Annotated in this window: 56 protein-coding genes and 1 other RNA gene (2 of these 57 running past the window's edge); 32 read left to right on the top strand and 25 right to left on the bottom strand. The window is 56.1% G+C overall.

What is annotated here, in order from left to right:
* The 3 genes from AC0TNG_RS04895 to sstT all read left to right on the top strand — a co-directional run.
* On the top strand, positions 1-968 hold the 3' portion of the coding sequence (locus AC0TNG_RS04895) for a Gfo/Idh/MocA family protein (RefSeq protein ID WP_090418811.1). The gene continues 31 nt to the left of window position 1, outside the view; the window shows 968 of its 999 coding nt (coding positions 32-999); its start codon lies off the left edge, out of view; its stop codon occupies positions 966-968.
* Between the two features lie 251 nt (positions 969-1,219).
* Positions 1,220-2,188 carry a TerC family protein gene (locus tag AC0TNG_RS04890; protein WP_023309283.1) on the top strand — a complete coding sequence of 323 codons (969 nt, stop codon included), beginning with the start codon at positions 1,220-1,222 and terminating at the stop codon, positions 2,186-2,188.
* A gap of 237 nt (positions 2,189-2,425) precedes the next feature.
* Complete coding sequence (gene sstT, locus AC0TNG_RS04885) at positions 2,426-3,667, top strand: serine/threonine transporter SstT (protein WP_473712458.1); 1,242 nt, start codon at positions 2,426-2,428, stop codon at positions 3,665-3,667.
* Between the two features lie 92 nt (positions 3,668-3,759).
* On the opposite strand, the gene AC0TNG_RS04880 is transcribed toward sstT, so the two are convergent.
* Entirely contained in the window at positions 3,760-5,247 is a 1,488-nt protein-coding gene (locus AC0TNG_RS04880) for a UxaA family hydrolase (RefSeq protein WP_473712459.1), read from the bottom strand.
* Between the two features lie 17 nt (positions 5,248-5,264).
* Positions 5,265-6,677: a glucuronate isomerase gene (gene uxaC / locus AC0TNG_RS04875; protein ID WP_473712460.1), complete on the bottom strand. Its 1,413-nt coding sequence runs from the start codon at positions 6,675-6,677 to the stop codon at positions 5,265-5,267.
* A gap of 475 nt (positions 6,678-7,152) precedes the next feature.
* Between uxaC and AC0TNG_RS04870 the strand changes: the two genes are divergently transcribed.
* The 11 genes from AC0TNG_RS04870 to AC0TNG_RS04820 all read left to right on the top strand — a co-directional run bounded on the left by AC0TNG_RS04870 (position 7,153) and on the right by AC0TNG_RS04820 (position 14,454).
* A complete protein-coding gene (locus tag AC0TNG_RS04870; RefSeq protein WP_024906406.1) occupies positions 7,153-8,451 on the top strand; it encodes an MFS transporter in 1,299 nt (432 codons plus the stop codon).
* A gap of 115 nt (positions 8,452-8,566) precedes the next feature.
* The gene (gene exuR / locus AC0TNG_RS04865; RefSeq protein ID WP_023309288.1) at positions 8,567-9,343 is read left to right on the top strand and encodes a transcriptional regulator ExuR; all 777 of its coding nucleotides are present in this window, start codon (positions 8,567-8,569) and stop codon (positions 9,341-9,343) included.
* Positions 9,344-9,687: 344 nt separating this feature from the next.
* A complete protein-coding gene (gene yqjA / locus AC0TNG_RS04860; RefSeq protein WP_024906405.1) occupies positions 9,688-10,350 on the top strand; it encodes a DedA family general envelope maintenance protein YqjA in 663 nt (220 codons plus the stop codon).
* 2 nt (positions 10,351-10,352) lie between these two features.
* Positions 10,353-10,736 carry an EnvZ/OmpR regulon moderator MzrA gene (gene mzrA / locus AC0TNG_RS04855; protein WP_157189769.1) on the top strand — a complete coding sequence of 128 codons (384 nt, stop codon included), beginning with the start codon at positions 10,353-10,355 and terminating at the stop codon, positions 10,734-10,736.
* A gap of 142 nt (positions 10,737-10,878) precedes the next feature.
* Positions 10,879-11,247: a DUF1090 domain-containing protein gene (locus tag AC0TNG_RS04850; protein WP_008503142.1), complete on the top strand. Its 369-nt coding sequence runs from the start codon at positions 10,879-10,881 to the stop codon at positions 11,245-11,247.
* 31 nt (positions 11,248-11,278) lie between these two features.
* Complete coding sequence (locus AC0TNG_RS04845) at positions 11,279-11,584, top strand: ElaB/YgaM/YqjD family protein (protein ID WP_008503141.1); 306 nt, start codon at positions 11,279-11,281, stop codon at positions 11,582-11,584.
* A 1-nt stretch (position 11,585) separates the two neighbouring features.
* Positions 11,586-11,978: a phage holin family protein gene (locus AC0TNG_RS04840; RefSeq protein WP_023333540.1), complete on the top strand. Its 393-nt coding sequence runs from the start codon at positions 11,586-11,588 to the stop codon at positions 11,976-11,978.
* Positions 11,979-11,980: 2 nt separating this feature from the next.
* Complete coding sequence (locus tag AC0TNG_RS04835) at positions 11,981-12,277, top strand: YqjK-like family protein (RefSeq protein ID WP_024906403.1); 297 nt, start codon at positions 11,981-11,983, stop codon at positions 12,275-12,277.
* Positions 12,278-12,530: 253 nt separating this feature from the next.
* Positions 12,531-12,923, top strand: a complete 393-nt coding sequence (locus AC0TNG_RS04830; RefSeq protein ID WP_023309292.1) for a DoxX family protein — start codon at positions 12,531-12,533, stop codon at positions 12,921-12,923.
* 71 nt (positions 12,924-12,994) lie between these two features.
* The gene (locus AC0TNG_RS04825; RefSeq protein WP_032650332.1) at positions 12,995-13,981 is read left to right on the top strand and encodes a glutathione S-transferase family protein; all 987 of its coding nucleotides are present in this window, start codon (positions 12,995-12,997) and stop codon (positions 13,979-13,981) included.
* A gap of 107 nt (positions 13,982-14,088) precedes the next feature.
* The gene (locus AC0TNG_RS04820; RefSeq protein ID WP_024906401.1) at positions 14,089-14,454 is read left to right on the top strand and encodes a DUF805 domain-containing protein; all 366 of its coding nucleotides are present in this window, start codon (positions 14,089-14,091) and stop codon (positions 14,452-14,454) included.
* Between the two features lie 41 nt (positions 14,455-14,495).
* On the opposite strand, the gene AC0TNG_RS04815 is transcribed toward AC0TNG_RS04820, so the two are convergent.
* Positions 14,496-15,398, bottom strand: coding sequence for a LysR family transcriptional regulator (locus AC0TNG_RS04815; RefSeq protein ID WP_032650335.1), 903 nt, complete (start codon positions 15,396-15,398; stop codon positions 14,496-14,498).
* A 104-nt stretch (positions 15,399-15,502) separates the two neighbouring features.
* Between AC0TNG_RS04815 and AC0TNG_RS04810 the strand changes: the two genes are divergently transcribed.
* Entirely contained in the window at positions 15,503-16,204 is a 702-nt protein-coding gene (locus AC0TNG_RS04810) for a pirin family protein (protein ID WP_023309295.1), read from the top strand.
* Positions 16,205-16,276: 72 nt separating this feature from the next.
* On the opposite strand, the gene AC0TNG_RS04805 is transcribed toward AC0TNG_RS04810, so the two are convergent.
* The 11 genes from AC0TNG_RS04805 to garL all read right to left on the bottom strand — a co-directional run bounded on the left by AC0TNG_RS04805 (position 16,277) and on the right by garL (position 29,462).
* Complete coding sequence (locus tag AC0TNG_RS04805) at positions 16,277-17,581, bottom strand: L-cysteine desulfidase family protein (protein WP_473712461.1); 1,305 nt, start codon at positions 17,579-17,581, stop codon at positions 16,277-16,279.
* A 20-nt stretch (positions 17,582-17,601) separates the two neighbouring features.
* The gene (locus AC0TNG_RS04800) at positions 17,602-18,933 is read right to left on the bottom strand and encodes an SLC5/6 family protein (RefSeq protein ID WP_208763284.1); all 1,332 of its coding nucleotides are present in this window, start codon (positions 18,931-18,933) and stop codon (positions 17,602-17,604) included.
* A gap of 261 nt (positions 18,934-19,194) precedes the next feature.
* The gene (locus AC0TNG_RS04795) at positions 19,195-19,605 is read right to left on the bottom strand and encodes a Spy/CpxP family protein refolding chaperone (protein ID WP_024906397.1); all 411 of its coding nucleotides are present in this window, start codon (positions 19,603-19,605) and stop codon (positions 19,195-19,197) included.
* 149 nt (positions 19,606-19,754) lie between these two features.
* Positions 19,755-22,049 (bottom strand): formate C-acetyltransferase, encoded by a 2,295-nt coding sequence (gene pflB / locus AC0TNG_RS04790; protein WP_473712462.1) that lies wholly within the window; start codon positions 22,047-22,049, stop codon positions 19,755-19,757.
* Positions 22,050-22,064: 15 nt separating this feature from the next.
* On the bottom strand, positions 22,065-23,273 hold the full coding sequence (gene tdcD / locus AC0TNG_RS04785; protein ID WP_090418950.1) for a propionate kinase: 1,209 nt from the start codon (positions 23,271-23,273) through the stop codon (positions 22,065-22,067).
* Between the two features lie 30 nt (positions 23,274-23,303).
* Positions 23,304-24,635 (bottom strand): threonine/serine transporter TdcC, encoded by a 1,332-nt coding sequence (tdcC, locus tag AC0TNG_RS04780; RefSeq protein WP_024906394.1) that lies wholly within the window; start codon positions 24,633-24,635, stop codon positions 23,304-23,306.
* A 9-nt stretch (positions 24,636-24,644) separates the two neighbouring features.
* Positions 24,645-25,634, bottom strand: a complete 990-nt coding sequence (tdcB, locus tag AC0TNG_RS04775; RefSeq protein ID WP_473702195.1) for a bifunctional threonine ammonia-lyase/L-serine ammonia-lyase TdcB — start codon at positions 25,632-25,634, stop codon at positions 24,645-24,647.
* Positions 25,635-25,735: 101 nt separating this feature from the next.
* Complete coding sequence (gene tdcA, locus AC0TNG_RS04770) at positions 25,736-26,656, bottom strand: transcriptional regulator TdcA (RefSeq protein WP_008501504.1); 921 nt, start codon at positions 26,654-26,656, stop codon at positions 25,736-25,738.
* 686 nt (positions 26,657-27,342) lie between these two features.
* Positions 27,343-27,720, bottom strand: an RNA gene (rnpB, locus tag AC0TNG_RS04765) — RNase P RNA component class A.
* 59 nt (positions 27,721-27,779) lie between these two features.
* On the bottom strand, positions 27,780-28,670 hold the full coding sequence (garR, locus tag AC0TNG_RS04760; protein WP_473712463.1) for a 2-hydroxy-3-oxopropionate reductase: 891 nt from the start codon (positions 28,668-28,670) through the stop codon (positions 27,780-27,782).
* A gap of 21 nt (positions 28,671-28,691) precedes the next feature.
* Positions 28,692-29,462, bottom strand: a complete 771-nt coding sequence (gene garL, locus AC0TNG_RS04755; protein ID WP_473712464.1) for a 2-dehydro-3-deoxyglucarate aldolase — start codon at positions 29,460-29,462, stop codon at positions 28,692-28,694.
* A 377-nt stretch (positions 29,463-29,839) separates the two neighbouring features.
* On the opposite strand from garL, the gene garD reads away from it, so the two are divergent.
* The 8 genes from garD (at position 29,840) to AC0TNG_RS04715 (ending at position 37,892) form a co-directional block, all read left to right on the top strand.
* On the top strand, positions 29,840-31,411 hold the full coding sequence (gene garD / locus AC0TNG_RS04750) for a galactarate dehydratase (protein WP_024906390.1): 1,572 nt from the start codon (positions 29,840-29,842) through the stop codon (positions 31,409-31,411).
* 177 nt (positions 31,412-31,588) lie between these two features.
* Positions 31,589-32,443 (top strand): tagatose bisphosphate family class II aldolase, encoded by an 855-nt coding sequence (locus AC0TNG_RS04745; protein ID WP_473712465.1) that lies wholly within the window; start codon positions 31,589-31,591, stop codon positions 32,441-32,443.
* Between the two features lie 34 nt (positions 32,444-32,477).
* Positions 32,478-33,749, top strand: a complete 1,272-nt coding sequence (gene gatZ, locus AC0TNG_RS04740; RefSeq protein ID WP_473712466.1) for a tagatose-bisphosphate aldolase subunit GatZ — start codon at positions 32,478-32,480, stop codon at positions 33,747-33,749.
* Positions 33,750-33,762: 13 nt separating this feature from the next.
* The gene (gene gatA, locus AC0TNG_RS04735) at positions 33,763-34,230 is read left to right on the top strand and encodes a PTS galactitol transporter subunit IIA (protein ID WP_473712467.1); all 468 of its coding nucleotides are present in this window, start codon (positions 33,763-33,765) and stop codon (positions 34,228-34,230) included.
* 29 nt (positions 34,231-34,259) lie between these two features.
* The gene (gene gatB / locus AC0TNG_RS04730) at positions 34,260-34,544 is read left to right on the top strand and encodes a PTS galactitol transporter subunit IIB (RefSeq protein WP_008501496.1); all 285 of its coding nucleotides are present in this window, start codon (positions 34,260-34,262) and stop codon (positions 34,542-34,544) included.
* A 4-nt stretch (positions 34,545-34,548) separates the two neighbouring features.
* Entirely contained in the window at positions 34,549-35,922 is a 1,374-nt protein-coding gene (locus AC0TNG_RS04725; protein ID WP_473712468.1) for a galactitol-specific PTS transporter subunit IIC, read from the top strand.
* 42 nt (positions 35,923-35,964) lie between these two features.
* The gene (gatD, locus tag AC0TNG_RS04720) at positions 35,965-37,008 is read left to right on the top strand and encodes a galactitol-1-phosphate 5-dehydrogenase (RefSeq protein ID WP_473712469.1); all 1,044 of its coding nucleotides are present in this window, start codon (positions 35,965-35,967) and stop codon (positions 37,006-37,008) included.
* 110 nt (positions 37,009-37,118) lie between these two features.
* Entirely contained in the window at positions 37,119-37,892 is a 774-nt protein-coding gene (locus AC0TNG_RS04715; protein WP_473712470.1) for a DeoR/GlpR family DNA-binding transcription regulator, read from the top strand.
* Positions 37,893-38,014: 122 nt separating this feature from the next.
* Here AC0TNG_RS04715 and rsmI read toward each other — a convergent pair whose 3' ends face one another.
* On the bottom strand, positions 38,015-38,878 hold the full coding sequence (rsmI, locus tag AC0TNG_RS04710) for a 16S rRNA (cytidine(1402)-2'-O)-methyltransferase (protein WP_473712471.1): 864 nt from the start codon (positions 38,876-38,878) through the stop codon (positions 38,015-38,017).
* A gap of 62 nt (positions 38,879-38,940) precedes the next feature.
* Between rsmI and AC0TNG_RS04705 the strand changes: the two genes are divergently transcribed.
* The 4 genes from AC0TNG_RS04705 to dolP are packed head-to-tail and all read left to right on the top strand — an operon-like array spanning position 38,941 to position 42,653.
* Positions 38,941-41,103, top strand: coding sequence for a penicillin-binding protein activator (locus AC0TNG_RS04705; RefSeq protein ID WP_473712472.1), 2,163 nt, complete (start codon positions 38,941-38,943; stop codon positions 41,101-41,103).
* Positions 41,061-41,456, top strand: a complete 396-nt coding sequence (locus tag AC0TNG_RS04700; RefSeq protein ID WP_021242244.1) for a YraN family protein — start codon at positions 41,061-41,063, stop codon at positions 41,454-41,456. The genes AC0TNG_RS04705 and AC0TNG_RS04700 overlap by 43 nt, the downstream gene beginning before the upstream one ends.
* Before the next feature lie 21 nt (positions 41,457-41,477).
* Positions 41,478-42,068 (top strand): DnaA initiator-associating protein DiaA, encoded by a 591-nt coding sequence (diaA, locus tag AC0TNG_RS04695; protein WP_003861754.1) that lies wholly within the window; start codon positions 41,478-41,480, stop codon positions 42,066-42,068.
* Between the two features lie 9 nt (positions 42,069-42,077).
* Positions 42,078-42,653: a division/outer membrane stress-associated lipid-binding lipoprotein gene (gene dolP, locus AC0TNG_RS04690; protein WP_024906379.1), complete on the top strand. Its 576-nt coding sequence runs from the start codon at positions 42,078-42,080 to the stop codon at positions 42,651-42,653.
* Positions 42,654-42,719: 66 nt separating this feature from the next.
* Here dolP and AC0TNG_RS04685 read toward each other — a convergent pair whose 3' ends face one another.
* Together AC0TNG_RS04685 and AC0TNG_RS04680 are read right to left on the bottom strand one after the other, a co-directional pair.
* On the bottom strand, positions 42,720-43,757 hold the full coding sequence (locus tag AC0TNG_RS04685) for a permease (protein WP_267217572.1): 1,038 nt from the start codon (positions 43,755-43,757) through the stop codon (positions 42,720-42,722).
* Between the two features lie 40 nt (positions 43,758-43,797).
* Positions 43,798-44,442, bottom strand: coding sequence for an NAD(P)H-binding protein (locus tag AC0TNG_RS04680; RefSeq protein ID WP_032650365.1), 645 nt, complete (start codon positions 44,440-44,442; stop codon positions 43,798-43,800).
* A 128-nt stretch (positions 44,443-44,570) separates the two neighbouring features.
* Between AC0TNG_RS04680 and AC0TNG_RS04675 the strand changes: the two genes are divergently transcribed.
* The gene (locus tag AC0TNG_RS04675; protein ID WP_023333577.1) at positions 44,571-45,089 is read left to right on the top strand and encodes a type 1 glutamine amidotransferase domain-containing protein; all 519 of its coding nucleotides are present in this window, start codon (positions 44,571-44,573) and stop codon (positions 45,087-45,089) included.
* Here AC0TNG_RS04675 and AC0TNG_RS04670 read toward each other — a convergent pair.
* Positions 45,069-45,503: a YhbP family protein gene (locus AC0TNG_RS04670; RefSeq protein ID WP_024906376.1), complete on the bottom strand. Its 435-nt coding sequence runs from the start codon at positions 45,501-45,503 to the stop codon at positions 45,069-45,071. The genes AC0TNG_RS04675 and AC0TNG_RS04670 overlap by 21 nt on opposite strands.
* Before the next feature lie 14 nt (positions 45,504-45,517).
* Between AC0TNG_RS04670 and AC0TNG_RS04665 the strand changes: the two genes are divergently transcribed.
* A complete protein-coding gene (locus AC0TNG_RS04665; RefSeq protein WP_008501484.1) occupies positions 45,518-45,847 on the top strand; it encodes a GIY-YIG nuclease family protein in 330 nt (109 codons plus the stop codon).
* Here AC0TNG_RS04665 and AC0TNG_RS04660 read toward each other — a convergent pair.
* Together AC0TNG_RS04660 and ubiT are read right to left on the bottom strand one after the other, a co-directional pair.
* On the bottom strand, positions 45,834-46,337 hold the full coding sequence (locus AC0TNG_RS04660) for a GNAT family N-acetyltransferase (RefSeq protein WP_023309324.1): 504 nt from the start codon (positions 46,335-46,337) through the stop codon (positions 45,834-45,836). The genes AC0TNG_RS04665 and AC0TNG_RS04660 overlap by 14 nt on opposite strands.
* A complete protein-coding gene (ubiT, locus tag AC0TNG_RS04655) occupies positions 46,331-46,855 on the bottom strand; it encodes a ubiquinone anaerobic biosynthesis accessory factor UbiT (protein ID WP_024906374.1) in 525 nt (174 codons plus the stop codon). Before ubiT ends, AC0TNG_RS04660 begins: the two co-directional genes overlap by 7 nt.
* A gap of 211 nt (positions 46,856-47,066) precedes the next feature.
* Between ubiT and ubiU the strand changes: the two genes are divergently transcribed.
* The 3 genes from ubiU to AC0TNG_RS04640 all read left to right on the top strand — a co-directional run bounded on the left by ubiU (position 47,067) and on the right by AC0TNG_RS04640 (position 50,034).
* The gene (gene ubiU, locus AC0TNG_RS04650; RefSeq protein WP_473712473.1) at positions 47,067-48,062 is read left to right on the top strand and encodes a ubiquinone anaerobic biosynthesis protein UbiU; all 996 of its coding nucleotides are present in this window, start codon (positions 47,067-47,069) and stop codon (positions 48,060-48,062) included.
* Between the two features lie 7 nt (positions 48,063-48,069).
* Positions 48,070-48,948: a U32 family peptidase gene (locus tag AC0TNG_RS04645; protein WP_473712474.1), complete on the top strand. Its 879-nt coding sequence runs from the start codon at positions 48,070-48,072 to the stop codon at positions 48,946-48,948.
* A 78-nt stretch (positions 48,949-49,026) separates the two neighbouring features.
* Positions 49,027-50,034 carry a luciferase-like monooxygenase gene (locus AC0TNG_RS04640; RefSeq protein WP_032650369.1) on the top strand — a complete coding sequence of 336 codons (1,008 nt, stop codon included), beginning with the start codon at positions 49,027-49,029 and terminating at the stop codon, positions 50,032-50,034.
* Positions 50,035-50,118: 84 nt separating this feature from the next.
* Here AC0TNG_RS04640 and mtr read toward each other — a convergent pair whose 3' ends face one another.
* The 5 genes from mtr to pnp form a co-directional block, all read right to left on the bottom strand.
* Positions 50,119-51,363, bottom strand: coding sequence for a tryptophan permease (mtr, locus tag AC0TNG_RS04635; protein WP_473712475.1), 1,245 nt, complete (start codon positions 51,361-51,363; stop codon positions 50,119-50,121).
* A gap of 142 nt (positions 51,364-51,505) precedes the next feature.
* Positions 51,506-53,401, bottom strand: a complete 1,896-nt coding sequence (locus tag AC0TNG_RS04630) for a DEAD/DEAH family ATP-dependent RNA helicase (RefSeq protein ID WP_048028855.1) — start codon at positions 53,399-53,401, stop codon at positions 51,506-51,508.
* Positions 53,394-53,474 (bottom strand): protein YrbN, encoded by an 81-nt coding sequence (yrbN, locus tag AC0TNG_RS04625; protein ID WP_100122156.1) that lies wholly within the window; start codon positions 53,472-53,474, stop codon positions 53,394-53,396. The genes AC0TNG_RS04630 and yrbN overlap by 8 nt, the downstream gene beginning before the upstream one ends.
* Before the next feature lie 107 nt (positions 53,475-53,581).
* Complete coding sequence (gene nlpI / locus AC0TNG_RS04620; RefSeq protein ID WP_023309331.1) at positions 53,582-54,466, bottom strand: lipoprotein NlpI; 885 nt, start codon at positions 54,464-54,466, stop codon at positions 53,582-53,584.
* A gap of 108 nt (positions 54,467-54,574) precedes the next feature.
* A protein-coding gene (pnp, locus tag AC0TNG_RS04615; RefSeq protein WP_024906369.1) for a polyribonucleotide nucleotidyltransferase crosses the window boundary here: on the bottom strand, positions 54,575-56,196 show its 3' portion. 517 nt of this gene lie beyond the right edge of the window; only the last 1,622 of its 2,139 coding nucleotides appear in the window; its start codon lies off the right edge, out of view; the stop codon is at positions 54,575-54,577.

Genomic DNA, 56,196 nt, shown 5'->3' with positions numbered 1-56,196 from the left:
GGATCACGCGCCAGTTCGTCGACGCCGCCCACGAAACCGGCAAACTTAAACTTACCGCAGTCTATTCCCGCAGCCTTGAGCAGGCGCAGAGTTTTGCTAACGACTACCTCGTTGAGCATCTCTTCACTTCGCTTGATGAGATGGCGCAAAGCGACGCCATTGACGCGGTCTATATCGCCAGCCCGAACTCCCTGCACTTCCCGCAGACAAAGCTGTTTCTCAGCCACAAAAAGCATGTGATTTGCGAGAAGCCGCTGGCGTCGAATATCCAGGAAGTGGAAGCGGCCATTGCGCTTGCCCGCGAAAATCAAGTGGTGCTGTTCGAAGCGTTCAAAACCGCCAGCCTGCCGAATTTCCTGCTGCTGCAGCAGTCCCTGCCGAAAATTGGCAAAGTGCGTAAAGCCTTTATCAACTACTGCCAGTACTCGTCGCGCTACCAGCGCTATCTGGACGGCGAGAACCCGAATACCTTTAACCCGGCCTTCTCTAACGGTTCGATTATGGATATCGGCTTCTACTGTCTGGCCTCTGCCGTGGCCCTGTGGGGCGAGCCGCACGGCGTAACGGCCACCGCCAGCCTGCTGGAGAGCGGCGTGGATGCGCACGGTTTAGCGGTGCTGGACTACGGTGATTTCAGCGTCACGCTGCAGCACTCCAAGGTGAGCGACTCTGTCCTGCCGAGCGAAATTCAGGGCGAAGCGGGCTCGCTGGTTATCGAGAAGATCTCCGAGTGCCAGAAGGTGAGCTTTGTGCCGCGCGGCGGCAAAGCTCAGGAGCTGACGCAGCCTCAGCATATAAACACTATGCTCTATGAGGCAGAGGTCTTCGCCCGTCTGGTGGAAGACAACGAAGTGAATCACCCAGGCCTTGCGGTGAGCCGCACCACAGCGAAGCTGCAAACGGAGATCCGCCGTCAGACCGGCGTGGTGTTCCCGGCAGACGGCGTGAGCGCGGAAGCTATCGCGTAAAGCTGTGTAATGAAACGGTGCAGACCATTGACGAAACCGATGGTCTGACATATTTTGTTACCTGCAAAGGGGAGTAACTTCTTCGTCGGTGGATCGTCATTACGATGCGTGCAATACCGCATCCGGTCGCCGGGCAACCCTCGTGGTTGTAAGTGAGACCTTGCCGGAAGGCGAGGTCTATGCATAAAAAGCTAACGGCTATCGTCTTCTGACCATGGCCGTTTTTGTTTTTTATGTGTAAGGAAAATAGTATGCATTCTGTCGGCACTCCCATGTTGTGGGGCGGATTCGCGGTTGTCGTGCTCATCATGCTGGCGATCGACCTCTTTTTACAGGGGCGTCGCGGCGCGCACGGCATGACCATGAAACAGGCTGCGGCCTGGTCGCTGGTGTGGGTTACCCTCTCCCTGCTGTTCTGTGCCGCCTTCTGGTGGTATCTGGCCTCGACCGAAGGCCGCGCGGTGGCCGATCCTCAGGCCCTCGCCTTCCTCACTGGCTATCTGATTGAAAAAGCCCTGGCGGTCGATAACGTCTTCGTCTGGCTGATGCTGTTCAGCTATTTCGCCGTGCCTGCGGCCCTGCAGCGCCGCGTGCTGGTCTACGGCGTGCTGGGGGCGATTATCCTGCGTACCATAATGATCTTCGCCGGCAGCTGGCTGATTACCCAGTTCGAATGGCTGCTGTACGTCTTCGGCGCGTTCCTGCTGTTCACCGGGGTCAAAATGGCGCTGGCGAAAGAGGACGGCTCTGCGATTGGCGATCGCCCGCTGGTGAAGTGGATCCGTGGACACCTGCGCATGACCGATAAGATTGAGAGCGAACACTTCTTCGTGCGCAAGAACGGCCTGCTGTTTGCCACCCCGCTGCTGCTGGTGCTGATTCTGGTTGAGCTGAGCGACGTGATTTTCGCCGTGGACAGCATCCCGGCTATCTTCGCGGTGACCACCGACCCGTTCATCGTCCTGACCTCAAACCTGTTCGCCATTCTCGGCCTGCGTGCGATGTACTTCCTGCTGGCGGGCGCGGCGGAGCGCTTCTCGATGCTGAAGTACGGTCTGTCGGTGATCCTGGTGTTTATCGGTATCAAGATGCTGATCGTCGATTTCTACCATATCCCGATCGCCATTTCGCTCGGCGTGGTGTTTGGCATTCTGATCGTGACGCTGATTATCAATACCTGGGTTAACCGCCAGCACGATAAGAAGCAGCAGGTGGAGTAAAACGTTCGGTGCGGACTGATGCCCTCACCCCGGCCCTCTCCCACAGGGAGAGGGTGAACACACATTTGTAACGAAGTAGTTAAAAAACATGACGCACCACGTAAAATCCAGCATTTTACGCTTCCCTCCCAAGACACTTTCCCTATACTCGACCAGGCAAACATTTACTTACATCCGGACATAAATGTGACTAAGAGCACATCCGGGATGGAACGCAATTTCACTCAGGAATAATGTATGAGCACACAATCAACGGGGCTGTTTGCGCGCCTGGCGCAGGGAAGTCTGGTTAAACAAATTCTGGTAGGACTGATATTGGGTATTCTGCTTGCGATGGTTTCAAAACCTGCAGCGGAAGCCACGGGGCTGCTCGGTACCCTTTTCGTTGGCGCACTGAAAGCGGTCGCGCCGGTTCTGGTACTGATGCTGGTTATGGCGTCGATTGCCAACCACCAGCACGGACAAAAAACCAATATTCGCCCTATTCTGTTCCTGTATCTTCTGGGGACCTTCTCAGCCGCGCTAACCGCCGTTGTGTTTAGTTTCCTGTTCCCGTCCACGCTGCACCTGACCAGCGCGGCCGGTGATATCACGCCGCCATCCGGCATTGTCGAAGTGCTTCGCGGCCTGCTGATGAGCATGGTCTCTAACCCCATCGCCGCGCTGATGAGCGGAAACTACATTGGCATCCTGGTCTGGGCGATTGGTCTGGGCTTCGCACTGCGCCACGGTAACGACACCACGAAACACCTGGTCAACGATTTGTCGAACGCCGTCACCTTTATGGTGAAGCTGGTCATTCGCTTTGCGCCAATTGGTATTTTCGGTCTGGTCTCTTCCACGCTGGCAACCACCGGTTTTGACGCGCTGTGGGGTTACGCGCAGCTGCTGGTGGTTCTGGTCGGCTGTATGCTGCTGGTGGCGCTGGTGATCAACCCGCTGCTGGTGTTCTGGCAGATCCGCCGTAATCCGTACCCGCTGGTGCTGACCTGCCTGCGCGAAAGCGGCGTGTATGCCTTCTTCACCCGCAGCTCTGCGGCGAACATTCCGGTTAACATGGCACTGGCGGAGAAGCTGAACCTGGACCGCGATACCTACTCCGTGTCGATCCCGCTGGGTGCAACCGTAAACATGGCGGGCGCGGCGATCACCATTACGGTGCTGACGCTGGCCGCGGTGCAGACGCTGGGTATTCCGGTGGATCTGCCAACCGCGCTGCTGCTGAGCGTGGTGGCGTCGCTGTGTGCATGCGGCGCATCCGGTGTGGCGGGCGGTTCCCTGCTGCTGATCCCGCTGGCGTGCAATATGTTCGGCATCCCGAACGAGATCGCAATGCAGGTTGTGGCCGTCGGCTTTATCATCGGCGTGCTGCAGGACTCCTGCGAAACCGCGCTGAACTCCTCTACCGACGTGCTGTTCACCGCAGCGGCCTGTCAGGCGGAAGACGCGCGTTTAGCGAAGAACGCCCTACGAGGTTAACAGCAAAACGGCAACCCTGAGGTTGCCGTTTTTAGTGTTTGTACCCTCTCCCCGTGGGAGAGGGCTAGGGTGAGGGCATCAGGCCGCACCGATTAAAGCGTCACACCACTCTTAAAGATCGCCAGCTCGCGGAAATCGTTCTTCTCGTTGCAGGTCTGCCTGCCGTTGGCAAATTCCACAATCGCGTCCACGAATTCCGTCAGCAACTGCGGCATCGCCTTGCCGTGGATAAGCTGCCCGGCATCAAAGTCAATCCAGTGTTTTTTCTTCGCCGCCAGCTCGCTGTTGGTGGCGATTTTCACCGTCGGCACAAAACCGCCGTACGGCGTGCCGCGACCGGTGCTAAACAGCACCATATGACAGCCGGCTCCCGCCAGCGCGCTGGTGGCGACCGCATCGTTACCCGGCGCGCTCAGCAGGTTCAGACCGTGCGTTTTCAGGCGCTCGCCGTAACGCAGAACGTCAACCACCTGGCTCGCACCCGCTTTCTGGGTGCAGCCGAGGGATTTCTCTTCCAGCGTGGTGATCCCGCCCGCTTTGTTACCCGGAGACGGGTTTTCATAAATCGGCTGATTGTGAGCAATGAAGTACTGTTTGAAGTCGTTCACCATGGTGACGGTTTTCTCAAACGTCTCTTCGTCGCGGCAGTGGCTCATCAGAATACGTTCCGCGCCGAACATTTCCGGCACTTCGGTCAGCACCGTCGTGCCGCCGTTAGCAATCATATAGTCCGAGAAGCGGCCCAGCATCGGGTTGGCGGTGATACCGGACAGGCCGTCAGACCCGCCGCACTCCAGACCAAACTTCAGCTCGCTCAGCTTGCCCAGCTCGCGCTTGTCGTGGCGCATCACGTTATACAGCTGATGAAGCTGCTCAACGCCCGCTTCCACTTCGTCGTCCTGATGCTGACACACCATAAAATGCACGCGCTCAGGGTCGAATTCCCCCAGCGTTTCGCGGAAGGCGTCCACCTGGTTGTTCTCGCAGCCCAGGCCAATCACCAGCACCGCGCCCGCGTTCGGGTGACGCACCATGTTTTGCAGCATGGTGCGGGTATTAATGTGGTCATCACCCAGCTGGGAGCAGCCGTAGGTGTGGCTAAACAGATGTACCCCGTCGGTGCCTTCGGCATCGTGAGTCTCTTTCAGGAAGCGCGTCTGGATCTGACGCGCAATCCCGTTCACGCAGCCGACGGTCGGGAGGATCCACAGCTCGTTGCGGATCCCCACGTCGCCATTGGCGCGGCGGTAGATCTGCACGTCACGATCCGCCGCCTGCTCTTGTGCCGCAGGTAAATCAGGTTGATAGCTGTACTCGTCCAGATCGCTCAGATTGGTGCGGGTATTATGGGAATGAATATGTTCACCCGGCACGATATCCGCCAGCGCATGCCCAATCGGAAGACCGTACTTAATGACGTTGTCCCCTTTAGCGAGAGGCTTCACGGCAAACTTGTGTCCGCGAGCAATCGCCTGACGCAGGGTGACGCTCTGGTTATCAACGGTCACCACGTCGCCTTCAGCGAGATCCGTCAGCGCGACGGCCACGTTATCCAGCGAATGGATTTTGATGTATTGCATATCAACCTCAAACGGCCTTAGTTCAGTTCAATGGCGAAGTAGTCACGCGCATTGTTAAAGCAGATGTTTCTCACCATGTCGCCCAGCAGCTGGATATCCGCCGGCGCTTCGCCCGCGTGCACCCAGCGGCCAATCATCTGGCACAGAATGCGGCGGAAGTATTCGTGGCGAGTGTAAGAGAGGAAGCTGCGGCTATCGGTTAGCATGCCGACAAAGCGGCTCAGCAGACCAAGCTGCGCCAGCTGCGTCATCTGACGCTCCATGCCGTCTTTCTGATCGTTGAACCACCAGCCGGAACCAAACTGCATCTTGCCCGGCATCCCTTCGCCCTGGAAGTTGCCGACCATGGTGCCCAGCACTTCGTTATCGCGCGGGTTCAGGCAGTACAGGATGGTTTTTGGCAGCAGGTTTTGTTCATTCTGTTTGCTCAGCAGTTTGGACAGCTCTTCCGCCAGCGGACGGTCGTTGATGGAGTCAAAGCCCACGTCCGCACCGATCAGTTTGAACTGGCGCTGGTTATTGTTGCGCAGTGCGCCGATGTGGTACTGCTGTACCCAGCCGCGACGCGCGTATTCCGCGCCGAGGAACACCAGTACCGCCGTTTTGAACTGCGCCACTTCGTGCTCGCTAAGCGATTCACCGGACAGGCGACGCGCAAGGATGCTGTCCAGCTCGGCTTCGTTTGATTCCGCGAACAGCACGACGTCCAGCGCGTGGTCAGAGACTTTACAGCCGTGCGCCGCGAAGTGATCCAGACGTTTGGTCAGCGCGGTTTGCAGATCGGCGAAACGGCGAATGTCGGTATCGGACACTTCCGCCAGCTTCGCCATGTAGTCGTTAAACGTAGCCTGCTCAATGTTGAAGGCTTTGTCCGGGCGCCAGCTTGGGAGCACTTTGATATCAAAAGCGGTGTCTTTGGCGACGACGGCATGATGTTCCAGGGAATCAATCGGATCGTCGGTGGTCCCCACCATCTTCACGTTCATCTGCTTCATGATGCCGCGCGCGGAAAAGTTATCCTGCGCCAGCAGCGCATTGCAGCGATCCCAGATTTCATCGGCGGTCGTTGGGGAGAGCAGTTTGCCGGTGATGCCAAACGGACGACGCAGCTCGAGGTGCGTCCAGTGATAAAGCGGGTTGCCGATGGTGTGCGGAACGGTCGCCGCCCAGGCGTCAAACTTCTCGCGGTCGGTCGCATCGCCGGTGCACAGGCGTTCAGCGACGCCGTTGGTGCGCATGGCACGCCATTTATAGTGGTCACCCTTCAGCCAGATGTCATACAGGTTTTTGAAACGGTAATTTTCGGCAACCTGCTGCGGTGGTAAATGGCAGTGGTAGTCGAAAATCGGCTGGTCTTTTGCGTAGTCATGATACAGGCGGCGAGCAAATTCGGTATCCAACAGAAAATCTTCGGTCATAAACGGCGTCATTATCGTCTTCCTCATTACGGGAGCGTCAGAAAGCGTATGTTCATATGCTGCAAAGTTATCACACCAATTTCCACCCGCCGAAGCTTTTTTCGTGAGTGAGATCAATAAACACCAACAAATAAATTACCCTCAATGGCGTAAACCCTTCTACAGGCCGCGCCATTACTGGCTTTGCGTGCAGCGATTAATGTCCCTACAAAGAATCATACATTTGTGATGTCACTCACCTTTTAAAGTTGTATGACAAGTTATCTTTTCGCCGTCGCAAACGCTAAGCCGACGGAATGCATTACCGGTGTGAGAGGCATCGGGTTTAACGGTACGGATACCGACTTATGCACGCTTACTTATGGCAAGGTTCGGGCCGTTCCGGGACATGCTCCCGCTACGCCCCTCCCGTTACACAACTGCTCCCGGAAACGGTTGAGAGGTTGCCGTGCTCTGGCGCGGACATAACATAACGATGAGGTTTTAGATGCGTAAAATTAAAGGGTTACGTTGGTATATGATCGCACTGGTGACGTTAGGCACCGTGCTGGGCTACCTGACGCGTAACACCGTGGCAGCTGCAGCGCCAACGTTAATGGAAGAGCTGCATATCTCCACGCAGCAATACTCCTACATCATTGCCGCCTATTCCGCGGCGTATACCATCATGCAGCCTGTTGCTGGCTATGTGCTGGACATTCTCGGTACCAAAATCGGTTATGCCTTCTTCGCCATCGCCTGGGCGGTGTTCTGCGGTGCCACCGCGCTGGCAGGCAGCTGGGGTGGGCTGGCGCTGGCGCGTGGTGCGGTCGGTGCGGCAGAAGCCGCGATGATCCCGGCAGGCCTGAAGGCCAGCTCCGAGTGGTTCCCGGCAAAAGAGCGATCCATTGCGGTCGGCTACTTCAACGTGGGCTCGTCCATCGGGGCAATGATTGCACCGCCGCTGGTGGTGTGGGCCATTGTGATGCACAGCTGGCAGATGGCGTTCATCATCTCTGGCGTGCTGAGCTTTGCCTGGGCAATGGCGTGGCTGATTTTCTATAAACACCCGCGCGATCAGAAAAAGCTCTCCGAAGAAGAACGCGAATACATCATTGGTGGTCAGGAAGCGCAGCATCAGACCAACAACGGCAAAAAAATGACCGTCTGGCAGATCCTGGGCACCCGTCAGTTCTGGGGTATCGCCCTGCCGCGTTTCCTGGCTGAACCGGCCTGGGGCACCTTTAACGCGTGGATCCCCCTGTTCATGTTTAAAGTCTACGGCTTTAACCTGAAAGAGATCGCGATGTTCGCCTGGATGCCAATGCTGTTCGCTGACCTGGGCTGTATCGTGGGCGGCTACCTGCCACCGCTGTTCCAGCGCTGGTTTGGGGTGAACCTGATTGTTTCCCGTAAGATGGTCGTCACCATGGGCGCGCTGCTGATGATTGGCCCGGGTATGATCGGCCTGTTCACCAGCCCGTACGTCGCCATTGCCCTGCTGTGCATCGGTGGCTTTGCGCACCAGTCCCTGTCCGGCGCGCTGATTACGCTCTCGTCTGACGTCTTCGGCCGCAACGAAGTGGCCACCGCCAACGGCCTGACCGGGATGGCCGCCTGGACCGCGAGTACGATGTTTGCGCTGGTGGTCGGCGCGCTGGCGGATACCATCGGCTTCAGTCCGCTGTTCGCCGTGCTGGCTATTTTCGACCTGCTGGGGGCGGTAGTGATCTGGACGGTGTTGAAAAGCAAATCGGCAGAAGAGCTGGCGAAAGAGTCCCTCGGGAAACCGGCGACGCAGAGTTAGCGAAAATGCGTTTCACCGAAGCCGCCTCCGGGCGGCTTTTTTAATGGCAAAATCTGGAGAGTGGCACGCAAAAGTGGTATAACAAATCATCTGCCGTACCCTGCCTGGAGCGCATATGGAAATCACCGAACCACGTCGTTTATATCAACAACTTGCTGCCGAGCTGAAAGATCGCATCGAGCAAGGGGTCTATCTTGTCGGTGATAAACTTCCCGCCGAGCGCTTTATCGCGGATGAAAAAAGCGTGAGCCGCACCGTGGTGCGTGAAGCGATTATCATGCTCGAAGTGGAAGGTTACGTTGAGGTACGCAAAGGCTCCGGCATTCACGTGATTTCTAATCTGCCGAAACACTCTCCCGTCGCGGACGAAAGTCTGGAATTCGCCAGCTATGGCCCGTTTGAGCTGCTCCAGGCTCGCCAGCTGATCGAAAGCAATATTGCCGAGTTTGCGGCGACGCAGGTGACCAAGCAGGACATCATGAAGTTGATGGAGATCCAGGAGAATGCCCGTAAGGAAAAATGTTTCCGCGATTCAGAGTGGGATCTGCAGTTCCACGTTCAGGTCGCCCTGGCAACCCAAAATACGGCGCTGGCGGCAATCGTAGAAAAAATGTGGACTCAGCGCGTTCACAACCCGTACTGGAAAAAACTGCACGACCATATCGATTCCCGTACCGTCGACAACTGGTGTGACGATCACGATCAAATCCTTAAGGCGCTGATTCGTAAAGACCCGCATGCCGCTAAGCTGGCGATGTGGCAGCACCTGGAAAACACCAAGCAGATGCTGTTCAACGAAACCAGCGATGACTTCGAATTTAACGCTGACCGCTATCTTTTCGCCGACAATCCCGTTGTTCATCTCGATACGGCATCCAGTGCCGCAAAATAGATGACCTTTCTGCTGGCAGGCGCTACGTTGCGCCTTCCGGCTTACATGGGTAAGCAAAACATATATAGTGTCAGCCTTTGTAAATCCCCTCGCTCACTTCCTGGGCTTACGCCAAAATCAACTCACCCCTGCAAATTCTGTGACGCAGAACGTTGGGCTTTGTTACAATTGGATTCAATTCCTTATTTTGTAAGTTAGTGCTTGCTAACCAGCCAATTAACAGGGAACAGTGTTGGCCACACCGCAATGTGTCCGCGAGCGACCATAATGAAATCACAACAATGTCGCCGTGCTGTTTGTCCCGGATAACAGGCGTGACGTTAACCGATTTCCAGGAACACTGAATGGAACTTTTGACCCAACTACTGCATGCCCTTTGGGCGCAGGATTTTGAAACGCTGGCCAACCCTTCCATGATTGGCATGCTCTATTTCGTCTTGTTTATGATCCTGTTCCTTGAGAACGGTTTGCTGCCTGCTGCCTTCCTGCCCGGTGATAGTTTGCTGGTGCTCGTCGGCGTGCTGTGTGCCAAAGGGGCGATGGCGTTTCCACACACCATTTTATTACTGACCGTCGCGGCCAGCCTCGGCTGCTGGGTGAGCTATATCCAGGGAAGATGGCTGGGCAATACCCGAATCGTCCAGAACTGGCTCTCGCACCTGCCTGCACATTATCATCAGCGTGCGCACCACCTTTTCCATAAGCACGGGCTTTCCGCGCTGCTGATTGGCCGCTTTATTGCCTTTGTTCGCACCCTGTTGCCCACCATTGCCGGGCTGTCTGGGTTGAGCAGCACGCGCTTCCAGTTCTTCAACTGGATGAGTGGTCTGCTATGGGTGCTTATTCTGACGACGCTGGGTTATGCATTGGGTAAAACGCCGGTCTTTATGAAATATGAAGACCAGCTGATGTCCTGCCTGATGCTGCTGCCTGTGGTTCTGCTGGTCTTTGGCCTGATCGGCTCCCTGGTCGTCCTGTGGAAAAAGAAATACGGAGCCAGAGGCTGACGATGGTTATCTCACCGCTCGCTCTGCGCCGTTTTGCCTTTGCCATGATTACGCTGGTGCTGCTCAGCGCCCTGCTGCTGGCCTGGAGCGCGCTTTCGCATCAGGAATCGACGCTGGCCATCCGCCCGGTAAACCAGGGTGCCAGCGTGCCTGACGGTTTTTCTGTCTGGCATCATCTGGATGCGAACGGGATCCGCTTTAAGAGCATCACCCCGCAGGACGATGTTTTACTGATCAAGTTTGATTCCCGTGCGCAAAGTGCCGCCGCGAAAGTGGTTCTCGACCGTACGCTGCCGCGCGGGTATATCATTGCTCAGCAGGAAGATGACAGCCAGCCAGCTGCCTGGCTCTCATTGATTCGCGATACGTCGCATCGGTTTGGATAACTTCCAGGATTCCGAATCTTTTCACTCACTTTGGTGAATCCCCCGTTTACTTACTATGCTTAAGTACGCGGAGCACCCCTCGATGTACTCCGCATAACTTTGGATAGCGGCTTATGCCGCCACACAATGGAAGGTTTCGATAATGAAATTCCGCATGACTCTGGCTTTGGCCCTTTTTTCTTTAAGCACAGCATCCTTCGCAAACTCTCTCTGTCAGGAGAAAGAACAGGATATTCAGCGTGAGATCGGTTATGCCGAAAAGCATAACAATCAGCACCGTGTTGATGGTCTAAAAAAAGCGCTGAGCGAAGTGAAAGCGAACTGTTCAGACAGCAAGCTTCGTGCCGACCACCAGAAGAAAATCGCTGAACAGAAGGACGAGATAGCCGAGCGCCGTCGCGACCTGCAGGAAGCGAAAGAGAAAGGGGATGCGGAAAAAATTGCTAAGCGCGAGAAGAAGTTGAAAGAAGCGCAGGACGACCTGAAAGCGCTGGAAGCTCGCGATTATTGAGTTAACGGAAATCTCAACAGGAGAGAGAATCATGTCAAAAGATACGACGTCTGAACATCTGCGCGCTGAACTGAAATCCCTGGCCGATACCCTTGAAGAGGTGCTGAACTCCTCTGCTGACAAGTCAAAAGAAGAGGTCAGCAAGCTGCGCAGCAAGGCGGAGCAAGCGCTGAAGGAGAGCCGTTATCGCCTGGGTGAAACCGGTGATGCACTGGCGAAACAAACCCGTGAAGCGGCTGCCCGCGCGGACGAATATGTGCGTGATAATCCATGGACGGGTGTAGGGATTGGTGCCGCAGTGGGTGTGGTGCTGGGTGTCCTGCTGACGCGTCGTTGATATGGAAGATCCTCGTCACGCACAAGGGCCTGCTAACAACGTCCTCGGCATCGGCCAGCGTATTTTAACGACGCTGGTCGGGATTGCCGAAACGCGCGTCCGGCTGGCAGTGGTCGAGCTGGAAGAGGAGAAAGCGAACCTCTTCCAGATGCTGCTGATGCTCGGGCTGACCATGCTCTTCGCCGCGTTTGGCCTGATGAGCCTGATGGTGTTAATCATCTGGGCCATTGACCCGCAGTATCGTCTTAACGCGATGATTGCCACCACCGTCGTTCTGCTGGTCGCCGCGTTGATCGGCGGTATCTGGACGCTGCGTAAAGCGCGCAAGTCTACTTTCCTGCGCCATACGCGTCAGGAGCTGGCGAACGATCGCGCCCTGCTGGAGGATGACTAGCCGTGAGCGGTAAAGCCGAACGTCAAAAGCGAAAAGCGTACCTGTTAAGCCAGATCCAGCAGCAACGGCTGGACCTGTCTGCCAGCCGTCGCGACTGGATTGACGCGACGCGACGGTTTGACCGGGGCTGGAATACCGTCCTGAGCCTGCGTTCATGGGCGCTGGTCGGCAGCAGCGTGATGGCTATCTGGTCCGTTCGTCATCCAAATATGCTGATCCGCTGGGCGCGTCGTGGATTTGGTGCATGGAGCGCCTGGCGTCTGGTGAAAGCAACGTTGCGGCAGCAGCAGCTGCGGTGATAAAAGCAAAACGGTAACCCAGGTTACCGTTTTTTGTTTTTGCACCCTCTCCCTGTGGGAGAGGGTTGGGGTGAGGGCACCAGCGCGCACTTTCCCTTACTCAATATCTTTGAAAAAGATTGACAGTTTTCCTTGCTAACAATTGCCACCCGCCCCGTTTATTATCCTCTCCATCGACAGCAACGACGCGGTATCTACCCGGAATTGCAGACAAATAACGTTCAGCCGCTGATGTGGTTTCCTGGAGAGTAAAATGAAAAAATTAGAAGATGTTGGTGTACTGGTAGCGCGTATTCTGATGCCAATTCTGTTCATCGTGGCAGGTTGGGGAAAAATCACCGGTTATGCGGGTACCCAGCAGTATATGGAAGCCATGGGCGTTCCGGGGTTCCTGTTGCCACTGACCATTCTTCTTGAGTTCGGCGGCGGCCTGGCAGTCCTGTTCGGCTTCCTGACCCGCACCACCGCGCTGTTTACCGCAGGCTTTACCGTGCTGACGGCGTTCATCTTCCACAGCAACTTTGCGGAAGGCGTGAACTCTCTGATGTTCATGAAAAACCTGACCATCGCGGGTGGCTTCCTGCTGCTGGCCGTCACTGGCCCGGGCGCATACAGCATCGACCGCGTTCTGAATAAGAAATGGTAAGCACGCTATACTGAATGAACACAAAGCGAGGAGACATCTCCTCGCTTTTGCTATCTGACGGAGGAGAAAAAATGGGACAACTCGTAGACGGCGTCTGGCAGGATGTCTGGTATGACACCAAATCCACCGGAGGTCGCTTTAAGCGCTCTGTTTCGGCCTTCCGTAACTGGCTGACCGCCGATGGTGCGCCTGGCCCTAGCGGTGAAGGCGGCTTCGCGGCTGAGAAAGACCGTTATCATCTTTATGTTTCCCTTGCCTGTCCGTGGGCCCACCGCACGCTGATCGTGCGCAAGCTTAAAGGTCTTGAATCCTTCATTCCGGTTTCCGTCGTCAACCCGTTGATGCTGGAAAACGGCTGGACGTTTGACAGTGATTTCCCTGCGGCGACCGGCGACGAACTGTATCACCACGATTTCCTGTACCAGCTCTATCTGCGCGCCGATCCGCATTACACCGGTCGCGTGACCGTGCCGGTGCTGTGGGACAAGAAAAACCAGACGATTGTCAGCAATGAGTCTGCGGAAATCATCCGCATGTTCAATACCGCATTTGATGCCCACGGCGCCCGCGCCGGGGATTACTACCCGGTTGAACTGCGCGATAAGATTGATGAGCTGAACAGCTGGATTTACGACAACGTCAACAACGGTGTCTATAAGGCCGGTTTCGCCACCAGCCAGGAAGCGTATGACGAAGCGGTTGGAAAAGTGTTTGAATCGCTTGAACGCCTGGAACAGCTCCTGGGCAAGCATCGCTACCTGACGGGCGATCGCCTCACGGAAGCGGACATTCGCCTGTGGACCACGCTGGTTCGCTTTGATCCGGTCTATGTCACCCACTTTAAGTGCGACAAGCACCGCATCAGCGATTACCTGAACCTGTATGGTTTCCTGCGCGACATCTACCAGATGCCGGGCATCGCGGAGACGGTCGACTTCGACCATATTCGCACCCACTATTTCCGCAGCCACAAAACCATCAACCCGACGGGCATTATCTCCATTGGGCCGTGGCAGGATCTGGATGAACCTCACGGGCGCGACGTCCGTTTTGGATAAATATTAAGGGCATCAATAGATGCCCTTTTTTAATTCACAATCTCCATCTATCCTTACTTTGATTGCTTAAAAAACAAGTGATTGACCGACTATTGAGGCAAGGAAAAATGGACTGGTATTTAAAAGTACTGCGCAACTACATTGGATTTGGTGGCCGCGCCCGCCGCAAAGAGTACTGGATGTTCGTTCTGGTGAACTTCATCCTCGTCATGGTGCTGGGCATTGTGGATAAAATTCTCGGCTGGGAGCGGGCTGGCGGTGAAGGCGTGCTGACCACCATTTATGGCCTGTTGGTCCTGCTGCCATCATGGGCGGTGCTGTTCCGTCGACTGCACGACACCGATCGTTCAGCGTGGTGGCTATTGCTGCTGTTGATCCCGATTGTGGGCTGGATCGTGATTTTGATTTTCAACTGCCAGAGCGGGACGCCGGGCGAAAACCGCTTTGGCCCCGATCCTAAGGTCGGCGCGTAAAATAACGCCCGGTGGCGCTGACGCTTACCGGGCCTACTCGTTTATTTATTGTGGTGGGCGAAGAGTTTGGGTATTTCGCGCAGGCACCATGATTTGGCTTCGCCCATGCTGTCGCGACGCCACGCCATAATGATATCCACTTCGCTGGTATACTCCGGGCTCACGACCCGCAGTCGCCCTTCTGCAATATCTTTTTCCACAAACGGGTACGGCATGGTCGCCACGCCCAGACCTGCCAGCAGCGCCTGCCGTTTGTCTTCCAGCGAGGTCACCGTCAGACGAGGCTGCTTATCCAGTAACTGCACCGTCAGCACCGGACGCTCGCGCGCGGTATCCGCGACCGCCACGCCGCGATACTTCACGCGCGTGACTTCAGAGAGCGGCTCCGGCTCCTGGTGAATCGGGTGGTTGGGGGCAGCAACGTAGACGTTCATCACGCTGTAGAGCTTGCGCGAGTTGATTTCTGACGATGAGCGGAAGTGCATGTCCGGCGCAATGACGATATCCGCCCTGCCCGTCTCCAGACGCTCCCACGCCCCTGCCAGCACCTCGGTGATGATCGACAGCTGCGTATTGGCCTTCGCTGCCAGGCGGTCCACCAGCGGAAACAGCGCTTCTGACGGCACCAGCGCTTCGGTAACTAACGTCAGATGGGTTTCCCAGCCGCGCGCCAGCGCTTCGGCGTCCGTCGTGAGCTTGTCCGCCGCTTCCAGCAGCACGCGGCCACGCTCCAGCAGCATCCGCCCGACGTTGGTGAATTTAGTTCGATGACCGGAGCGGTCAAACAGCACCACGTCCAGCTCTTCTTCCAGCTTCTGCATGGTGTAGCTCAGCGCAGACGGAACGCGCCCCAGTTCATCGGCCGCCGCCGCAAAACTGCCGCGCCGGTCAATCGCGTCCATGACGCGAAGCGCCTCAAGCGTCAATGCTCTCTCTTTAGCCATCTCGTTCTCATTCAGGAAATTTGAACATACCAGGCAGAATATCTGGCTAACAATGCAGCGTCCATACCTTTACCATTGTTTTAGTGTAAAGAGAGGTCAAGTTTATGATTACGACAAGAACAGCTAAACAGTGCGGACAAGCCGATTTCGGTTGGCTGCAGGCCCGCTACACCTTTTCCTTTGGACACTACTTTGACCCTAAACTCCTCGGTTACGCTTCATTGCGCGTGTTGAACCAGGAAGTGCTCGCCCCGGGCGCCTCCTTCCAGCCGCGTACGTACCCGAAAGTCGATATCCTGAACCTGATCCTGGAAGGCGAGGCAGAATACCGCGATAGCGAGGGCAATCATGTCCAGGCAAAGGCTGGCGAAGCATTGTTAATTTCCACGCAGCCGGGCATCAGCTACAGCGAGCATAACCTCAGCAAAGACAAAACGCTGACCCGCATGCAGCTGTGGCTGGACGCCTGCCCTGAGCGGGAAAATCCGCTGGTACAGAAGTTAGATTTAACGGGCGATAAGCAACAGCTGATTGCATCGCCGGATGGCAGTAAAGGTAGCCTGCAGCTGCGTCAGCAGGTGTGGCTGCACCATATCGAACTGAAGAAAGGTGAACAGGCGAGCTTCCAGCTTCATGGCCCGCGCGCCTATTTGCAGTCTATTCACGGTACGGTGCATGCGGTGACGCATACGGAAGAGAAAGAAGCGCTAACCTGCGGCGACGGGGCGTTTATTCGTGATGAAGCGAATATCACCCTGGTGGCGGATACGCCGCTGCGCGCGCTGCTGATTGATTTGCCGGTTTAAAAATCCCCCTCACCCCAACCCCTCTCCCCTTTGGGGAGAGGGCCGGGGTGAGGGGTAACGGGTTGGATTAATTCACGACACCTTACTCGCCATAATCTCAATAATCTGCCGGTCCGTGGCCTGCATCGAGCGGCACGCCAGCGCGCACAGGTTTGCGATTGACTGCTCCACATCGTGCGCCACAATCCCCTCGTTGCCCGTTACGCCCGACTCATCCAGCGCCATCATCACCGCTTTCCAGGCGCTACTGACGCTGGTTGAGACCTTCATGGCGCAGCTGTTTGACGCCCCGTCGCAGATCATCCCGCTGACGTCGCCGATCATGCTTCCAATCGCCATCGCGATGGTCTGGTAACTGCCACCCATCAGCCACGCCATACCCGCCGCAGCGCCCATCGCCGCCGTTGTCGCCGCACACAGTGCGGACAGGCGCGGAAGCTGATAATGGATATAGATCGCCGACAGATGCGACAGCATCAGCGCCCGCGCGAGCCTTTCGTCGTCAGCCTGAACGTGTTCAGCCACGACCACAACCGGCATAGTGGCGGTGATCCCCTGATTGCCAGAGCCCGAATTGCTCATCGCGGGCAGCGTCGCGCCGCCCATGCGGGCATCCGAGGCTGCGCTGGTACGAATTACAATATCTGACCCCAGATCCTGCGCCATCCATCCGCGCGCGCGCTGCTTATCAAGCGTTGCGCCAATATGCAGCCCCCACTTCCCGCTGAGCCCTTCGCGGGAGAGCGCATCGTTCAGCCGCCCTGCCTGCAGGATAAAGCGGATCGCCTCAAACGGCACCTGCTCAACAAATTCCAGGATCTGCGACAGTGTAGTAGTTGAAAGCACCGCCAGCGGATCGTCATTCGTCTGGCACCGTTGATCGTCAAGCGTAAAGCGCGTTTCCCCCTGGCAAACCACTTCCACCACCCGGGTATGCCCGCCCGCGATGGTCACCATCGCCGAGTGATCCCCGGCATGAACGCAGGCGCGGGAATAGAGGATCTCATCACAGGGCTCCTGCAGTTTTACCTGCACTTGCCCTGCCTCAAGCAGGGCTTTGCCGCGGACCAGTGCATCGGCGGTGGCATCTTTCAACACCTCCAGTCCGGCGTGCGCGTTACCGCCAATCGCGCCCAGCGCCGCCGCAATCGGTAACCCGACCATACCGGTACCCGGTACCGTCACGCCCAGCCCGTTTTTCATCAGGTTCGGCGAGACCCACGCCTCAATCCGTGTGACCTCCCCCGGCAGAAGGTCTGCGGCCATCGCACAGGCCAGTGCCAGAGAGACGGGTTCGGTACACCCAAGGGCAGGCTTCACTTCTTCCTGCACCGCGCGAATAAATTGATTCCATAAAGGATGAGTTTGCTCAGACATCGTTACAACCTTAATTACCCTCAGGAGAATGCGAGGAAAGGAGAAACACAAAGCAGCAGTCCGGTGATGACGATAATCACCAGCGATACGCCTTTATATTTATGCAGGGCTGGCACCTTGTAGACCAGCCATGCAGGTATCAGGCAGCCCACCATGCCGAAGATGGGGCTGCAAATGGAGGTGAAGCTCAGCACCGGCGCGTTCAGGACTATCGCGCTCCAGGCCAGCAGGATGGCGAACAGCATAATCCCGCGCTGGACGGCGTTTTCATTGATTTTCTCAGCCGGCATTCTGCGGCGCAGGATGTTCATGACGATACCCTGCGTCGCCTCGCGAAAGCCGAGATAGACGCCGAAGAACGCGGTCATCACGGCGAAGATATTGAGGATCACGCTGACGATTTTGACCCAGCCCGCGCCATCACCGCTGATAAACTGCGCCGCAATCGCCAGAGCCGAAATGTTCTGCTCGTAGGCTTTAACCGCCTCATCGTGCCCCATCGCCAGCGTGAAGGAGACGGCGTAGAAAAAGACCGTCACAAACAGGATGCCAAAGGCAATATTCATCGCCCGCAGCGCTTTGTGGCGCGCCACCTCCACCGATTTTTCCCGTGAACGGTATGAGATCACCATCGGACTCAGGGTCTGAATAAACAGAATGGAGGTTAAGGTAAAGGGCAGCGTAATGATGGCGTTTTTAATCAACAGTCCCAGCGGCGGCAGCATGCCCACGTTGGCTAAATGCCAGAGGCCAATCATTGACAGCCCCAGCGCGGCTACCACGAATAATTTGGTCAGCACCATCAGGCTGGAGACTTTAAACAGCAGCTTTTCTCCGCGCGACGAAATGGCCACCAGAATGCAGATCAGGCATAAACCGTAAAACGGATTATCTGATAACAAACCGTCGGTCACGCCGAAGGTGTGCAAATACGAGGCGCTGTCGTTGGTAATGGCCGTGGAATAGACAAACATCCAGATCACCAGCATCACGAAATAGAGCGCGCCTAATAAGATGCCCCAGTTCTTACCCAAATAACCGCTAATTACGCTCGGGTAATCTTTGCACTCCGGTGATTCCGCCAGCGTATTAATAAACAGACGCTGGAATAAATACATGGCCGGATAGCCGATTATTGATGAGAGCAAAAATACCCACAGCCCCATTAATCCGACCTGCACGGGGAGAAAAACTATCCCCGCGCCGATAGCCATCCCAATACTCATGATGACCCAGCCCGTGTCGGTGCTGTCGAATTTAATCGCCTCTCGCCACTCGCTTTCACTCATTCCCGCCCGCCTTGCCGCGGGGGAATCACTCACAATCATACTGCTGTTTGTTGCCGTATCCATTGGGCACTCGCTTATTTTGTAGGGTAAACAGTTGTTTTTATTAGTTTCCGATCGCCAGCGATTGCGATTCAGATGGTTGCAGGTGAGTGTTATTGGTGTGGGAAGATCATATCCGGAGAGCGGGAGAAAAAGGTCACAACATTAATAAGGATATTCTGCTTCTGGAGGAAATTTTGCTTCTGAAGTGGGATATTAAAAGCTAATTTTCTAAAAGTGACGCCGATCAAGAAATAAAAACCCGCGCTATGCGCGGGTAGGAAATCAGTTAGCCAGCGCGTTAGCCATATCCGTTCTAATCTGTTTACGCTGTTCCGGCGTCAAAACCTGGCTGACGTCGAAGTAATATTTCACGCGGTAATAACGGGTCTGCTCTTCAATTTTGCTAAAGGCAGCAAGCTGGCTTTTCACCGTGCTTTCGTCCCATTTGCCCGCCTGGAACATGTCGATCAGCGCGCCGTCCTTCACGCCCGTCATCGGGATCTTGCTGACATTTTGTTCCAGCTGCTTATGCAGACCTTCAATCTTCGTAACCTGCTCATTGCTGAGCTTCAGGTGCTGCACCAGCGGATCCTGCGATGGAGACGGAGCAGCCTCAACGTTCGCGGCCTGTGCCGTAAAACTACACACTGCCAGCGAGGCGGCGACCAGCGCAATACGGGTCATTTTCATCATCTTACTGTCCTTACATGCTGTTATAGGGAAAAGCAGGGGTATTGTTTTTCAAGAGCGGATGAATATGTGTGAGTAATTATATAAACAATTTTGTATGTTTAGCGGACAAAAAAAGGCCCCCTGCATTGAGGGGGCATGAGAGCTCACGTTTAGATAGAGTGGGTAAAGGTTCGCGAAATCACATCCTGCTGCTGCTCGCGCGTCAGCGCATTAAACCGCACCGCATAACCTGAAACGCGGATGGTCAGGTTCGGGTAATTCTCCGGGTGCGCGATGGCATCGAGGAGCATTTCCCGGTTCATGACGTTGACGTTCAGATGCTGCCCTCCCTCAATAGAGGCTTCGTGATGGAAATACCCGTCCAGTAGCCCCACCAGGTTGGTTTTGCGCACCAGCTCGTCCTTGCCAAGCGCCTGCGGCACGATGGAGAAGGTGTAGGAAATCCCGTCTTTCGCATAGGTGAACGGCAGTTTGGCAACCGACGTTAGCGAGGCCACCGCCCCTTTTCTGTCGCGCCCGTGCATTGGGTTCGCGCCTGGGGCAAACGGCGTACCGCCTCGTCGTCCGTCCGGCGTGTTCCCGGTCTTCTGGCCATAAACCACGTTGGAGGTGATGGTCAGGATCGACTGGGTTGGCACCGCGTTGCGGTAGGTCCGCAGCGCCTGAATTTTCTTCATAAAGCGCTCCACCAGGTCGCAGGCAATGCTGTCCACGCGGTCGTCGTTGTTGCCGTACTGCGGATAATCCCCTTCAATCACGAAATCGACTGCCAGTCCGGTATGGTCGCGCACCGGCTTCACCGTGGCATATTTAATGGCCGACAGGGAATCCGCGGCTACCGACAGCCCGGCAATGCCGCAGGCCATGGTGCGATAGACGTCCCGGTCGTGCAGCGCCATCAGCGAGGCTTCGTAGCTGTACTTATCATGCATGTAGTGAATGAGATTCAGGGCGCTAATGTACTGCACCGCCAGCCAGTCCATAAAGTGATCGAGGCTCGCCATCACGGTGTCGTAATCCAGCACGTCGTCCAGCAGCGGCTCGGTTTTAGGACCGACCTGGATCTTCAGCTTCTCGTCCACCCCGCCGTTGATCGCGAACAGCAGCGTTTTGGCGAGGTTGGCGCGCGCGCCAAAGAACTGCATCTGCTTGCCGATCACCATCGGGCTGACGCAGCAGGCAATTGCGTAGTCGTCACTGTTGAAGTCCGCACGCATCAGATCGTCGTTCTCATACTGCAGCGAAGAGGTGACGATCGACACCTGCGCGGCGTATTTCTTGAACGCGATCGGCAGCTGTTCTGACCAGAGGATCGTCAGGTTCGGCTCAGGTGCTGGCCCCATGGTGTGCAGGGTGTGCAGATAGCGGAAGCTGTTTTTGGTCACCAGCGTGCGCCCGTCCAGCCCCATGCCGCCGATCACTTCCGTCGCCCAGATCGGATCGCCGGAGAAGAGCGTGTCGAACTCCGGCGTGCGCAGGAAGCGCACCATGCGGATCTTCATGATGAAGTGGTCGATCAGCTCCTGCGCCTGGACTTCATTCAGCCTTCCTGCCTGCATGTCACGTTCAATGTAGATATCGAGGAACGAGGCCGTGCGCCCCAGCGACATCGCCCCGCCGTTCTGGGATTTCACCGCGGCAAGGTAGGCAAAATAGAGCCACTGCACCGCTTCCTGGGCGTTCATCGCCGGGCGTGCGATATCAAAGCCATAGTTCGCCGCCATCTGCTGGATCTGCAGCAGCGCGCGCTTATGCTCCGCCAGCTCTTCACGCAGGCGGATCGTCGCCTCCAGATCCTCACCGCGCTCCAGCCTGCCCTGCAGATCCGTAAACTGGAGTTCACGTTCGCGCACCAGATAAGCGATCCCGTACAGCGCCACGCGGCGATAGTCGCCAATGATGCGTCCGCGCCCGTAGCCGTCTGGCAAGCCGGTCAGCACGCCGGACTTACGGCAGCGCATCATCTCTGGCGAATAGACGTCAAACACGCCCTGGTTGTGGGTTTTGCGCAGGTCGGTAAAGAGATATTCAAACTGCGGATCCATCTCCCGCCCGTAGGCTTCGAACGAGCTGCGGATCATGTTGATCCCGCCGTACGGATGCAGGGCGCGCTTGAGCGGCTTATCGGTTTGCAGGCCGACGATCGTCTCCAGATCCTGGTCGATATAGCCCGGCCCGTGGGCCGTAATGGTGGTGGCAATGTTGGTGTCAAAATCCACCGGGGCGTGGGTGGCATTCTCCTGGCGAATGCCTACCATCACCTTCTGCCACAGCGCCGTCGTTGCTGGCGTCGCCTGCGCGAGGAAAGCTTCATCGCCTTCATAAGGGGTGTAGTTATGCTGAATAAAATCGCGGACGTTGACGGCGTTTTTCCATTCTTCACCGCGAAACCCGGCCCATGCGTCGCTGTAGGGCGCGACGCCCGTATCGATTGTTACTTTCATGTGTTTCTCGCTTTATCAGGCGTAAGCCGCAGCCGGGGTAACCTTCCCAAGACGGAGGGCGTCCAGCGCGATCATTTTTTCTTCGTTGGTAGGGATCACCGCGCAGGCCACGCGGGACGACTCGGTGGAGATCACGCGCTCACCCGCGCTGCCCGGCAGGGCATTTTTGGCGTCGTCGAGGCGGATGCCGAACACGTTCAGATGTTCCGCCACCAGCGCGCGGACAAGCGTCGAGTTTTCGCCAATACCGCCGGTAAAGACCACCCCATCGAGGCGGTGCAGCGACGCAGCGTGCCCGGCAATGTGTCGCGCTATACGGTGAACGAAGGTCTGGATAGCCAGCTGCGCCCGCTCGTTGCCAGCGTGCCAGGCTTTCTCCAGCGCGCGTAAATCGGAGGAGATGCCGGAAATCCCAAGCAACCCGGACTCTTTGTTGACCACGCGCTCCAGATCCTCGAACGACTGCCCGGTCTGCTGGGCAATCCACGCCACTGCGCCGAAGTCCACGTCGCCGCAGCGCGTGCCCATTACCAGCCCTTCCAGGGGGGTCATCCCCATGGAAGTATCCACGCTTTCGCCGTTGCGCACCGCGCAGATGGACGCTCCGTTGCCGAGATGGGCAATCACCAGGCCGCTGTCATCGGGGGACAGCCCGAGAAGCGTATGCGCCTGCGCGGCCACGTAGCGGTGAGAGGTGCCGTGGAAGCCGTAGCGGCGCACGCCCAGCTCTTCAAAATAGCGGTACGGCAATCCGTACAGATACGCCTGCGGCGGCAGCGTCTGGTGGAAGCTGGTATCAAATACCGCGACCTGCTGCACGCCCGGGAACAAGCGCTCTGCGGCTTCCACGCCGCTCAGGTTAGCGTAGTTATGCAGCGGCGCCAGCGGAGAGACCTGGCGGATCTGCTCAATCACCGCTTCCGTAATCAGGGTCGACTCGCTGAAGAGGTCGCCGCCGTGCGCAATGCGGTGGCCAATTAAGGCCACGCTGCTCATCAGGTCACGCTTCTCCAGCTCCAGGGCGATGGCAGCCAGCGCCCCTTCGTAGTCCTGGTGAGCCAGTCTGGCTGGCTCACCCCCGTTCACGGAAATAAAGGCCTTCTCGGTGTTGATGCCGTCTGCAATGCCCGTCATCAGGGCGTCGCAGCTGCTGGCGTCGAGCACCGAAAACTTAACAGAGGACGAACCGCAGTTAATTACCAGTACAACCGGAAACTCAATCATCATGTGACTCCGCTCTTCCTGAGCAATGGGTTAGAACAGTTTGTAAACGATATTCAGAATGGTCAGCAGGCCGACCGCGGTAACGAAGATGTTCTCGGTACGCCCTTTGTATTTCGCCAGAGCCGGGGCTTTGCGGATGGCGTACATCGGCAGCAGGCACAGCAGAGAGGCGATGATTGGTGCGCCCATGGCTTCAATAAGGTCGAGAATGTTCGGGTTGGCGTAGGCCACAACCCAGGTGGAGCCCATGATGAACACCATGCTGATGGTGTTCAGTTTGCCAACAGAAACTTTCTTTTTATCGCCCTTGTAGCCGAACTTGAGGATCAGGCCATTCAGACCTTCCAGCGTGCCCAGGTAGTGCCCGAAGAAGGATTTGAAGATAGCAACCAGCGCGATGATGGAGGCACCGTATTCCAGTACCGTCGCGAACGTCGATTTAGTTCCGGACATTGACGCAAAGTGGTTCGCCAGGTAAGAGAGCACCGGAATATTCTGCGCCTTGGCGTCCGCCATGTTCTGCGGAGAGAGCGTAAACAGACAGCTAAAGGCGAAGAACATCACCACAGCCACCATCAGCAGGCTGGCGCGACCGATGATTTTGGAACATTTCTGCTCGGTGAACTCTTTACCGAACGTTGGCTCGTACTCTTCGCGCTTGGAGACCACGAACGAGGAGACGATAGGCGAGAAGTTGAAGGAGAAGACCATGATGGAGATACCCAGCCACACGGTGACCAGAATGCCGTCATGACCGGTGAAGGCGATATCGCTCAGGTTGACCTGGTCGATCACCGCCGAGTTCCAGTAAGGGATCAGCGACAGGGAAATCAGCACCAGGCTGGCGATAAACGGGAACACCAGGAAGCTCATGACCTTCACCATCAGGTCTTTACCAAACCAGATAACAAAGGCCATCAGCAGCAGCAGGAACAGCGCCACCACGCCGCGGTTCAGCGCTGGCAGCTGGAGCTGGTTTTCCCAGAAGGTCATGAAGGTGTTGGTAATGGTGACGCCGTAAATCCACAGCAGCGGGCAAATGGCGAAGAAGTAGAGGAACGTGATCACCACCCCGCCGGTTTTACCGAAATGCTCTTCCACCGTTTCGGTGATGTTGCCGGAGACGTTGCTGCCGGACAGACACAAACGCGCCAGCGCGCGGTGGCAGTAAAACGCAATCGGGAATGCGAGAACCAGCATCAGCAGGATCGGGATCAATCCGCCAAAGCCTGCGCGAATGGGGAAGAACAGCACGCCTGCGCCAATGGCGGTACCAAACAGGCCAAGCGTCCAGGTGGTATCAGACTTACGCCAGGAGGACGTTTTTGTCTGGCCAACGATAATGCTTTCTGTGTTGCTCATAGGTCACCTTTATGCGTCAACGAAGCCGGTAATTTGGGAAACACGGGAGAGGTCGATATTGCCGCCGGAAATAATGCAGACGGTTTTGCGGCCCTGAATATAGTGGTCAAGTTTGCCGCTTAATAACGCAGCACAAGCCAGTGCGCCAGCGCCTTCCGTCACCACTTTATTTCGCTGAATAAGGGCAATCATGCTGTTGCGAATATCGTTTTCGCTCACCAGCACAATGTCATCGACCAGTTCACGAACGATTTCGAAGGTTAATTTCCCCGGACGAGAGACGTCGCAGCCGTCGGCTAACGTGCCGGTAACGCGATGGTTGGTTATTTCTCCTGCCTGCCAGGAGGCTGCCATTCCGTGCACGTTTTCAGACTGTACGCCGATAATATTAATGGTCGGGTTGATGGATTTAATCGCCGTCGCAATCCCGGCAATTAATCCGCCGCCGCCGATAGGTACAATGACGTTATCCACGTCGTATAAATCTTCGAGAATTTCCAGGCCGATGGTGCCCTGCCCGGCAATCACTTTTGGGTCATCGTAAGGCGGAATAAAAATACGCCCTTCCGTCTCAACGATTTCGCTCACTTTGGCGATGGTATCGTTGAAGTTCTCGCCGTGCAGCACCACTTCGGCGGAGTAGTCGCGGGTGGCGGCAACCTTGGATTTCGGTGCCCCCTTCGGCATCACCACTTTGCCGTCGATGCCGAGCATGGCGCAGGAGAGGGACACACCCTGCGCGTGGTTTCCCGCGGAGCAGGCGACAACGCCTTTGCGTTTTTCAGCGTCGGTCAGCGAGCTTAACTTGTTAAACGCGCCGCGGATCTTAAACGAGCCGGTACGCTGCATATTCTCAAATTTCAGGAATATTTCGCCCTTACAACGTTCGCTGAGATAATTCGAACGTGGCATACCGGTTTTATATATTTTTCCTGCCAGTCGTTTTCTGGCGTCCTGAATATCTTCAATCGTTACCGGGAGATCGTAGGTAATATGCATAATATCCTCGTTATAATAATTTATTCTTTTCAGGCAAAGTCAGGGTATCAGCGCGTTAACACGTTAACGCTCTGGGTGTTTTTAAAATGGGTACTAATTATTCATCGTCGTCTTTCGATATTCATCGACGAATATTGTTTTGCCAACTCAACTAATACTGACGCCGATTTTTTAATCCTGTAATTTTTTGACCACACGGCGGCATAACGCGCCACGGGTAATTCATCTTCCACTGGCAGTACAATAAACTGGTCAGAACCGAACGGTGCAATCATGTCGCGGGGAATAACCGTCAGATAATCGGCATTCAGCACAAGGTTATAAATGGTGACGACGGAATCGGTCTGGACGATGTTTTCGATGCTGATGTGATTGTCTTGCAGGGTGGTCAGAAGTTCTTTGTAGTAGCCCATATCGGTTTGCGGCATCACCCACTGCTCGTGCGTGAGCGATGCCAGTGTCGTCGGGCCGGTGCACGTTCGCGTTTTGCTGGCGACCAGCACAAACTCGGACTCAAACAGCGGTTCGACGTGCAGATCCTGCAGCAGCATTTCATCACTCAGCGTGCCGATAGCGAAATCCAGACGACCGTCGCGAATGGCCGGCAGGAAAGAGGAGAGCTGGGCTTCATACATCGAGACGCGTGCTTTCGGGAACACTTCCTTAAATTTTTTGATCATTTCGGACAGGAAGGTGAAGCCGATCAGCGACGGGTAACCAAAGGAGACGTCCATAACGGTGCTGAAACTCAGGCTGTTAATCTCACTCACCATGTTTTTCATTTCGCGGGTGATGGACTCTGAGTACGAGAGCAGAACCTGGCCCGCAGCAGTGAGTTTTACGCCGGTGTTTTTACGCACCATCACTTCCACGCCGAAGTAGGACTCAATATCGCTGATGATTTTGCTGACGGCGGGTTGCGTCAGGCCCAGCTGTCTTGCTGCAGAACCTATGGAGCCACTTTTAATGACTTCCTGAAATACCACGAGGTGCTGTGTTTTCGGTAGAATAATAGTGTTCATAATATTCTGCACTTATTTCCCTATGACGGGGTGAATTCTACTCAATAATGTTTGAAGGGGTATGTGCTGTTACTCACAATTTGCTTTCCAGGCCCTTTATCACGCACAGCGAAAAACCATAAAAACGCTTATTTATCAAAGCAATAAACAGAGACAAATATGCTACTACGCTGATATTGATCAACAAAAATAGCGGTAATAAATTTATTTTATGGCGATAACCCGGATAAATTTTACCGTTCGGAAAAAATCAATAAAGGCGATATTTCAGGCAATTAAAGACCAATAAATAACCGCTATTTGTTTGAAACATTCTTTCAATTTATCAAATTTTTCCGACGCGAATTTTCAGGCTGGCAGAAAAGAGTGGAATACGTCACATATTCACGGGAGAAATGTATTTGATTTCAATGTATGCATATCAAACGAGAAAAGTTTCGCGATCATTAAGATAACAATCATAACAAATTATCAATACTGAAAATCGCAAGTTTTTTAGCGTGAAATTTTGTGATGACGATCGTCCACAGACACAGGAGCGATACTGAAGGGATAAAAACAGTGAAATGTGCTTAATGTCGCAAATATGAGAATTGATGTCGTTTGTCTGGTGCCGGGTGGCGCTGCGCTTACCCAGTCTACACCCCCTGAAAGCAAAAACCCCGCCGAAGCGGGGTTCTCTAAGAAGTTGAAGCTGACCGATAAGCCGGGTTCTGTCGTTGGACAGTCATTCATCTAGGCCAGCAATCGCTCACTGGCTCAAGCAGCCTACCCGGGTTCAGTACGGGCCGTACCATGTGAACCCCTATTTGGCCTTGCTCCGGGTGGAGTTTACCGTGCCACGGACTGTTACCAGCCGCGCGGTGCGCTCTTACCGCACCCTTTCACCCTTACCTGATCCCGCTTGCGCGGGCCATCGGCGGTTTGCTCTCTGTTGCACTGGTCGTGGGTTTCCCCCCCAGGCGTTACCTGGCACCCTGCCCTATGGAGCCCGGACTTTCCTCCCCTCCGCCCGTCTCCCCCGAAAGGGACGACGACGAAGCGGCGACTGTCTGGTCAGCTTCGGCGCGCAGTATAGAGGGTTTGCGCGCCGCTGTCACCCTCAGGTATGGGCAAGGCGTGATTAACGCGCCACTTCCACCTTCGCCAGTTTTTCGTAGTAGCATGCAATCGCGCTGTGATCGGCCGTGCCCAGGCCATCGGCACGCAGCGCCTGCATCATCTCCATGACCGCCGCGGTCAGCGGCAGCTGCGCGCCCACGCCGTGTGACGTATCCAGCGCGTTGGCCAGATCTTTGATATGCAGGTCGATGCGGAAACCGGGTTTGAAATTACGATCCATGACCATCGGCGCTTTGGCCTCCAGCACGGTACTGCCCGCCAGACCACCGCGAATGGCCTGGTAGACCAGGTCCGGGTTGACGCCCGCTTTGGTTGCCAGCGTCAGCGCTTCGGACATGGCGGCAATGTTCAGCGCCACAATCACCTGGTTTGCCAGCTTGGTCACGTTACCCGCCCCGATATCCCCGGTATGCACCACGGAGCCCGCCATCGCTTTCATCAGGTCGTAGTATCTATCGAAAACGGCTTTATCACCGCCGACCATCACCGACAGCGTACCGTCTATCGCTTTCGGCTCACCGCCGCTGACCGGCGCGTCCAGCATATCGACGTCCTTCGCTTTTAACGCCTCACTGATTTCACGACTTGCGAGCGGCGCAATAGAGCTCATATCAATCAGTACCAGGCCCGGCTTCGCGCCATCGATAATGCCGTTTTCACCCAGCGCGACCTCTTTAACATGCGGTGAGTTTGGCAGCATGGTGATGATGACGTCGCACTGCTCAGCAATCGCTTTGGCGGTGGTGGCCGTTTCTGCGCCCGCCGCCATCACTTCCGCCACGGCCTGTGGATTATGATCGGATACCACCAGCGAGAAACCCGCTTTGATGAGGTTCTTACTCATTGGTTTACCCATGATCCCCAGGCCAATAAAACCCACTTTCAGCGTCATAATCTGTATCCTCAATGATGGTTATTTTTTAAATGCGTCCGCTAATTTCTGCGTGGCCGAGCGGAATACGCCGAGGTCGCTGCCGACGGCAACAAACATGGCTCCCCACTCCAGATAGCGACGGGCGTCCGCCTCAACCGGCGCCAGAATGCCGCACGGTTTGCCGTGTGCTTTGGCGCGGGCAAAGATGTGCTGGATCGCGCGCTGCACGTCAGGGTGGCTGGCGTTGCCCAGATGGCCAAAGGCGGCAGCCAGATCGCTTGGGCCGACGAAGATACCGTCCACGCCGTTTGTGGCGGCAATCGCGTCAACGTTATCAACGCCCTGCTGGCTCTCGATCTGAACCAGAATGGTGATGTTGCTGTTGGACTGCGCGAAATAGTCCGGCACGGTGCCAAACATATTGGCGCGGTGCGAAACGGAGACGCCGCGGATCCCTTCCGGGGGGTAGCGCGTTGACGCAACGGCCAGCGCCGCTTGTTCTTCCGTCTCCACAAACGGGATCAGAAAGTTGTAGAAGCCGATATCCAGCAGACGCTTGATAATCACCGGCTCGTTGGTGGGTACACGCACCACCGGGGCGCTGTGGCTGCCTTTCAGCGCCATCAGCTGCGGAATAAACGTGCTGATATCGTTCGGCGCATGTTCGCCGTCCAGCACCAGCCAGTCGAAACCGGCCAGGCCCAGCACTTCGGTGCTGATTGGGTTTGCCAGCGCGGACCAACAGCCAATCTGAATCTGGTGCGCCGCGAGGGCCGCTTTAAATTTATTCGGGAAGATATCGTTACTCATCGTATTTACCTTTTTATTCCGCAGCCTTTTTCAGTGTCATTTTATTTATTCATTCAGACACCGTGCCAGCATGATATTTATTATTCTGACGTATTCTGGCGTGATAAAATCGTCATTCAGTATAAGACGCCATCCGCGACCGCACATTGTTTTAATGCTCAGGTATTACGGCATATTTTGATAAAAATTTTTGCATATGCACAAAGCACTGGGCGCTAATGCACAGAATCAAGGATTACGGGTTCGGGAGCGATCGAGATCACATTTTAATATCCCCTATGCTGACATGCTTTATTTCTGAAAGCCGCGTATTAATTTCTACCATTAGAAAATTGGCTGAATTTATTATCAGACACTTTGCTGGAGAATAGTGAACAATGGCCGACATTGAAATTCGACAGGCATCGCCGACGGCGTTTTATATCAAAGTACACGACATCGATAATGTGGCGATTATTGTCAACGACAATGGCTTAAAAGCGGGCACTCGATTCCCGGACGGGCTGGAACTGATTGAGCATATTCCACAGGGACATAAAGTCGCCCTGGTGGATATCCCTGCTAATAGCGAAATCGTACGTTACGGTGAAGTCATCGGCTATGCCGTTCGCGCTATACCACAGGGTAGCTGGGTTGAGGAGTCGCTGGTGGCACTTCCAGAAGCGCCGCCGCTGAACACGCTTCCGCTGGCAACCCGCGTGCCGGAACCGCTTCCTCCGCTGGAGGGCTATACCTTCGAAGGCTACCGCAATGCGGACGGCAGCGTCGGCACCAAAAATCTGCTCGGTATTACCACCAGCGTGCACTGCGTGGCGGGCGTAGTGGATTACGTGGTGAAAATCATCGAACGCGATCTGCTGCCAAAATACCCGAACGTCGACGGCGTGGTGGGCCTGAACCACCTCTACGGCTGCGGCGTGGCGATTAACGCGCCCGCTGCCGTGGTGCCTATCCGGACCATCCACAATATCGCCCTCAACCCGAACTTTGGCGGCGAGGTGATGGTCATCGGCCTCGGCTGTGAAAAATTGCAGCCAGAACGCCTGCTGCAGGGTACTGAGGATGTCAAAGCCATCCCGGCAGACGAGGCCAGCATCGTGCGCCTGCAGGACGAACGCCACGTTGGTTTCCGCTCAATGGTCGATGACATTCTGCAGGTGGCAGAGCGACATCTGGACAAACTCAACCGCCGCCAGCGCGAAACGTGTCCGGCCTCGGAACTGGTCGTGGGCACCCAATGCGGCGGCAGCGATGCCTTCTCCGGCGTGACGGCCAACCCGGCGGTAGGCTATGCGTCCGATCTGCTTGTTCGCTGCGGCGCCACGGTGATGTTCTCCGAGGTGACCGAAGTGCGTGACGCCATCCATCTGCTTACGCCACGCGCCGTTAATGAAGAGGTCGGCAAGCGCCTGCTTGAGGAGATGGCCTGGTACGATAGCTATCTCGATATGGGCAAAACCGACCGCAGCGCCAACCCGTCTCCGGGGAACAAAAAAGGCGGCCTGGCAAACGTGGTGGAAAAAGCCCTTGGCTCCATTGCCAAATCCGGTCAGAGCGCCATTGCAGAAGTGCTCTCTCCGGGCCAGCGCCCGACAAAACGCGGCCTGATTTACGCGGCAACGCCGGCCAGCGATTTTGTCTGCGGCACGCAGCAGGTGGCATCCGGCATTACGGTACAGGTCTTTACCACCGGGCGCGGCACGCCGTACGGCCTGATGGCGGTGCCGGTGATTAAGATGGCGACCCGCACCGAGTTGGCAAACCGCTGGTATGACTTAATGGATATCAATGCGGGCACTATCGCCACCGGAGAAGAGAGTATTGAGGACGTGGGCTGGAAACTGTTCCACTTCATTCTGGATGTCGCCAGCGGACGGAAGAAAACCTTTTCGGATCAGTGGGGATTGCATAATCAGCTGGCGGTGTTTAACCCGGCACCGGTGACGTGACTTTGCTGTAAACCTCGCTTAGCATGGCTTAGGCCATGCTTTTTTTTTGCTTTCACTTCTTTCGCATACTTATCTTTCATTTCGATTCTTTCATTTTTAAGATACCAATCACAAAATAACATTCCGAAACCCTATATTGTCTTTCGCATAAACAAAACGAAAGGTTTCGGAGGAAAGATGTATATCATCTCGTCGAAAGCGATGCTGCAAAAGGCTCAGCGTGAAGGTTACGCGGTTCCGGCATTCAATATTCATAATCTCGAAACGCTGCAGGTGGTCGTTGAAACGGCCTCTGAGATGCGATCTCCCCTGATCGTGGCGGGTACACCCGGTACCTTTAGCTATGCTGGAACCGGAAACGTGGTCGCCATCGCCAGCGATCTGGCCAAAACGTACAACCAGCCACTGGCGATCCACCTCGATCATCACGAAGATTTTGACGATATCGCGCAGAAGGTACAAAGCGGGATCCGCTCAGCAATGATCGATGGTTCTCATCATCCGTTCACTGAAAACGTCGCGCTGGTAAAGAACGTGACGGACTACTGCCACCGCTATGATGTGAGCGTCGAGGCTGAACTTGGACGCCTGGGCGGACAGGAGGATGACCTTGTCGTCGACAGTAAAGATGCCCTCTACACCAGCCCGCAACAGGCGCGCGAGTTTGTTGAGTTAACGGGTATCGACTCTCTCGCCGTCGCCATCGGTACCGCGCATGGCCTCTATACTGCCGTCCCTAAACTCGACTTTGACCGTCTGGCGGCAATCCGCAATCAGGTCGATGTCCCGCTGGTGCTGCACGGCGCCTCCGGCTTATCGACGGCCGATATCCGTACCGCGATTCGCCTGGGGATTTGCAAGGTGAACGTCGCTACAGAGCTCAAAATCGCCTTCTCAAACGCACTGAAAACCTATCTCGCTTCACATCCAGATGCCAGCGACCCGCGTCATTACATGGTACCCGCCAAGCTCGCCATGAAAGAGGTGGTGCGCAAGGTCATTGCTGATTGCGGCTGTGAAGGAAAACTCTAATTACGAAAGCCTGTCGTCCCACACCGGAGGAAACGTGAAAGATATTATTGCTCGCCATAAGGCGGGAGAACACCTCGGCATTTGCTCAGTTTGCTCAGCACACCCGCTGGTTATCGAAGCCGCTTTGCGGTTCGATCTGCATACCGACAATAAGGTACTGATAGAAGCCACATCAAATCAGGTGAACCAATTCGGTGGGTACACCGGAATGAAACCTGCTGACTTCCGTAGTTTTGTGCTGAACATTGCTAAGGAAGTCGGTTTTCCGGAGGAACGCCTGATTTTGGGCGGCGATCATCTGGGGCCAAACTGCTGGCAGCATGAACCCGCAGACGCAGCGATGGCGAAATCCGTTGAACTGATAAAAGCCTATGTCGCGGCTGGATTCAGCAAGATCCACCTGGATGCTTCAATGTCCTGCGCCGACGATCCTGTACCGCTTCCACCTGCCGTCGTCGCACAGCGTGCGGCGCGCCTTTGCCTGGCAGCAGAAGAGACGGCAAGCGACGCGCAAAAAGCCGTACTGACCTACGTCATTGGCACTGAAGTCCCCGTACCGGGAGGGGAAGCCAATAGCATCAACAGCGTTCACGTCACCCAGGTGGAGGATGCCGCAAAAACGCTGGAAACACACCGCGTGGCCTTCGCCGCACTCGGTCTGGACGACGCCCTGTCACGCGTCATTGCGATGGTGGTTCAGCCTGGGGTGGAGTTCGACCATACGCAAATTATTCACTACCAGCCGCACGCGGCAGAAGCACTTTCCGGCTGGATCTGTCAGACCCCGATGATCTATGAGGCACACTCAACGGACTACCAGACCCGTCAGGCCTATCACTCCCTGGTTCGCGATCATTTTGCGATACTGAAAGTCGGCCCGGCGCTCACCTTTGCCCTGCGCGAAGCCATCTTTGCCCTCGCGCAAATGGAGACTGCCCTCATCGCCCCTGAGCAACGCAGCCATGCGCTTGACGTGATCGACGAAGTCATGCTGAACGAGCCGGATTACTGGAAGAAGTACTACCGTCCCACCTGGAGTCAGGCAATGGTGGATATTCACTTTAGCCTGTCCGATCGCATTCGCTACTACTGGCCGCATCCGCGCATTCGTCAGAGCGTTGAGAAACTAATCGCTAACCTGAGCGCAACCTCCTTGCCTCTGGGGCTGATCAGCCAGTTTATGCCCGTCCAGTTCGAACGATTGTCGATGAATGAGATCGCCGCAACACCGCAAAATCTCATCATCGACAAAATACAGGATGTATTACGCGCCTATCGATTTGGCTGTGCCCCTGAACACGTCTGACGCCGGAGAGTGTATGAGCCACATTTTTGTCAGTACCGGAATTGAGTTTGAAAACTGCCAGCTGGCGCTGGCGCATATTGGCGAGGAGATGCTGGCAAAGGGTGTCGTACACGCCACCTACCCTGCCGCACTTCTGGAACGAGAGATGAGTTACCCCACTGGCATTGCACTTGAACGCCATGCGGTGGCTATTCCGCACTGCGAAGCCGTACATGCGAAAAGCCCAGCGATTTACCTGATTCGCCCGGACAAACCGGTGAATTTTCAGCAGGCAGATGATGATGGAGACATCGCGGTTTCGCTCATCATCGCGTTAATTGTTGAAAACCCTGCGGCGCAATTGAAATTGCTGCGCCGCCTTTTTAGTGAGCTGCAAAACCCGGACGTGCTGGACATACTGCTGGCTGTGCCCGCAGAGCGCCTGGCCGACCGTTTCAGGAAGACGATCCTTGAACCTGTCGCCTGTACCCAGGCTTCATAACAGTCTGATAATAAAAAAAGGAGTGCCCTATGAAACGCAAAATTATTGTTGCCTGCGGCGGCGCTGTCGCCACCTCAACCATGGCAGCAGAAGAGATAAAAGAGCTGTGTGAAGCCCACCACATTGAGCTGGATCTGGTCCAGTGCCGGGTGACCGAAATTGAAACCTATATGGATGGCGCTGACCTAATCTGCACCACAGCGAAAGTCGACAGAGCATTTGGCGACATTCCGGTGGTGCACGGTATGCCGTTTGTATCCGGTGTCGGCATCGAAGCCCTGCAGCAAAAAATCCTGACCATCCTCGAGGGGTAAGAACATGTTTACCGAAATCATGCGGTATATCCTCGATTTGGGGCCAACCGTAATGCTACCAATCGTCATCATCATCTTCTCTAAGCTATTGGGGATGAAGCTGGGCGATTGCTTTAAATCCGGCCTGCATATTGGCATCGGCTTCGTCGGGATCGGGCTGGTTATAGGCCTTATGCTTGACTCCATCGGCCCGGCGGCCAAAGCGATGGCTGAACAGTTCCAGATTAACCTGCACGTGGTGGACGTCGGCTGGCCAGGTTCCTCCCCTATGACCTGGGCATCACAGATTGCACTTATTGCTATCCCTGTTGCCATTGGCGTTAACGTTGTCATGCTGGTGACACGGATGACCCGGGTAGTGAACGTCGATATCTGGAACATCTGGCACATGACCTTCACCGGTGCGATGCTGCACCTGGCAACCAGCTCTTACTGGCTGGGGATCCTGGGCGTTGTGGTACACGCAGCCTTTGTTTACAAACTTGGAGACTGGTTTGCTAAAGACACCCGAGACTTTTTCGGTCTGGAAGGGATCGCCATCCCTCACGGCTCGTCAGCTTACCTCGGCCCGATCGCCGTTCTGGTCGATACGATTATCGATAAAATCCCAGGCCTGAAGCGTATTCATTTTAGCGCTGACGATGTGCAAAAACGCTTTGGCCCGTTTGGCGAACCGGTCACGGTTGGGTTTGTGATGGGACTGGCCATTGGCATGCTGGCTGGCTACGATACTAAATCGGTTCTCCAGCTGGCCGTGAAAACTGCCGCCGTGATGCTGCTGATGCCGCGCGTCATCAAACCAATCATGGACGGCCTGACGCCGATTGCTAAACATGCCCGTAAACGTCTGCAGGCGAAGTTTGGTGGACAGGAGTTCTTAATCGGTCTCGATCCGGCACTCCTGCTGGGCCATACGTCCGTTGTCTCCGCTAGCCTGATTTTTATCCCGCTTACCATCCTGATTGCTGTTCTGGTGCCGGGTAACCAGGTGCTGCCGTTCGGTGACCTTGCCACCATCGGCTTCTTTGTGGCTATGGCGGTCGCGGTGCATCAGGGCAACCTGTTCCGCACGCTTATCTCTGGCGTCATCATCATGGCCATAACACTGTGGATTGCGACCCAGACCATCGGCCTGCATACCCAGCTCGCGCAGAACGCCGGTGCCCTGAAAGCGGGTGGGCTGGTAGCCTCTATGGACCAGGGCGGATCGCCCGTCACATGGCTGCTCATCCAACTCTTCACATGGCAAAACGTAGTGGGGTTCATCGTGATTGGCGCGATTTACTTCACCGGCGTCCTGCTCACCTGGCGCCGTGCCCGCGTGTTTACAGCGGCGGAGAAGCGCGCTGCGAACACGCAAAGCCAGACCGTTTCGTGATATCCGGGGAGCCATGCTCCCCTTCTTTTCTCTGGAGTGAATATGAAATCAGTGGTAATTCACGCTGAGGGCAACGTGCGCGTTGAAGAACGTCCAATCCCTCACATTCGGGCTGCGGATGATGTGCGGGTGCGCATTGCCTGCTCGGGACTATGTGGCTCCGATATCCCACGAATTTTTGCCAAAGGAGCACATTACTATCCCATCACGTTGGGCCACGAGTTTAGCGGTCACGTCGACGCCTGTGGCACTGAAGTGCACGATCTCAAGACAGGCGATCCGGTTGCCTGCGTGCCATTACTGCCCTGCTTTTCCTGTCCGGCGTGTGAAAAAGGCTACTACTCGCTGTGCAAGCAGTATCAGTTTGTCGGTTCTCGTAGCGAAGGTGGCAATGCGGAATATATCGTGATGAAACGCGCAAACCTGTTCCGCCTTCCCGCAGAGATGGCAATTGAAGATGGTGCATTTATTGAACCCATAACCGTAGGGCTGCACGCGTTTCATCTCGCTTCCGGCTGCGAGGGTAAGAACGTCATCATTGTCGGCGCAGGGACGATTGGCCTGCTGGCGATGCAGTGTGCGCTGGCATTGGGCGCCAACAGCGTAACCGCGATCGATATCAACGACGATAAGCTCACGCTGGCAACAGCGCTGGGGGCAACTCAGGTGTTCAATAGCCGCGCTCTGGCCGCAGACGACATCCTTAACGCCTTGAGCGACAACCCGTTTGATCAGTTGGTTCTGGAGACTGCTGGCACACCGCAAACCGTCACGCTCGCCATTGATATCGCCGGGCCGCGCGCCCAGGTCGCTCTGGTGGGTACGCTGCATCGCGACCTGAACTTAACGGCGGCGACATTTGGCAAGATACTGCGTAAGGAGTTGACGCTTCTGGGAAGCTGGATGAATTATTCTGCCCCGTGGCCGGGCGAAGAGTGGGAAACGGCAGCCCGTCTGCTCGCTGAGAAAAAACTGCAGTTGGCCCCCTTGATTGCCCATACCGGTGACTGCGAGAGCTTTGCTCAGGTCGTGCAGCGGCTGGACGGTTCGCCTATGCAAGGCAAAATCATGCTGCGCTTCGCGTAGTGCTTCGAGCCAGCAACCTGAGCTGGCTCACATTTCCTTTCGAATATTACCGTACACCTTTCGCATACCTTCGATTAGAATAGAGGCAGTTAATAATCAGGCAATTCAATATGAACTCATTTGAGCGTCGCAACAAAATCGTTGACCTGGTCAACGCTCAGGGCAGCGTCATGGTGCTGGATCTTTCGAATAAGTTTGGCATTTCGGAAGTCACCATCAGAACGGACCTGCGCCTTCTGGAAGAAAAGGGATTGGTCACCCGCTTTCACGGTGGCGCCGCAAGGCCCGGCAGCAACCTGGCAGAAAGCGAAAATCAGGAAGTCGTACTGGAAGACCGTTATCAGCTGGCAAGCGACCCGAAAAAGCGGATCGCACAGGCTGCAGCGGCCATGATTGAAGAGGGAATGACGATCATTCTGGACAGCGGAAGCACCACCATGCTCATCGCTGAAGCGCTGACCAAACGCGCCAATATCACCGTCATCACCAACAGCCTGCCCGCCGCGTTTGCCCTCTCGGAAAATAAAGATATTACGCTCGTGGTCTGCGGCGGTACCGTGCGCCATAAAACGCACTCTATGCATGGCACCATCGCCGAGCGTTCTCTGACCGGGATAAGCGCGGATTTGATGTTTGTCGGGGCTGACGGCATCGATGCCACCAACGGCATTACAACGTTCAATGAAGGCTATTCGATCAGCAGCGTGATGGCTGCTGCCGCGCATAAGGTGATTGCCGTGCTGGACGCCAGCAAATTCAATCGCCGCGGGTTCAACCAGGTGCTGCCGATGGAAAAAATAGACTGTGTGATTACGGATGATGGGATCGGAAAGCACGAAAAAGAACTGTTGGGTAAAACGGGCACCGAGATCATTACGGTTTAGCGAACGACGCAGGTCAGCGTATGACATGAGCAATTTGCTTTTCCGACATTTATACCGACATTTTATAAATGTTGCAGGCCGGGTAAGGCGCAGCCGCCACCCGGCAAAACAGGCGTAAGGGATTACTCCGCCTGCTGCTCCAGCGCATGCTTATACAGCGCATTTTTCTTCACGCCGTGGATCTCCGCCGCTAATGCCGCCGCTTTCTTCAGCGGCAGTTCCGCCTGCAGCAGCGCCAGCGTACGCAGCGCGTCGGCAGGAAGCGCGTCTTCTTCCGCCTTGTGCCCTTCGACAATCAGCACCATTTCGCCCTTGCGGCGGTTTTCGTCTTCCTTCACCCACGCCAGCAGTTCACCCACCGGCGCGCCGTGGATCGTTTCCCAGGTTTTGGTCAGCTCGCGCGCCAGCACCACGTAGCGGGCTTCCCCCCAGACGGTCACCATATCTTCCAGGCTCTCCAGCAGGCGGTGCGTGGATTCGTAGAAAATCAGGGTGCGCGGTTCCGCTTCCAGGTCTTTTAAGACGTCGCGACGGCCTTTGGATTTGGCTGGCAGGAAGCCTTCATAGCAGAAACGGTCAGACGGCAGACCTGCGGCGCTCAGCGCAGCAATGGCAGCGCATGGACCCGGCAGGGGCACAACGCGAATACCGGCTTCGCGACAGGTACGCACCAGGTGATAGCCTGGATCGTTAATCAACGGCGTACCGGCGTCGGAGACCAGGGCGATGTTCTGCCCCTCTTTCAGCTTTGCCACCAGCGTTTCGGCTTTTTGTTGCTCATTGTGATCGTGCAGAGCGAACAAACGGGCGTTAATCGCGAAATGTTGCAGCAGCAGGCCAGTGTGGCGGGTATCTTCAGCAGCAATTAAATCAACAGCTTGCAGTACGGTGAGCGCACGTTGGGTAATATCAGACAAATTCCCGATAGGAGTAGGTACAATATAAAGCTGGCCTTGAGAATTATCTGCCGTTTCGTGTTGTTTCATTGTTTCGTCCGTATTGCCGATTTAATATTGAGCATTGCGTAAAAAAAATCACTGGATACAGTATGGTACCGTTAACGTTTCTTCGAAAAAAAGCCACGCGCAGCGTGCCGCTTCTGCTGGCAGCCCTGATCTTTGCAGGCTGTGGCACCCAGGCACCTGACCAGAGCACCGCCCATCTCCAGGGTTCTGCTCAGGCTGATTCTGGCTTTTATCTGCAACAAATGTCGCAGAGTTCAAATGATACCAAGACCAACTGGCAATTACTCGCCATTCGTGCACTGCTGAAAGAGGGTAAAACCCAGCGGGCAGCCGAGCTGTTTAACCAGTTGCCAAAAGATCTTAACGACGCCCAGCGTCGTGAGCAGAGCCTGCTCTCTGCCGAGCTGAAAGTCGCGCTGAAAGATTACGCCGCCGCGAAGAAGATCCTCGGGGATATTGACGTGAGCGCGCTGGATAAAAATCAGCAGGCGCGCTTCTGGCAGGCGGGCATTACCGCTGAGCAGGGACGCCCTTCGCTGACCTTGCTCCGCGCGCTCGTCGCGCAAGAGCCACTGCTTGGCGGTGCCGATAAGCAGAAAAATATCGATGCCACCTGGCAAGCGCTGGCGTCGATGACGCAGGAACAGGCGCAGGCGCTGGTCATCAACGCCGATGAAAACGTCCTGCAGGGCTGGCTGGATCTGCAGCAGATGTGGTTTAACAACCGCAGCGATCCAAAGATGCTGAAAGCCGGTATTACGGACTGGCAGACGCGCTACCCGCAAAACCCGGGCGCGAAAATGCTGCCAACCCAGCTGGTGAACGTGCAGAACTTTAAGCCTGCGTCTACCAGCAAAATCGCTCTGCTGCTGCCGCTCAACGGCCAGGCGGCGGTGTTTGGCCGCACCATTCAGCAGGGCTTTGAAGCGGCGAAAAACGGCACGACGACGGTAACCGGCAGCGCGGTTCCAGCGCAGGCGGCCCAGGCGGCTAACGTGAATGATGTTGTCAGTCCATCTGCCGCAGAGACCAGCGACCTGACCACGGCGCAAGCGCCAGCGCAGGGCACGATGCAAAACCCGGTGACGGCTCCGACGACGCCGCCAGCTACAGCGGCACCGGCTACTACAGCACCTGCGACCCAGGCTCCGGCCGAGACGCAAGCGGCACCTGCACCTGTCACAACAGCAGAGCAACCTCAACAGCAGCCTGCGCAACCCGCGGCCCAACCTGCCGCGCAGCCGCAGGCCGTGGCAACCACCAGCGCCAATCCGGGCGCTGAGTTGAAAATCTACGACACCAGTTCGCAGCCGCTTGATCAGGTGCTGGCGCAGGTTCAACAGGACGGGGCGAGCATCGTTGTCGGTCCGCTACTGAAAAACAATGTGGAAGAGCTGATGAAGAGCAATACCACGCTGAACGTGCTGGCGCTCAACCAGCCGGAGCAGGTTCAGAACCGGGCCAATATTTGCTACTTCGCGCTCTCTCCTGAAGATGAAGCCCGCGATGCGGCGCGTCATATTCACGAGCAGGGTAAGCAGGCTCCGCTGCTGCTCATCCCACGCAGCGCGCTGGGCGATCGCGTGGCCAATGCCTTTGCCGATGAGTGGCAGAAGCTGGGCGGCGGCGTGGTGCTGCAGCAGAAATTCGGTTCCGTCTCTGAACTGCGCGCGGGCGTAAACGGCGGGGCGGGCATCGCGCTTAACGGCAGTCCTGTCACCGCGAGCCTGCCACAGCAGCAGGGCGTGACGATTGGCGGCCTGACGATCCCTGCCCCACCTACCGACGCGCAGATCAGCGGTGGCGGTAAAGTGGATGCGGCCTATATCGTTGCCACGCCGCAGGAGATCGCCTTTATCAAACCGATGATCGCGATGCGTAACGGCAGCCAGAGCGGCGCAACGCTCTACGCCAGCTCCCGCAGCGCGCAGGGCACCGCAGGGCCGGATTTCCGTCTGGAAATGGACGGTCTGCAGTACAGCGAAATCCCGATGCTGGCCGGCAGCAACCCGGCGCTGATGCAGCAGGCGCTGAGTACCGTACGTAACGATTATTCGCTGGCGCGTCTGTATGCGATGGGTGTCGATGCATGGGCGCTGGCGAACCACTTTACCCAGATGCGTCAGGTGCCGGGCTTTGAGCTTAACGGCAACACCGGCGATCTGACCGCGACTCAGGACTGCGTGATCAACAGGAAGTTATCATGGCTCAAATACCAGCAGGGGCAGATCGTCCCGGCCAGTTAAGCCGCAAACAGACCGGCGATGCGTGGGAGTTAAAGGCGCGTCGCTGGCTTGAAGGCAAAGGACTGCGCTTTATTGCCGCCAACGTCCGCGGGCGTGGCGGCGAAATTGATCTGATCATGAAAGACGGTCAGGTCATCGTGTTTGTAGAAGTCCGCTTTCGACAGTCCTCCCGTTTTGGCGGTGCTGCCGCCAGCGTGACGCTCGCCAAACAACATAAATTATTACAGACTGCCCACTTGTGGCTTGCCCGCCATAATGGGAGCTTTGATACTGTGGATTGCCGGTTCGATGTGATAGCCTTCACCGGAAATGAGATCGAATGGCTTAAAAACGCTTTTGGCGAAGACGCATAATTAGGATTTAAAAGGGATAACGTGCTCGAAAGAATTAAAGTGTGCTTCACAGAAAGCATCCAGACTCAGATTGCCGCGGCGGAAGCCCTTCCGGATGCTATCTCGCGTGCCGCAATGACGCTGGTGCAATCCCTGCTTAATGGCAACAAAATCCTCTGTTGTGGCAACGGCACGTCAGCCGCCAACGCACAGCATTTTGCTGCCAGCATGATCAATCGCTTTGAAACAGAACGCCCGAGTTTACCCGCCATTGCACTTAATACCGATAACGTGGTCTTAACGGCGATTGCTAACGATCGTCTGCATGACGAAATTTACGCAAAGCAGGTGCGAGCCCTGGGTCATGCCGGAGATGTGCTGCTGGCCATCTCTACGCGCGGTAATAGCCGGGATATTGTCAAAGCCGTTGAAGCCGCCGTCACCCGCGACATGACCATCGTGGCCTTAACCGGCTATGACGGGGGTGAGCTGGCGGGTCTGCTTGGGCCGCAGGATGTGGAAATCCGCATTCCGTCTCACCGGAGCGCGCGTATTCAGGAAATGCATATGCTCACGGTGAACTGCTTATGTGACTTGATCGATAACACGCTTTTCCCTCACCAGGATGATTAAGGAGTTCTTATGAAGGCTTTATCGACCCTCGCAGTCCTTATGTCTGCATTACTGCTTCAGGGATGTATCGCTGCGGCCGTTGTGGGTACCGCCGCAGTAGGCACCAAAGCGGCAACCGATCCGCGCTCTGTGGGGACACAGGTGGATGACGGTACGCTGGAGCTGCGCGTCAACAGTGCGCTGTCGAAAGACGAACAGATCAAGAAAGAGGCGCGTATTAACGTGACGGCTTACCAGGGCAAAGTGCTGCTGGCAGGCCAGGCGCCGAATATGGAACTCGCCTCTCGTGCGAAACAAATCGCAATGGGCGTTGAAGGAACCACAGAGGTGTTTAACGAAGTGCGTCAGGGCAAGCCAATTGGTTTAGGTGATGCCTCTTCCGATACCTGGATCACCACCAAAGTGCGTTCCCAGCTGCTGGGCTCGGACCAGGTGAAATCCTCCAACGTGAAAGTGACGACTGAAAACGGCGAAGTGTTCCTGCTGGGTCTGGTGACCGACCGTGAAGGGAAAGCGGCGGCCGATATCGCCAGCCGGGTGAGCGGCGTGAAGCACGTCACCACCGCGTTTACTTACATTAAATAAAAAAAATCCCCTCACTTGAGGGGATTTTTTTGTAGGCCCGGTAAGCGTAGCGCCACCGGGCGTTTTTCACAGAAGCGCAATACTTCCCACCATAATCCCGCTCAACGCCACCAGCCCTGCGGTCAGCCAGAGCGCTTTCGCCGGGAATGACTTACGCAGCATAATCAGCGACGGCAGGCTGATCGCCGGCAGCGTAATCAGCAGCGCCAGCGCCGGCGCGGTGCCCATGCCGGCCAGCATCATGGTCTGAACAATCGGGATCTCCGCCGCCGTTGGGATCACAAACAGGCAGCCTGCAACGGCCATCGCAATGACCCACATCAGCGTGTTGTCGATAGCACCATCCGCATGCGGGAAGAGCCAGACGCGCGCCGCCCCCAGAACCAGTACCGCCAGGATATAGACCGGGATGGTGCTCCAGAAAAGTTGCCATAGCGCCCTGCCCCAGCGCGCAAAGAAGCCCCCCTGCGGCTCGCTGACGTCCAGCTCAACGGCTGCGGGTTCTTCGGCAGTATCCTTCACCAGTTTTTGCACCAGCGTCGCCACCACCAGCACGGTCAGCAGTCCGGCGACCAGACGGATGAACGCGAAATGCCAGCCCAGCACAAAGCCCATAAACACCAGCGTCGCCGGGTTGAGCAGCGGGTTGCCCATCCAGAACGCCAGCGCGCCGCCCATCGACACGCGCTGGCGGCGCATCCCTGCAGCCACGGGCGCGGCACAGCAGGAGCACATCATGCCCGGCAGGGAGAAAATCGTCCCCAGCAGCGTGCCCTGAAAGCGCGGCTGGCCCAGGGTTTTCACCAGCCAGTTACGCGGGATAAGCACCTGAATCAGCGACCCCAGAATGACGCCTAAAACGGCGGCTTTCCAGACGGCAAGGAAGTAGACCATGGCATAGTCCCACGCCGCCTGCAGCGGGCTGGACTCAGCCTGAGCGAGAATAGATTTACCGATGCTGTGCGTTTCGGCGGCGGTGAAGGCTTTGCCGTAGTACGGCTGCCATTTCACGTACCAGAGGCCAACAATGACCACGAGAAAGAAGAGTGCGGGCTTCCACCATTGAACAGGTGTTGCCGCCTGAGATGAAGACTGACCAGTCATAGCATTCCCCGGAGAGTATTAGGTTATTAGCCGGGGGAGTTTACGCCTCGCCCTGCGCGATTTCACGCAGTTTTGCCGAAGGGATAATGTTTACGCCCGCTTTCGACGGAGCCAGTCCCTCTTTTAACATCGCCCGCGCGACGTCCCGCGCCTCGATGGCCTTCCAGTTGCCGGGAAGGATGCGAAACAGCGGGGCCAGTATTGACTCGTTAAAGCGGCGTTCGTCCCGGTGGCCGATCAGCATCGAAGGGCGCACAATCGTCAGTTGCTCCCATTTCTGCGCAATCAGCGCATCCTCCATCTTGCCCTTCACCTTGTTGTAGAAGAAAGGCGATCCGGCATTAGCGCCCAGCGCGCTGACCACCAGAAAATGTTTGGCCCCCAGCTTTTTCGCTGTAAGCGCGGTGTCCACCACCAGCGTATAGTCGGCGTGGATAAATGCCTCTTTGCTGCCCGCCTCCCGTCGCGTGGTGCCCAGACAGCAAAAGGCGATATCAATAGGATCCTGGACCTGCGCCAGCGCGTCCGTCAGCTGAGGATCGTGCGGATTAAAGACGCCAGATAAATCTGCCAGCGGTCGACGCGTCGGGGCGGCGATATAGTTCACGCGGCGATCCTGAATCAGCAGCCGCAGCAGATGATCGCCCACTAACCCGGTAGCCCCGGTAATCAATACCTGACTCATCGTATCCCCTTTACAGAATTGTCCGTTTGCGAACTCAGCGTCGTCGACCACACTTAGAAGTCTGTTACAGGTAAGTATTTACCACAAGCGGAGAAAAATCAGTCTGAAGCCAAAACAACGGAGGAAGCATGGGCAAGAAAATCGCAGTCTTGATTACCGACGAGTTTGAAGATTCAGAATTCACCTCGCCTGCAGAGGCGTTCCGCAAGGCGGGACATGAGGTCATCACCATTGAGAAAGAGGCGGGCAAAACGGTGACAGGCCATAAGGGCGAGGCGACCGTAACCATTGATGAGACTATCGATAACGTTAGCCCCTCAGATTTCGACGCCCTGCTGTTACCCGGTGGCCATTCCCCGGATTCCCTGCGCGGGGACGAACGCTTCGTGACCTTTACCCGGGACTTTGTCTCTACCGGCAAACCGGTCTTTGCCATCTGTCACGGTCCGCAGCTGCTCATCAGCGCGGAGGTTGTACGCGGGCGTAAGCTCACGGCGGTGAAACCGATCGTTATCGATCTGAAAAATGCGGGCGCCGAGTTTTACGATCAGGAAGTGGTCAACGACAAAGATCAGCTGATCACCAGCCGTACCCCGGACGATCTCCCGGCGTTTAACCGCGAAGCGCTACGCCTGCTCGGCGCGTAACCAGTGCAGCTTCTTGCCAAAGCCCAGGGTGTTGTCGGTAAATTTCAGCTCATCGAGGCGGATTTCCCACACCGGGGCTTTTAGCGCAGCGGCAACGGGAAAGCGGCGCGTGTAGAGTTTACGGCGCGCGTCGCTCTCTTCGCCGTCCAGACGACGGATCTCCCCTTTGAACTGCACGCCGCGGATCAGCGCGACCGTTTTCGGCTGGCCATTCACCGTGCCTGCGACCTTCGCCTGCAGGCCGGTCATCTGCGCATGACGCGTTTTGTCTTCGCTCATGACATAAAACGCGACGCGCTCCGGATCGTAGTAGTAAAACGCGTTTGCGCACCACATTTCCCCCTCGTCATAGACGCACCAGGTGACAACATGCTGCTTCGCCAGCCAGCGGTTAATGGCGGCCAGTGTTTCCATTTTCGTTCTCTCTCATGCTATGGTGCGTTCACCTTAACATACTGAATCTGTTTACCGTGTGCTGGTTTCTCTATCTTGTCCGAACCGCTGATAACGCACTCTACACCGGGATCACCACCGATGTGGCGCGGCGTTTTTTACAACATCAAACGGGGAAAGGGGCAAAAGCACTGCGAGGGAAAGGGGAATTACAGCTCGCCTTTTCGGCGCCCGTCGGTGACCGATCGCTGGCGCTCAGGCTGGAATACCGCATCAAGCAGCTGACGAAGCGCCAGAAAGAGCGCCTCGTGACCGGAGACGGCTCCTTTGAGGCGCTACGCGAGAGCCTGATTAAAAGCGATTGAAATGGTCGTGGTACTCGACCAGGCCATTGACGCCGTTCAGCGCGTCGTCCGCCAGACGGTGCACCTGGAACGCGGATTCCGTACCCGGCCAGCGGCAGCGCAGATCGTAATGCGCGGCCTGCTCGAAGCCTAAACGGCCATAGAACGCCGGATCGCCCAGCGTGACAACGGCCGCATAACCGAACTCATTGAGCGAATCCAGCCCTTCATAGACCAGCTGGCGTGCCAGCCCCTGCCCGCGATAGCTTTCATCTACCGCCAGCGGTGCCATGCCTACCCACTGCAGCTCTTCGCCCTGAACGATGACCGGACTGAAGGCAACATAGCCCACCACCTGACCTTCGTCATCGGTGGCAACCAGCCCCAGCGTAATCAGGCCGTCTTCGCGAAGGTCATGGACCAGTTGGGCTTCGGCATCGCTCGCAAAGGCGCGGCGTAACAACGCATCGATCCCCGGCGCATCAATCCCAATTTCGACTCGAATCAGCATGGCTCACCTACTGAAGTATGTTTACCGTCCGGCGGGGTTTTCAGCCCGGCCTCAACGAAATCTGCCATTTGCATTAACATCACGCGCAGCGCTTTCGGCATCTGCTCCAGCTCAATGGCATCCATTAAATTCTTCACGTACAGACCGAGCTCCGTGTCGCCTTCAATCACCAGACGGCGCTGGAAGAAGAGCGTATCCGGATCCTGCTTACGCGCGGCGATCATCAGCAGATCGCTGGCGTTGGCGCTAAAGCTCACATCCGCCTCGGCGGTTTCGCGAACGATCAGCTGGTCATTCTCAACGGAGGTAAACCAGCGCAGCCCGATATCACGCACCTCAATGCTCAACCAGCGCCCTTCCAGGAATTCCAGCTCGCCATCCTGCAGCGCCTGGCGGAACTGCCAGCTCAGGACCTGCTCCAGCACCTGACGTTTAAGCGCGAACGGCGCCAGCTTTACCGGCACGCTCAGCATTGATGGACCAAATTGTACGAGACGTGAACGCAGTTTATCCAGCACGAGCTTTACTCCCTGATATCTATAGTCCTGCTATTTTGCCATATCCGAAGCGCAACATAGCGGCGTAAATCAACAAACCGTCGTCCGCCGTACCTCATTATTGGTGTCATCAATACGCCATTAGCTGCCTTAAATCAAAAATTGTCGCCTATGGGTTAATTAAAATCCCAGCTCGTTAACAATTTTGCGATCGACTACATCAGGATAAATTATGGAGCTGCTCTGCCCTGCCGGAAATCTTCCGGCGCTTAAGGCGGCCATCGAAAATGGGGCCGATGCGGTCTATATCGGGCTAAAAGATGACACCAACGCCCGCCATTTTGCTGGCCTCAACTTTACGGAGAAAAAGCTTCAGGAAGCCGTTAACTTCGTTCACCAGCACCGCCGCAAATTGCATATCGCCATCAATACCTTTGCTCATCCTGACGGCTACGCCCGCTGGCAGCGCGCGGTGGATATGGCGGCACAGCTGGGTGCCGATGCGCTGATCCTGGCCGACCTCGCCATGCTTGAGTATGCGGCAGAACGCTATCCCCATATTGAGCGCCACGTCTCTGTTCAGGCATCTGCCACCAACGAAGAAGCTGTGCGTTTTTACCATCAACACTTTGACGTGGCTCGCGTGGTGCTGCCGCGCGTGCTCTCTATTCATCAGGTTAAGCAACTCGCGCGCGTCACGCCAGTGCCGCTGGAAGTTTTTGCCTTTGGCAGCCTGTGCATCATGGCCGAAGGCCGTTGCTATCTTTCCTCTTATTTAACCGGTGAATCGCCGAATACCGTCGGGGCCTGCTCCCCTGCCCGCTTTGTCCGCTGGCAGCAGACCCCTCAGGGGCTGGAATCCCGCCTGAATGAGGTGCTGATTGACCGCTATCAGGACGGTGAAAACGCCGGTTATCCCACCCTGTGTAAAGGCCGCTATCTGGTCGACGGCGAGCGCTACCACGCGCTGGAGGAGCCGACCAGCCTCAACACGCTGGAGCTGCTGCCGGAACTGCTGGCGGCCAATATTGCCTCGGTGAAAATCGAAGGTCGTCAGCGCAGCCCGGCCTATGTGAGCCAGGTGGCGAAAGTGTGGCGTCAGGCCATCGACCGCTGCATGGCGGACCCGCAGAACTATGCTCCGCAGCAGGCCTGGATGGACACGCTCGGATCGATGTCCGAAGGCACGCAAACCACGCTTGGCGCGTATCACCGTAAATGGCAGTGAGATAACCATGAAATATTCATTAGGACCGGTGCTCTACTACTGGCCAAAAGAGACGCTGGAAGATTTTTACCAACAGGCCGCCACCAGCAGCGCCGATGTGATTTACCTCGGCGAAGCGGTGTGCAGCAAGCGCCGGGCGACGAAAGTGGGCGACTGGCTGGACATGGCGAAAAGCCTGGCCGGCAGCGGCAAGCAGGTGGTGCTCTCCACGCTTGCGCTGGTGCAGGCGTCTTCCGAACTGGGCGAGCTGAAGCGCTATGTCGAAAACGGCGAGTTCCTGCTGGAAGCGAGCGATCTCGGCGTGGTGAATATGTGCGCCGAACGCAAGCTACCGTTTGTAGCGGGCCATGCTCTGAACTGCTATAACGCCGTGACCCTGCGCCTGCTGCTCAAACAGGGGATGACGCGCTGGTGCATGCCGGTGGAGCTCTCCCGCGACTGGCTGGCTAACCTGCTGAACCAGTGCGACGAGCTGGGCATTCGCAATCAGTTTGAAGTGGAAGTGCTGAGCTACGGGCATCTGCCGCTGGCCTATTCTGCCCGCTGCTTTACCGCGCGCTCGGAAGGCCGTCCGAAAGACGAGTGCGAAACCTGCTGCATTAAGTACCCAAACGGGCGCAGCATGCTGTCGCAGGAGAATCAGCAGGTGTTTGTCCTCAACGGCATTCAGACCATGAGCGGCTATGTCTATAACCTCGGCAACGAGCTGGCGTCGATGGACGGGCTGGTGGATATGGTTCGGCTGTCACCGCTGGATACCGGCGTGTTCGCGATGCTTGACGCCTTCCGTGCCAACGAAAACGGTTCCGCTCCGCTGCCGCTGACGGCAAACAGCGACTGCAACGGCTACTGGAAGCGTCTGGCCGGGCTGGAATTGCAGGCGTAAAAAAGGCTCACTTTGTTAACAACGGTTATCATTTTTTAATGCAGTATTAAAGATTGACCGTCGACAAAGTGAGCTGTTATGACTGACAAAACTATTCCGTTTTCGGTGCTGGATCTGGCGCCGATCCCACAAGGCTCCTCGGCAAGAGAAGCCTTTTCGCACTCCCTCGATCTCGCTCAGTTGGCCGAAAAGCGTGGCTATCACCGCTACTGGCTGGCCGAGCACCACAACATGGTGGGCATTGCCAGCGCCGCCACCTCGGTACTGATTGGTTATCTGGCGGCAAATACCACCACTCTGCACCTGGGCTCCGGCGGCGTGATGCTGCCGAACCATGCCCCGCTGGTGATCGCCGAGCAGTTCGGCACGCTGAATACCCTCTATCCGGGCCGTATCGATTTGGGGCTTGGCCGTGCGCCTGGCAGCGACCAGCCAACGATGCGCGCCCTACGTCGCCATATGAGCGGCGATATCGATAACTTCCCGCGCGACGTGGCAGAGCTGGTGGACTGGTTCGACGCGCGTGACCCGAACCCGCACGTGCGCCCGGTACCAGGTTACGGCGAGAAGATCCCGGTATGGCTGTTGGGATCAAGCCTCTACAGCGCACAGCTGGCCGCACAGCTGGGGCTGCCGTTTGCGTTTGCCTCGCACTTCGCGCCGGATATGCTGCATCAGGCGCTGCATCTTTACCGCACGCACTTCAAACCGTCCGAGCGTCTGGAGAAACCGTACGCGATGGTGTGCATCAACATCATTGCCGCCGACAGCAATCGCGACGCGGAATTCCTGTTCACCTCTATGCAGCAGGCGTTTGTGAAGCTGCGCCGCGGTGAGACGGGCCAGCTTCCGCCGCCGGTGGAGAATATGCATCAGCTGTGGTCAGCGTCAGAGCAGTATGGCGTTCAGCAGGCGCTGAGCATGTCGCTGGTAGGCGATAAAGCGAAAGTGCGTCACGGGCTGGAGGCGGTGCTGCGCGAAACGCAGGCGGATGAAATTATGGTTAACGGCCAGATTTTCGATCACCAGGCGCGATTGCATTCGTTTGAGCTGGCGATGCAGGTGAAAGAGGAGCTGGTGGGGTAGTTTTTTGCCGGATGGCGGCTTCGCCTTATCCGGCCTACGCGATTCCTGTAAGCCCGGTAAGCGCAGCGCCACCGGGCAATGTGTTTAATGGTAAACAGGCAGCAGGTTAAAACTCGACAGCACGTGTACCAGCGCATTGCCAGCACCGAACACCAGAATCAGCGCAATCATCGGCTTACCGCCCCAGACGCGGAATTTCGGGCTACCGAAGCGTTTACGTGATTTACGTGCCAGCAGCGCTGGCACAATCGCCGCCCAGATTGTTGCCGCCAGTCCGGCATAGCCGATGGCGTACAGGAAGCCGTTCGGCCACAGCAGGCCACCCACAATCGGCGGCAGGAAGGTCAGCAGCGCGGTTTTGAAACGCCCCATCGCAGAATCATCAAAGCCAAACAGATCCGCCAGGTAGTCAAACAGGCCCAGGGTTACGCCGAGGAAAGAGCTCGCCACCGCAAAGTTAGAGAAGATAACCAGCAACAGATCCAGGCTGCGGCTGTTCAGCACGCCGCTCAGCGCCTGCACCAGCACGTCAATGTTACCGCCCTTCTGGGCAATGCCGATAAACTCCGGACGCGGGATGTTGCCCATCGTTCCGAGCAGCCAGATGACGTACAGCGCCAGCGCCAGCAGCGTGCCGTAGACCAGACACTTCACAATGGTGCGCGGATCTTTGCCGTAGTACTTCATCAGGCTCGGCACGTTGCCGTGGTAGCCGAACGACGCCAGACAGAACGGTAGCGTCATCAGCAGGTACGGCGTGTAGGAGGTATTCACTTCGGCAACGTTAAACAGCGTGGTGGGCGTCACGTGCCCCAGCAGGCTGCCGAAGGTCAGGAAGAAGGTGATGACCTTCGCGCCCAGTACGATTGCCGTCATCCGGCTTACCGCTTTGGTACTCATCCAGACGATAAACGCCACGCCCAGCGCAAAGCATAGTCCGGCCAGACGCGCCGGAACGTTCAGCGACATCTCAGAGAAGGTGTGATGCAGAATCGAACCGCTCGCCGAGATATATGCGTAGGTCAGGATATAGAGCACAAAGGCGATGGACAGCCCGTTAACCAGGTTCCAGCCTTTGCCCAGCAGATCTTTGGTGATGGTGTCGAAGCTGGAGCCAATGCGGTAGTTCAGGTTTGCTTCGAGGATCATCAGCCCGGAATGGAGCATACAGAACCAGGTAAAGACCAGCGCAGCCAGCGACCAGAAGAACCACGCACCGGACATGACCACGGGCAGGGAGAACATCCCGGCACCTATAATGGTTCCGCCGATGATCACCACGCCGCCAAGCAGCGAAGGTGACGTTTGGGTGGTGGTTAGTGTCGCCATACAGCCTTTTCTCCAGTCAATCATGCGGTTCTGCATTTTAATGTGACGCACTGTACCAGTACAAGAGTACAAAGGGAATAAAAAAAGCCCCGATAGCATGTATCGGGGCTGTATATTTTACTTTACGTCAGAAGCGTAAGGCTTACGCGTCACCGAAACGACGACGGCTGGTGCCTTCTTCACGACGTGGACCACGGCTTTCGCGGCGCTCGCCGGAGAAACGACGACCTTCACCACCGCGACCTTCGCTGCGACCGCCTTCACGACGCTCGCCGCCGAAACCGCGACCACCACCACGGCGTTCGCCGCCACGGTCAGGACGTGGCTGTGCATCACCCAGCAGCTGCATGTTCATCGGCTTGTTCAGGATGCGGGTACGCGTAAAGTGCTGCAGTACTTCACCCGGCATGCCTTTTGGCAGCTCGATGGTAGAGTGGGATGCGAACAGCTTGATGTTACCGATGTAACGGCTGCTGATGTCGCCTTCGTTAGCGATCGCGCCAACGATGTGACGAACTTCAACGCCATCATCACGGCCCACTTCAATGCGGTACAGTTCCATGTCGCCCGCGTCACGGCGTTCACGACGTGGACGGTCTTCACCACCACGCTCTGGACGGTCACCACGTGGGCCACGATCGTTACGGTCGCCACGACGTTCGAAGCGATCGTCACGGTCACGGAATTCACGCTTAGGACGCATCGGCGCATCTGGTGGCACGATCAGGCTACGTTCGCCCTGAGCCATTTTCAGCAGTGCTGCAGCCAGGGTTTCCATATCCAGCTCTTCGCCTTCAGCAACAGGCTGAATCTGCGACAGCAGCGCGCGGTACTGATCCAGATCGCTGCTTTCCAGCTGCTGCTGTACTTTGGCGGCGAATTTTTCCAGACGGCGTTTGCCCAGCAGCTCTGCGTTTGGCAGGTCCGCTTCTGGAATGGTCAGCTTCATGGTACGTTCGATGTTGCGCAGCAGACGACGCTCGCGGTTCTCAACGAACAGCAGTGCACGGCCAGCACGACCCGCACGACCGGTACGGCCGATACGGTGAACGTAAGACTCGGAATCCATCGGGATGTCGTAGTTAACAACCAGGCTGATACGCTCAACGTCCAGACCACGTGCTGCCACGTCGGTTGCAATCAGGATATCCAGACGACCGTCTTTCAGACGCTCCAGAGTCTGCTCACGCAGGGCCTGGTTCATATCGCCGTTCAGCGCTGCGCTGTTGTAGCCGCTACGCTCCAGGGCTTCAGCCACTTCCAGGGTCGCGTTTTTGGTACGAACGAAGATAATCGCCGCATCAAAATCTTCCGCTTCCAGGAAACGTACCAGCGCTTCGTTTTTACGCATGCCGTACACAGACCAGTAGCTCTGGCTGATGTCCGGGCGAGTGGTTACGCTGGACTGAATACGCACTTCCTGCGGCTCTTTCATGAAGCGGCGGGTAATGCGACGGATAGCTTCCGGCATGGTTGCAGAGAACAGCGCGGTCTGATGACCGTCCGGGATCTGCGCCATGATGGTTTCAACGTCTTCGATGAAGCCCATACGCAGCATTTCATCTGCTTCATCCAGTACCAGACCGCTCAGTTTAGAGAGGTCCAGGGTACCGCGCTTCAGGTGATCCAGCAGACGGCCCGGCGTACCGACAACAATCTGTGGGCCCTGACGCAGGGCGCGTAACTGCACGTCATAACGCTGGCCGCCGTACAGGGCAACCACGTTTACGCCGCGCATATGTTTAGAGAATTCCGTCATGGCTTCTGCAACCTGAACAGCCAGTTCACGGGTTGGAGCCAGGACGAGGATCTGCGGAGCACGCAGGTCCGGATCAATGTTGTTCAGCAGCGGCAGCGAGAATGCTGCAGTTTTACCGCTACCAGTCTGGGCCATGCCCAGCACGTCACGACCAGAAAGCAGGTGTGGGATACACTCAGCCTGGATCGGAGATGGTTTTTCGTAACCCAGATCGTTAAGGGCTTCAAGGATAGGAGCCTTCAGGCCCAGATCTGCAAAAGTGGTTTCGAATTCAGCCATGTAGTACGAGTGCCTCAATGTCAATGGCGGCCAGTCTACTTAGCTCATCGTGAAAATGATTAGCAATTTTCATTGAAAAGTGTGAACCGGCTCAAAGTAGGTGTATTGACGAACAACAACGCCCTCACCAGTTAAGGTGATGGCAATCAAAAGATTACGGGCTGATGTTTCTGTCGTCAGCTATTGCTGGTCCGATTCTGCCAGGTCGTCATGCTCCTGGCCCAAGAGCGATAATTCCAACAATGCATAACGGTGCTCAACGAAGTTGTGTACGTTGTTAGCAACCGCTAATTTGAACAGTGCCGTAGCGCTGTCCATATCCCCCAGACTTAGGTAGTACTTACCTAAATAGAAGTTGGTTTCACTGAGATGCTCAGCGAGCGAGGTGTTATCCGTTGCGTCCGCCTTGAGGCGTTCCATCAGCGTTGCTTCGCTAATGTTGCCCAGGTAGAACTCGACAATGTTCCATCCCCACTGTTCCTTGTCCGATTTATCGAAGCGCTGTTTCAGTGCTTCTTTTGCCTGCTTCTCATCGAGCTTCCGCTCAACGATGTAAAGCCACAGGCTACGGAAAGGATCATTAGGATCGTCTTGATAAAACGCCAGCAGATCATCTTGCGCTAACTTATCACGACCGCCGTAATACAATGCGATACCGCGATTCAAGTGCGCGTAGTTGTAAGTTGGATCAAGCTCAAGTACAGAATCAAACGCTTCATAGGCAGCATCAAAATTGCCTGCCTGCGTTAAATAAATGCCTAAGTAATTGAATACTTCAGGCATATCAGGTCGGATAGCCAGCGCTTGTGAAAAATCATTCCGCGCCAATGCCCTCAGACCGAGACTATCATACAACACTCCGCGCTCATATAAAAGCTGTGCGCGTTCTTCATCGGTTAAAGCCCGACTGGCAAGTATTTGTTCCATGCGTGCCAGGATCACTTCCTGCTGCAAAGTCGGTTGCAATGGCACTGCGAGGACTTCGCTCTTACGCCAGGCAGAGTTGCTGCATCCTGCCAGCGTTAAAGCTGTCGCAACGAAACACCAGCGCAAAAAAGGCTTCATTTCCCACTCCCGAAGACAACTATTGGATGAACGTCCTGTCCCCCGGCGGCTTAACAAGGCGTCCTGCCTGATAATAGGCCCTCCGCAAAGCGGAGGGCAAATGGCAACTTACTCGCCTTGCTGTTCTGCTGCCTGTGCTTCTGGCGCAGCAGCTGGCTGAGACTGCTCGGTTGCTTCTTTAATGCTCAGACGGATACGGCCCTGGCGATCAACTTCCAGAACTTTCACCGGTACTTCCTGACCCATCTGCAGGTAATCAGTCACTTTCTCAACGCGCTTGTCAGCGATCTGAGAGATGTGAACCAGACCTTCTTTACCGCCACCGATGGCAACGAACGCGCCAAAGTCAACGATACGGGTCACTTTACCTGCGTAGACACGGCCCACTTCGATTTCTGCAGTAATTTCTTCGATGCGACGGATCGCGAATTTCGCTTTCTCGCCGTCGGTTGCTGCGATCTTCACAGTACCGTCATCTTCGATTTCGATGGTGGTGCCAGTCTCTTCGGTCAGCGCACGGATTACGGAACCGCCCTTACCGATAACATCTTTGATCTTGTCTGGATTGATCTTGATGGTGTGGATACGTGGAGCGAACTGAGAAATGTCGCCACGCGGCGCGTTAATCGCCTGTTCCATCACGCCCAGGATGTGCAGACGCGCACCTTTAGCCTGGTTCAGAGCAACCTGCATGATCTCTTTGGTGATACCTTCAATTTTGATATCCATCTGCAGTGCAGAGATACCTTCGCGGGAACCCGCTACTTTGAAGTCCATATCGCCCAGGTGGTCTTCGTCACCCAGAATGTCAGACAGAACAACGAAGTTGTCGCCTTCTTTCACCAGGCCCATTGCGATACCCGCAACGGCGGCTTTGATTGGCACGCCTGCATCCATCAGCGCCAGAGAGGCACCACACACGGAAGCCATGGAAGAGGAACCGTTGGATTCGGTGATTTCAGACACTACACGTACGGTGTACGGGAATTTGTCTGCTTCTGGCATGACTGCCAGTACGCCGCGCTTCGCCAGACGACCGTGACCAATTTCACGACGCTTCGGCGAGCCAACCATACCGGTTTCGCCTACGGAGTACGGAGGGAAGTTGTAGTGGAACAGGAAGCTGTCAGTGCGCTCGCCCATCAGTTCGTCGATGATCTGCGCATCACGTGCAGTACCCAGGGTCGCGGTAACCAGCGCCTGCGTTTCGCCACGGGTGAACAGCGCGGAACCGTGAGTACGTGGCAGAACGCCAGTACGCACATCCAGACCACGGATCATGTCTTTTTCGCGGCCATCGATACGCGGCTCGCCTGCCAGTACGCGGCTACGAACAACGTTTTTCTCGATAGCGTGCAGGATGTCGCTCAGCTCATTAGCGTCCAGCGTTTCATCTTCCGCAACCAGGGTCGCGATAGTTTCAGACTTGATCACGTCAACCTGAGCGTAACGCTCCTGTTTGTCAGTGATGCGGTATGCATCGCTCAGACGAGATTCTGCCAGTGCAGCAACGCGTGCGTTCAGCGCGTCGTTTGCCGCTTCTGGCTGCCAGTCCCAACGTGGCTTACCGGCTTCTTTCACCAGGTCGTTGATGTTCTGGATAACGATCTGCTGCTGGTCGTGGCCAAATACCACAGCGCCCAGCATCTGGTCTTCGCTCAGCAGTTCAGCTTCGGATTCAACCATCAGTACAGCCGCTTCAGTACCCGCAACCACCAGGTCCAGCTTAC

It is taken from the genome of Enterobacter sp. PL_is514 (assembly GCF_055816715.1).
Note: the sequence above shows the minus strand (reverse complement) of the source record. Positions and strands in the feature narration are given on the sequence as shown.

Bases quoted from the DNA above. Each gene is read 5' to 3' on its own strand.
- AC0TNG_RS04890 (WP_023309283.1), top strand. From the start codon at position 1,220: ATGCATTCTGTCGGCACTCCCATGTTGTGGGGCGGATTCGCGGTTGTC.
- sstT (WP_473712458.1), top strand. From the start codon at position 2,426: ATGAGCACACAATCAACGGGGCTGTTTGCGCGCCTGGCGCAGGGAAGT.
- AC0TNG_RS04880 (WP_473712459.1), bottom strand. From the start codon at position 5,247: ATGCAATACATCAAAATCCATTCGCTGGATAACGTGGCCGTCGCGCTG.
- uxaC (WP_473712460.1), bottom strand. From the start codon at position 6,677: ATGACGCCGTTTATGACCGAAGATTTTCTGTTGGATACCGAATTTGCT.
- AC0TNG_RS04870 (WP_024906406.1), top strand. From the start codon at position 7,153: ATGCGTAAAATTAAAGGGTTACGTTGGTATATGATCGCACTGGTGACG.
- exuR (WP_023309288.1), top strand. From the start codon at position 8,567: ATGGAAATCACCGAACCACGTCGTTTATATCAACAACTTGCTGCCGAG.
- yqjA (WP_024906405.1), top strand. From the start codon at position 9,688: ATGGAACTTTTGACCCAACTACTGCATGCCCTTTGGGCGCAGGATTTT.
- mzrA (WP_157189769.1), top strand. From the start codon at position 10,353: ATGGTTATCTCACCGCTCGCTCTGCGCCGTTTTGCCTTTGCCATGATT.
- AC0TNG_RS04850 (WP_008503142.1), top strand. From the start codon at position 10,879: ATGAAATTCCGCATGACTCTGGCTTTGGCCCTTTTTTCTTTAAGCACA.
- AC0TNG_RS04845 (WP_008503141.1), top strand. From the start codon at position 11,279: ATGTCAAAAGATACGACGTCTGAACATCTGCGCGCTGAACTGAAATCC.
- AC0TNG_RS04840 (WP_023333540.1), top strand. From the start codon at position 11,586: ATGGAAGATCCTCGTCACGCACAAGGGCCTGCTAACAACGTCCTCGGC.
- AC0TNG_RS04830 (WP_023309292.1), top strand. From the start codon at position 12,531: ATGAAAAAATTAGAAGATGTTGGTGTACTGGTAGCGCGTATTCTGATG.
- AC0TNG_RS04825 (WP_032650332.1), top strand. From the start codon at position 12,995: ATGGGACAACTCGTAGACGGCGTCTGGCAGGATGTCTGGTATGACACC.
- AC0TNG_RS04820 (WP_024906401.1), top strand. From the start codon at position 14,089: ATGGACTGGTATTTAAAAGTACTGCGCAACTACATTGGATTTGGTGGC.
- AC0TNG_RS04815 (WP_032650335.1), bottom strand. From the start codon at position 15,398: ATGGCTAAAGAGAGAGCATTGACGCTTGAGGCGCTTCGCGTCATGGAC.
- AC0TNG_RS04810 (WP_023309295.1), top strand. From the start codon at position 15,503: ATGATTACGACAAGAACAGCTAAACAGTGCGGACAAGCCGATTTCGGT.
- AC0TNG_RS04805 (WP_473712461.1), bottom strand. From the start codon at position 17,581: ATGTCTGAGCAAACTCATCCTTTATGGAATCAATTTATTCGCGCGGTG.
- AC0TNG_RS04800 (WP_208763284.1), bottom strand. From the start codon at position 18,933: ATGGATACGGCAACAAACAGCAGTATGATTGTGAGTGATTCCCCCGCG.
- AC0TNG_RS04795 (WP_024906397.1), bottom strand. From the start codon at position 19,605: ATGATGAAAATGACCCGTATTGCGCTGGTCGCCGCCTCGCTGGCAGTG.
- pflB (WP_473712462.1), bottom strand. From the start codon at position 22,049: ATGAAAGTAACAATCGATACGGGCGTCGCGCCCTACAGCGACGCATGG.
- tdcD (WP_090418950.1), bottom strand. From the start codon at position 23,273: ATGATTGAGTTTCCGGTTGTACTGGTAATTAACTGCGGTTCGTCCTCT.
- tdcC (WP_024906394.1), bottom strand. From the start codon at position 24,635: ATGAGCAACACAGAAAGCATTATCGTTGGCCAGACAAAAACGTCCTCC.
- tdcB (WP_473702195.1), bottom strand. From the start codon at position 25,634: ATGCATATTACCTACGATCTCCCGGTAACGATTGAAGATATTCAGGAC.
- tdcA (WP_008501504.1), bottom strand. From the start codon at position 26,656: ATGAACACTATTATTCTACCGAAAACACAGCACCTCGTGGTATTTCAG.
- garR (WP_473712463.1), bottom strand. From the start codon at position 28,670: ATGACGCTGAAAGTGGGTTTTATTGGCCTGGGGATCATGGGTAAACCA.
- garL (WP_473712464.1), bottom strand. From the start codon at position 29,462: ATGAGTAACGATATCTTCCCGAATAAATTTAAAGCGGCCCTCGCGGCG.
- garD (WP_024906390.1), top strand. From the start codon at position 29,840: ATGGCCGACATTGAAATTCGACAGGCATCGCCGACGGCGTTTTATATC.
- AC0TNG_RS04745 (WP_473712465.1), top strand. From the start codon at position 31,589: ATGTATATCATCTCGTCGAAAGCGATGCTGCAAAAGGCTCAGCGTGAA.
- gatA (WP_473712467.1), top strand. From the start codon at position 33,763: ATGAGCCACATTTTTGTCAGTACCGGAATTGAGTTTGAAAACTGCCAG.
- gatB (WP_008501496.1), top strand. From the start codon at position 34,260: ATGAAACGCAAAATTATTGTTGCCTGCGGCGGCGCTGTCGCCACCTCA.
- AC0TNG_RS04725 (WP_473712468.1), top strand. From the start codon at position 34,549: ATGTTTACCGAAATCATGCGGTATATCCTCGATTTGGGGCCAACCGTA.
- gatD (WP_473712469.1), top strand. From the start codon at position 35,965: ATGAAATCAGTGGTAATTCACGCTGAGGGCAACGTGCGCGTTGAAGAA.
- AC0TNG_RS04715 (WP_473712470.1), top strand. From the start codon at position 37,119: ATGAACTCATTTGAGCGTCGCAACAAAATCGTTGACCTGGTCAACGCT.
- rsmI (WP_473712471.1), bottom strand. From the start codon at position 38,878: ATGAAACAACACGAAACGGCAGATAATTCTCAAGGCCAGCTTTATATT.
- AC0TNG_RS04705 (WP_473712472.1), top strand. From the start codon at position 38,941: ATGGTACCGTTAACGTTTCTTCGAAAAAAAGCCACGCGCAGCGTGCCG.
- AC0TNG_RS04700 (WP_021242244.1), top strand. From the start codon at position 41,061: ATGGCTCAAATACCAGCAGGGGCAGATCGTCCCGGCCAGTTAAGCCGC.
- dolP (WP_024906379.1), top strand. From the start codon at position 42,078: ATGAAGGCTTTATCGACCCTCGCAGTCCTTATGTCTGCATTACTGCTT.
- AC0TNG_RS04685 (WP_267217572.1), bottom strand. From the start codon at position 43,757: ATGACTGGTCAGTCTTCATCTCAGGCGGCAACACCTGTTCAATGGTGG.
- AC0TNG_RS04680 (WP_032650365.1), bottom strand. From the start codon at position 44,442: ATGAGTCAGGTATTGATTACCGGGGCTACCGGGTTAGTGGGCGATCAT.
- AC0TNG_RS04675 (WP_023333577.1), top strand. From the start codon at position 44,571: ATGGGCAAGAAAATCGCAGTCTTGATTACCGACGAGTTTGAAGATTCA.
- AC0TNG_RS04670 (WP_024906376.1), bottom strand. From the start codon at position 45,503: ATGGAAACACTGGCCGCCATTAACCGCTGGCTGGCGAAGCAGCATGTT.
- AC0TNG_RS04665 (WP_008501484.1), top strand. From the start codon at position 45,518: ATGCTATGGTGCGTTCACCTTAACATACTGAATCTGTTTACCGTGTGC.
- AC0TNG_RS04660 (WP_023309324.1), bottom strand. From the start codon at position 46,337: ATGCTGATTCGAGTCGAAATTGGGATTGATGCGCCGGGGATCGATGCG.
- ubiU (WP_473712473.1), top strand. From the start codon at position 47,067: ATGGAGCTGCTCTGCCCTGCCGGAAATCTTCCGGCGCTTAAGGCGGCC.
- AC0TNG_RS04645 (WP_473712474.1), top strand. From the start codon at position 48,070: ATGAAATATTCATTAGGACCGGTGCTCTACTACTGGCCAAAAGAGACG.
- AC0TNG_RS04640 (WP_032650369.1), top strand. From the start codon at position 49,027: ATGACTGACAAAACTATTCCGTTTTCGGTGCTGGATCTGGCGCCGATC.
- mtr (WP_473712475.1), bottom strand. From the start codon at position 51,363: ATGGCGACACTAACCACCACCCAAACGTCACCTTCGCTGCTTGGCGGC.
- AC0TNG_RS04630 (WP_048028855.1), bottom strand. From the start codon at position 53,401: ATGGCTGAATTCGAAACCACTTTTGCAGATCTGGGCCTGAAGGCTCCT.
- yrbN (WP_100122156.1), bottom strand. From the start codon at position 53,474: ATGAAAATTGCTAATCATTTTCACGATGAGCTAAGTAGACTGGCCGCC.
- nlpI (WP_023309331.1), bottom strand. From the start codon at position 54,466: ATGAAGCCTTTTTTGCGCTGGTGTTTCGTTGCGACAGCTTTAACGCTG.